General features: G+C 73.1%; 47 protein-coding genes (2 of these 47 cut by a window edge). 23 read left to right on the top strand and 24 right to left on the bottom strand.

Going from position 1 to position 57,671, the window contains the following annotated elements; all coding sequences use genetic code 11:
- Positions 1–775 carry the 5' portion of a glycosyltransferase family 39 protein gene (locus EDF20_RS04380; RefSeq protein ID WP_133737807.1) on the bottom strand. It extends 734 nt beyond the left edge of the window, so only the first 775 of its 1,509 coding nucleotides appear in the window; the start codon lies at positions 773–775; the stop codon falls past the left edge of the window.
- Positions 775–1,701, bottom strand: a complete 927-nt coding sequence (locus EDF20_RS04375; protein WP_166644749.1) for a lysylphosphatidylglycerol synthase domain-containing protein — start codon at positions 1,699–1,701, stop codon at positions 775–777. The genes EDF20_RS04380 and EDF20_RS04375 overlap by 1 nt, the downstream gene beginning before the upstream one ends.
- Positions 1,702–1,832: 131 nt before the next feature.
- Between EDF20_RS04375 and EDF20_RS04370 the strand changes: the two genes are divergently transcribed.
- A complete protein-coding gene (locus EDF20_RS04370; protein ID WP_243833362.1) occupies positions 1,833–2,978 on the top strand; it encodes a glycosyltransferase in 1,146 nt (381 codons plus the stop codon).
- On the opposite strand, the gene EDF20_RS04365 is transcribed toward EDF20_RS04370, so the two are convergent.
- From EDF20_RS04365 to EDF20_RS04325, 9 genes are all read right to left on the bottom strand, one after another.
- Entirely contained in the window at positions 2,917–4,500 is a 1,584-nt protein-coding gene (locus EDF20_RS04365) for a DUF2142 domain-containing protein (protein ID WP_133737804.1), read from the bottom strand. The genes EDF20_RS04370 and EDF20_RS04365 overlap by 62 nt on opposite strands.
- The gene (locus tag EDF20_RS04360; RefSeq protein WP_133737803.1) at positions 4,493–6,031 is read right to left on the bottom strand and encodes a DUF2142 domain-containing protein; all 1,539 of its coding nucleotides are present in this window, start codon (positions 6,029–6,031) and stop codon (positions 4,493–4,495) included. The genes EDF20_RS04365 and EDF20_RS04360 overlap by 8 nt, the downstream gene beginning before the upstream one ends.
- Positions 6,021–6,962 carry a glycosyltransferase family 2 protein gene (locus EDF20_RS04355; protein ID WP_133737802.1) on the bottom strand — a complete coding sequence of 314 codons (942 nt, stop codon included), beginning with the start codon at positions 6,960–6,962 and terminating at the stop codon, positions 6,021–6,023. Before EDF20_RS04355 ends, EDF20_RS04360 begins: the two co-directional genes overlap by 11 nt.
- A gap of 109 nt (positions 6,963–7,071) precedes the next feature.
- On the bottom strand, positions 7,072–8,226 hold the full coding sequence (locus EDF20_RS04350) for a glycosyltransferase family 2 protein (RefSeq protein ID WP_133737801.1): 1,155 nt from the start codon (positions 8,224–8,226) through the stop codon (positions 7,072–7,074).
- Positions 8,223–9,125 (bottom strand): glycosyltransferase family 2 protein, encoded by a 903-nt coding sequence (locus EDF20_RS04345; protein ID WP_133737800.1) that lies wholly within the window; start codon positions 9,123–9,125, stop codon positions 8,223–8,225. Before EDF20_RS04345 ends, EDF20_RS04350 begins: the two co-directional genes overlap by 4 nt.
- Entirely contained in the window at positions 9,122–10,243 is a 1,122-nt protein-coding gene (locus EDF20_RS04340; RefSeq protein WP_243833361.1) for a glycosyltransferase family 1 protein, read from the bottom strand. The genes EDF20_RS04345 and EDF20_RS04340 overlap by 4 nt, the downstream gene beginning before the upstream one ends.
- 5 nt (positions 10,244–10,248) lie before the next feature.
- Positions 10,249–11,487, bottom strand: a complete 1,239-nt coding sequence (locus EDF20_RS04335; RefSeq protein WP_133737798.1) for an ABC transporter ATP-binding protein — start codon at positions 11,485–11,487, stop codon at positions 10,249–10,251.
- Positions 11,488–11,513: 26 nt separating this feature from the next.
- A complete protein-coding gene (locus EDF20_RS04330) occupies positions 11,514–12,419 on the bottom strand; it encodes an ABC transporter permease (RefSeq protein ID WP_133737797.1) in 906 nt (301 codons plus the stop codon).
- A 72-nt stretch (positions 12,420–12,491) separates the two neighbouring features.
- Positions 12,492–15,053, bottom strand: coding sequence for a glycosyltransferase (locus EDF20_RS04325; protein ID WP_243833360.1), 2,562 nt, complete (start codon positions 15,051–15,053; stop codon positions 12,492–12,494).
- A gap of 101 nt (positions 15,054–15,154) precedes the next feature.
- Between EDF20_RS04325 and EDF20_RS04320 the strand changes: the two genes are divergently transcribed.
- From EDF20_RS04320 to EDF20_RS04305, 4 genes are all read left to right on the top strand, one after another.
- Positions 15,155–16,183: a glycosyltransferase family 2 protein gene (locus tag EDF20_RS04320; RefSeq protein WP_166644748.1), complete on the top strand. Its 1,029-nt coding sequence runs from the start codon at positions 15,155–15,157 to the stop codon at positions 16,181–16,183.
- Between the two features lie 157 nt (positions 16,184–16,340).
- Positions 16,341–18,401 carry a hypothetical protein gene (locus EDF20_RS04315; RefSeq protein ID WP_133737794.1) on the top strand — a complete coding sequence of 687 codons (2,061 nt, stop codon included), beginning with the start codon at positions 16,341–16,343 and terminating at the stop codon, positions 18,399–18,401.
- Positions 18,402–18,525: 124 nt separating this feature from the next.
- Entirely contained in the window at positions 18,526–19,836 is a 1,311-nt protein-coding gene (locus EDF20_RS04310; RefSeq protein WP_133737793.1) for a hypothetical protein, read from the top strand.
- Complete coding sequence (locus EDF20_RS04305; RefSeq protein ID WP_133737792.1) at positions 19,833–21,065, top strand: hypothetical protein; 1,233 nt, start codon at positions 19,833–19,835, stop codon at positions 21,063–21,065. The genes EDF20_RS04310 and EDF20_RS04305 overlap by 4 nt, the downstream gene beginning before the upstream one ends.
- Before the next feature lie 39 nt (positions 21,066–21,104).
- Here EDF20_RS04305 and EDF20_RS04300 read toward each other — a convergent pair whose 3' ends face one another.
- The 3 genes from EDF20_RS04300 to EDF20_RS04290 are packed head-to-tail and all read right to left on the bottom strand — an operon-like array spanning position 21,105 to position 23,280.
- A complete protein-coding gene (locus EDF20_RS04300) occupies positions 21,105–22,127 on the bottom strand; it encodes a glycosyltransferase family 2 protein (protein WP_133737791.1) in 1,023 nt (340 codons plus the stop codon).
- Positions 22,124–22,546 carry a DUF2304 domain-containing protein gene (locus EDF20_RS04295; protein WP_133737790.1) on the bottom strand — a complete coding sequence of 141 codons (423 nt, stop codon included), beginning with the start codon at positions 22,544–22,546 and terminating at the stop codon, positions 22,124–22,126. The genes EDF20_RS04300 and EDF20_RS04295 overlap by 4 nt, the downstream gene beginning before the upstream one ends.
- Entirely contained in the window at positions 22,543–23,280 is a 738-nt protein-coding gene (locus EDF20_RS04290; RefSeq protein ID WP_133737789.1) for a glycosyltransferase family 2 protein, read from the bottom strand. Before EDF20_RS04290 ends, EDF20_RS04295 begins: the two co-directional genes overlap by 4 nt.
- 77 nt (positions 23,281–23,357) lie before the next feature.
- Here EDF20_RS04290 and EDF20_RS04285 point away from each other — a divergent pair, with 77 nt between their 5' ends.
- Both EDF20_RS04285 and EDF20_RS04280 read left to right on the top strand, forming a co-directional pair.
- Positions 23,358–24,119, top strand: coding sequence for a polyprenol monophosphomannose synthase (locus EDF20_RS04285; protein WP_133737788.1), 762 nt, complete (start codon positions 23,358–23,360; stop codon positions 24,117–24,119).
- A gap of 197 nt (positions 24,120–24,316) precedes the next feature.
- Positions 24,317–26,476: a hypothetical protein gene (locus tag EDF20_RS04280; RefSeq protein WP_208292571.1), complete on the top strand. Its 2,160-nt coding sequence runs from the start codon at positions 24,317–24,319 to the stop codon at positions 26,474–26,476.
- A gap of 76 nt (positions 26,477–26,552) precedes the next feature.
- Here the strand turns inward: EDF20_RS04280 and EDF20_RS04275 are convergent, their stop codons facing one another.
- From EDF20_RS04275 to EDF20_RS04265, 3 genes are read right to left on the bottom strand one after another with little or no spacing between them, the layout of a single operon-like run.
- Positions 26,553–27,863, bottom strand: coding sequence for an O-antigen ligase family protein (locus EDF20_RS04275; protein WP_133737786.1), 1,311 nt, complete (start codon positions 27,861–27,863; stop codon positions 26,553–26,555).
- Complete coding sequence (locus tag EDF20_RS04270) at positions 27,860–29,185, bottom strand: O-antigen ligase family protein (RefSeq protein WP_133737785.1); 1,326 nt, start codon at positions 29,183–29,185, stop codon at positions 27,860–27,862. Before EDF20_RS04270 ends, EDF20_RS04275 begins: the two co-directional genes overlap by 4 nt.
- Before the next feature lie 43 nt (positions 29,186–29,228).
- Complete coding sequence (locus EDF20_RS04265) at positions 29,229–30,425, bottom strand: acyl-CoA dehydrogenase family protein (protein WP_133737784.1); 1,197 nt, start codon at positions 30,423–30,425, stop codon at positions 29,229–29,231.
- Positions 30,426–30,660: 235 nt separating this feature from the next.
- On the opposite strand from EDF20_RS04265, the gene manA reads away from it, so the two are divergent.
- From manA to EDF20_RS04240, 5 genes are all read left to right on the top strand, one after another.
- Positions 30,661–31,827 carry a mannose-6-phosphate isomerase, class I gene (gene manA / locus EDF20_RS04260; protein ID WP_133737783.1) on the top strand — a complete coding sequence of 389 codons (1,167 nt, stop codon included), beginning with the start codon at positions 30,661–30,663 and terminating at the stop codon, positions 31,825–31,827.
- Positions 31,828–31,893: 66 nt separating this feature from the next.
- Positions 31,894–32,853 carry a UDP-glucose 4-epimerase GalE gene (galE, locus tag EDF20_RS04255; protein ID WP_133737782.1) on the top strand — a complete coding sequence of 320 codons (960 nt, stop codon included), beginning with the start codon at positions 31,894–31,896 and terminating at the stop codon, positions 32,851–32,853.
- A gap of 188 nt (positions 32,854–33,041) precedes the next feature.
- Entirely contained in the window at positions 33,042–33,392 is a 351-nt protein-coding gene (locus EDF20_RS04250; protein WP_133737781.1) for a WhiB family transcriptional regulator, read from the top strand.
- A gap of 184 nt (positions 33,393–33,576) precedes the next feature.
- Positions 33,577–36,429: a glycosyltransferase gene (locus tag EDF20_RS04245; protein WP_123546517.1), complete on the top strand. Its 2,853-nt coding sequence runs from the start codon at positions 33,577–33,579 to the stop codon at positions 36,427–36,429.
- A complete protein-coding gene (locus tag EDF20_RS04240) occupies positions 36,422–37,831 on the top strand; it encodes a DUF5719 family protein (RefSeq protein ID WP_133737780.1) in 1,410 nt (469 codons plus the stop codon). The genes EDF20_RS04245 and EDF20_RS04240 overlap by 8 nt, the downstream gene beginning before the upstream one ends.
- Before the next feature lies 1 nt (position 37,832).
- Here EDF20_RS04240 and EDF20_RS04235 read toward each other — a convergent pair whose 3' ends face one another.
- Entirely contained in the window at positions 37,833–38,282 is a 450-nt protein-coding gene (locus EDF20_RS04235) for a hypothetical protein (protein WP_123546515.1), read from the bottom strand.
- A 35-nt stretch (positions 38,283–38,317) separates the two neighbouring features.
- On the opposite strand from EDF20_RS04235, the gene EDF20_RS04230 reads away from it, so the two are divergent.
- The 4 genes from EDF20_RS04230 to ahcY all read left to right on the top strand — a co-directional run bounded on the left by EDF20_RS04230 (position 38,318) and on the right by ahcY (position 41,802).
- A complete protein-coding gene (locus EDF20_RS04230) occupies positions 38,318–38,530 on the top strand; it encodes a DUF3499 family protein (RefSeq protein ID WP_133737779.1) in 213 nt (70 codons plus the stop codon).
- A complete protein-coding gene (locus tag EDF20_RS04225) occupies positions 38,520–39,944 on the top strand; it encodes a phosphomannomutase/phosphoglucomutase (RefSeq protein ID WP_123546513.1) in 1,425 nt (474 codons plus the stop codon). Before EDF20_RS04230 ends, EDF20_RS04225 begins: the two co-directional genes overlap by 11 nt.
- A 59-nt stretch (positions 39,945–40,003) precedes the next feature.
- A complete protein-coding gene (locus EDF20_RS04220) occupies positions 40,004–40,255 on the top strand; it encodes a metal-sensitive transcriptional regulator (protein ID WP_233569053.1) in 252 nt (83 codons plus the stop codon).
- A gap of 71 nt (positions 40,256–40,326) precedes the next feature.
- The gene (ahcY, locus tag EDF20_RS04215; protein WP_123546512.1) at positions 40,327–41,802 is read left to right on the top strand and encodes an adenosylhomocysteinase; all 1,476 of its coding nucleotides are present in this window, start codon (positions 40,327–40,329) and stop codon (positions 41,800–41,802) included.
- A gap of 144 nt (positions 41,803–41,946) precedes the next feature.
- Here ahcY and EDF20_RS04210 read toward each other — a convergent pair whose 3' ends face one another.
- Positions 41,947–42,882, bottom strand: coding sequence for an RDD family protein (locus EDF20_RS04210; RefSeq protein WP_133737778.1), 936 nt, complete (start codon positions 42,880–42,882; stop codon positions 41,947–41,949).
- A gap of 18 nt (positions 42,883–42,900) precedes the next feature.
- Here EDF20_RS04210 and EDF20_RS04205 point away from each other — a divergent pair, with 18 nt between their 5' ends.
- Positions 42,901–43,896, top strand: a complete 996-nt coding sequence (locus EDF20_RS04205) for a stage II sporulation protein M (RefSeq protein ID WP_123546510.1) — start codon at positions 42,901–42,903, stop codon at positions 43,894–43,896.
- 361 nt (positions 43,897–44,257) lie between these two features.
- On the opposite strand, the gene EDF20_RS04200 is transcribed toward EDF20_RS04205, so the two are convergent.
- The 5 genes from EDF20_RS04200 to EDF20_RS04180 form a co-directional block, all read right to left on the bottom strand.
- The gene (locus tag EDF20_RS04200; protein ID WP_133737777.1) at positions 44,258–45,550 is read right to left on the bottom strand and encodes a DUF58 domain-containing protein; all 1,293 of its coding nucleotides are present in this window, start codon (positions 45,548–45,550) and stop codon (positions 44,258–44,260) included.
- Between the two features lie 2 nt (positions 45,551–45,552).
- Positions 45,553–46,506: a MoxR family ATPase gene (locus tag EDF20_RS04195; RefSeq protein ID WP_123546508.1), complete on the bottom strand. Its 954-nt coding sequence runs from the start codon at positions 46,504–46,506 to the stop codon at positions 45,553–45,555.
- Positions 46,507–46,639: 133 nt separating this feature from the next.
- A complete protein-coding gene (locus EDF20_RS04190; protein ID WP_133737776.1) occupies positions 46,640–47,827 on the bottom strand; it encodes a DUF4350 domain-containing protein in 1,188 nt (395 codons plus the stop codon).
- A complete protein-coding gene (locus EDF20_RS04185) occupies positions 47,824–48,468 on the bottom strand; it encodes a DUF4129 domain-containing protein (protein WP_123546506.1) in 645 nt (214 codons plus the stop codon). The genes EDF20_RS04190 and EDF20_RS04185 overlap by 4 nt, the downstream gene beginning before the upstream one ends.
- On the bottom strand, positions 48,465–49,793 hold the full coding sequence (locus tag EDF20_RS04180) for a hypothetical protein (RefSeq protein WP_133737775.1): 1,329 nt from the start codon (positions 49,791–49,793) through the stop codon (positions 48,465–48,467). The genes EDF20_RS04185 and EDF20_RS04180 overlap by 4 nt, the downstream gene beginning before the upstream one ends.
- Before the next feature lie 172 nt (positions 49,794–49,965).
- Between EDF20_RS04180 and mtrA the strand changes: the two genes are divergently transcribed.
- The 6 genes from mtrA to secA form a co-directional block, all read left to right on the top strand.
- Entirely contained in the window at positions 49,966–50,646 is a 681-nt protein-coding gene (gene mtrA / locus EDF20_RS04175) for an MtrAB system response regulator MtrA (RefSeq protein WP_123546504.1), read from the top strand.
- A gap of 9 nt (positions 50,647–50,655) precedes the next feature.
- Positions 50,656–52,428 carry an MtrAB system histidine kinase MtrB gene (mtrB, locus tag EDF20_RS04170; protein ID WP_133737774.1) on the top strand — a complete coding sequence of 591 codons (1,773 nt, stop codon included), beginning with the start codon at positions 50,656–50,658 and terminating at the stop codon, positions 52,426–52,428.
- The gene (locus EDF20_RS04165) at positions 52,415–54,097 is read left to right on the top strand and encodes an LpqB family beta-propeller domain-containing protein (RefSeq protein WP_123546502.1); all 1,683 of its coding nucleotides are present in this window, start codon (positions 52,415–52,417) and stop codon (positions 54,095–54,097) included. Before mtrB ends, EDF20_RS04165 begins: the two co-directional genes overlap by 14 nt.
- A 109-nt stretch (positions 54,098–54,206) precedes the next feature.
- Positions 54,207–54,875, top strand: a complete 669-nt coding sequence (locus EDF20_RS04160) for a phosphoribosyltransferase family protein (RefSeq protein ID WP_133737772.1) — start codon at positions 54,207–54,209, stop codon at positions 54,873–54,875.
- Between the two features lie 152 nt (positions 54,876–55,027).
- On the top strand, positions 55,028–55,729 hold the full coding sequence (raiA, locus tag EDF20_RS04155; protein ID WP_123546500.1) for a ribosome-associated translation inhibitor RaiA: 702 nt from the start codon (positions 55,028–55,030) through the stop codon (positions 55,727–55,729).
- Positions 55,730–55,899: 170 nt separating this feature from the next.
- Positions 55,900–57,671 carry the 5' portion of a preprotein translocase subunit SecA gene (secA, locus tag EDF20_RS04150; RefSeq protein WP_133737771.1) on the top strand. The gene runs 1,063 nt beyond the window's last position, so 1,772 of the gene's 2,835 nt are visible here — the first part of the coding sequence; its start codon is at positions 55,900–55,902; the stop codon falls past the right edge of the window.

Here is a 57,671-nt window from a genome sequence, read left to right as displayed (position 1 = left end):
CGACGGCCGTCGCGACCCGCGCGAGCACGTCGCGCCGCAGCCTCGACCTCCGGCGGGCGACCAGGACGCCGCCGAGCACGGCGGCGAGGAACACGACGAAGGACGCCCGGCTGGCGAGCCCGCCGGTGCAGACGAGGACCGCCACCACGGCCGACACGGGTGTGACGCCTTCGCGGACGAACCTGGCCGACATGCCGACGGCCAGCGCCGCGAAGACCACGGTCAGCAGGTCGTTGTAGATGGAGCCCGCCACCAGGACGAGCATGCCGGTCATCGAGGTCACGACGGCGGCGACCGCCGCGATCGCACGGTCGCGGCGGAAGATCTGACGGGCCGCCCACCACACGGCGAGGACGGTCGCGCCCGCGAGGAGCGCGTTGGCGGCCCGGCCGGCCAGGACGGCCGTGTAGAGGTGGCCGCTGTCGGCGAGCGTGCCGACGAGGGGCGCGAGGAGCGCGTAGAACAGCGGCGGGTGCTGCGCGACCCACTGCACCGGCGGCACGGGGCCCCACGGCTGGACGAGCCGCACGCCGTCCTCGAAGACGGGCAGCGCCCCGTGCCAGAGCTGGAGGGCGTAGTCGAGGTGCGCGGTCTCGTCGGCCGTGGCGAGCAGCGGCGTCGTGAAGGCCCGGACGACGGAGACCGTCACGGTGAACAGCACGGCGGCCACGAGGACGACCAGGTCGGGACGCCGCCGACGCGGCGACCACCTGACGGCGGGTTCGCGTCGGGCAGTCTCGGGCGCCGCCTCCGGGCGCGTGTCGGTCTCGCTCATCAGCGGGCCGTCCTCTCGTCGTCGTGCACGTCGAGCGCGGCTCGTCGCCGACGCCCGATCAGGCTCGTCGCCCCGAACGCAGCGACATCCACGACGCTGAGCAGGACCCGTGAGGCGAGGGCCATGCTGACGGCCGCCTCGAGGTCGAGGGCCGAGCCCGCGGCCAGGACGGTCGTCAGGACGGCCTCCCGGCCGCCGAGCCCAGCGGGGAGGAAGAAGATGGCGAAGCCGACGAGCCAGGCGAGGGCGTAGGCGCCGGTCGCGAGCACGACCTGGCCGGGGGAGGTCTCGACCAGGGCGGAGCCGAGGACCGCGACGTGCAGGCCGAAGAGCAGCCAGGCGACGACCGCGAGGAGGAACGCCCGCACCACGGCCCCGAGGGGGATCGCGACCTCGGCGAGGTCACGCCGCAGCAGCTTCGATGCCGTCCGCAGGGCGAACCGGAGGACCGCCGGGTGCAGCGCGACCAGGACGACCGGGATGAACAGGACGACGAACCAGTACTGCTGCAGCGCGCTGGACAGGACGAAGGGGAGGGTCGCCGCGGCTGTGCAGACACCAGCCGCGCAGCTCACGAGGAGCGTCAGCAGCCCCACGGTCACGGAACGCGAGGCGGGCACGCCGTGGCGTCGGCCGAGATCGGCCTGGGCCACGATCGGCCAGATCGAGCCCGGCACGTACTTGCCGATCTGTGAGACGAAGAAGAGCCGCTGACCGGCCGCCAGGGGGAGGCGGTGGCCGGCGCCCGCGAGGAGGGCCCGCCAGGAGAGGAACGTCGCGTAGGTGGCGAGGGCGCCCAGCAGCAGCGCGCCGAACACGGTGCCGGCGTCCTGGCGGCCGAAGGAGGCGACGATCTCGCCTGCCCTGGGGGCGAGGAACACGACGCAGAGCGCGAGCGCGACCACGACGAGCGCTGTGCGGAGCACGCGTCCTCTGCTCCGGCGGGCGCGTGCGCCGGGGGGCACGGGGTCGTTCATGGTCACCTAGAGTCTCTGGGGGATCGGCTGCGGGCAGGCCCCTGGCCTGTCGAGGAGGAAGAGGGAGCATCGTGCACGTCGTGTCGTTCGGAACCTATCAAGCGGAGAACCACCCGAGGGTCGCGGTCCTCTCCGAGGGCCTCCGACAGAGGGGCCACACGACCACCGAGGCGAACGAGCCCCTCGGGCTCTCGACCGCCGAGCGCGTGGACCTGCTCCGCTCGCGCACCGGGGGCCTCCGCCTCCTGCTGAGGCTCGCCCGGTCGTGGACGAGGCTCGCGGTGTCGGCACGACGCGAGGCGCGTCGGCGTCGCCCCGACGTCGTGCTCGTCGGGTACATGGGGCACTTCGACGTGTGGCTCGCGCGGCTGCTCTTCCCGAGGACCCCCGTGGTGCTCGACCACCTGATCTTCGCCGCGTCCACGGCACAGGACCGGGGTGCCAGCGGCTCGCTGCTCGGCCGTGCCCTGCGGCTGCTCGACGCGGGTGCCGTCGCCGTCGCGGACGTGGTGCTCGTCGACACCGACGAGCACGCACGGCTCGTGCCCCGTCGGTCCGCGCACAAGACCGTCGTGGTCGGGGTGGGCGCGCCGGACGCCTGGGCGGAGGCCCGCCCGGCCGCCTCGACCGCGCGGACGGCGTCGACCCGGCTCTCTGTCGTCTTCTTCGGGCTCTTCACGCCGCTGCAGGGTGCCGAGACCATCGGCCGCGCGGTCGCCCTGCTGCGGGACGACCCCGTGGACGTGACGCTCGTCGGCTCCGGACAGGACCTCGACGCGGCACGGGCCGCCGCGGAGGGGTCGCCCTCGGCCACGTGGACGTCGTGGGTCGACTCGCGCGAGCTGCCCGCCCTCGTGGCGCGGCACGACGTCGGTCTCGGCATCTTCGGCACGACGGCCAAGGCCGGCAAGGTCGTGCCGAACAAGGTCTTCCAGTGCGCGGCCGCCGGCACGGCCGTCGTGACGAGCGACACCGCACCCCAGCGCCGGGCGCTCGGCGACGATGCCGTGTTCGTGCCCGCAGGCGACCCGCACGCGCTCGCGGACGAGCTGCGGCGGCTCGCCGGCGACCCCGAGCGACTCGCCGACCTGCGGCTCCGCGCCGCGGCGCGGGCGGACCGCTCGTTCACGCCCGAGGCCGTGGTCGAGCCGCTGGAGGCGGTCCTCATGGCTGGCGGCTCGTCTCGACGGGGCGTGCAGGAGGCACTGCGGCGTCGTCGGTCGTGAGCTCCGGGCGGTCGCGGACCCGCGCCGTCAGCACGGCGACGGCGACGAGGCCTGCGAGCGTCGCCAGCGCGAGCACGACGAACTCCGGCCTCCCCACGGGCAGCGAACCTGCGAGCTCGCGCAGACCCTGCTCGGTGACGGCGAGGTCGAAGCCCTCGAAGAACCCGCGGTAGGCCACCGAGAGGCCGTAGAGGGCGAGCAGGGGGGCGCCCACGGCGACGGCGACGGCCGCACGGCGACGTGGTGCGCCCGGCGCGAGCAGCGCTGTCGCCGCGATCGCGGAGAGGGCGACCAGGGCGACGAGCGAGGGGTAGAAGTAGCGCCCCTGCGTGCCGTAGACGCCTTGTGTCTCGTCGTAGGTGTTCCAGCCGTTGGCGAGCATCACCACGGCGATGACCACGGGGAGCACGGTCAGGAGCAGCGCGGCACGGCGCGTGCCGCGGGCACGGTAGGCGAACACGCCGACCAGCAGCAGCGCGCCGACCGTCAGGACGTCGCTGACGACGGGGCTGACCGGGTACTGGGCCCGGCCGAACTGGCCCCAGAAGGACGACGTCACCCCGTCCCAGAACGTGTTGAAGAAGAGCCCGGCGTTCGGGCCCTCGCCGGCGGGCCACGGCGCCGGGGGGCGTTCGTCCGCGAGCCCGTTGGGCTGGAGGGTGCCGTAGCGGACGAGGTTGCCGATCCACCACCAGGCGCCGAGGGCGGCGGTGACGGCGCCGGTGCCGAGGGTCTGCAGGAGGCGGGTGCGGAGGGGGACGGTGCTGGCGCCTCCGAGGAGGACGGCGAGGGCGACGAAGGGGACGGCGGGGAAGGCGGTGCCCTTGACGGCGAGCATGAGGCCGAGGGCGGCGCCGAGGAGGAGGGTGGTGCGCCAGGTGCGGTCGCCGGTGAGGACGCGGGTGGTGAGCCAGACGACCACGCCGCCGAGCAGGATCACGGGGGCGTCGTTGGTGACGGAGGCGCCGATCTGGGCGAGCTGGGGGACGGCGAAGAGGGCGGTGGCGGCGACGAGGGCGGTGCGGGGGGAGCGGGTGAGGCGTCGGACGGTGGCCCAGGTGAGGAGGGGGAGCGGGGCGACGAGGACGACGTCGAGGAGGCGGAGGGCGAGGACTCCGGCGTCCCAGCGGTGCTGGGTGAAGTCGACGGCGTCGAGGACGGCGCCCGCGAGGAGGTAGTAGGTCGGCGGGTGCTGCGTCATCTGGTTGACGAAGTCGTGGTACCCCGGCGCCTGCTCCTGCAGGGCCCCGAAGGTCGGCCGTTCCGCCGGCGGGATCGTGAAGTTCGTCACCTGGGCGGCCTGGGCCGCCGCGATGTTCAGGGCCTCACCGGGAGGGGGCCAGCCCTCGTCGAGCGCGACCCGGACGCTGGCGTCCCAGTGGGTGAACTCGTCCGGTGCCTGGAACATCGGGGTCATGACGGCCCACAGGGTCAGCAACAGGCCGAAGGCAGCGGTGACCACCGCGACGGACACCGCCTCCCGGCGCCGCACGGGCGGAGGCGTCGACGAGGTCTCAGGCACGGGGTTCCTTCCCGACGGGGGAGAGCGTCCGCCACGTGCCGACGACGGCCGCGAGGGCCGTCACGGCGAGCAGGACGACGAGGACGGTGAAGACGCCGCCGCCGGCAGGGGTCGTCACGAGCAGGTTCGAGACGCCGGGGCCGGTGATCTCGAGGTCCGTCCCCTCGAAGAACCCGCGGTACGCGACGGAGAAGCCGTAGACGCCGATGACGGGGGAGGCGACGAGGACCACACGGGCGAGCCGCCTCCTCGTCACGGGGGAGTCGATCGCGGTCAGGGCGCCGAGGGCGGCGAGGGCCACCAGCGCGACGAGCGCTCCGAAGAAGTAGCGGCCCTGCGCGCCGGAGATCTCCTGGGTGCGCTCGTACGAGGACCAGTTGTTCTGGAGCAGCACGAGGAGGGTGAGGAGGGGGAAGGACGCGAGCACCCAGGCGATGCGCCGACGAGGGCCGGGACGGAACGCGGACCACACCACGAACAGGAGGCACGAGACCGTCAGCAGGTCGGTGAGGATCGGCGTCATGGCGAACTCGAGGCGGCCGAACTGGCCCCAGAACGACGCTGAGAGGCGGTTCCACTCGGTGTTCACGAACGCGCCCGCGTTCGGGCCCTCGCCTTCCGGCCACGGGACGGGGGTGAACGACCTCGGGAGCCCGTTGGGCTGGAGGGTGCCGTAGCGGACGAGGTTGCCGATCCACCACCAGGCGCCGAGGGCGGCGGTGACGGCGCCGGTGCCGAGGGTCTGCAGGAGGCGGGTGCGGAGGGGGACGGTGCTGGCGCCTCCGAGGAGGACGGCGAGGGCGACGAAGGGGACGGCGGGGAAGGCGGTGCCCTTGACGGCGAGCATGAGGCCGAGGGCGGCGCCGAGGAGGAGGGTGGTGCGCCAGGTGCGGTCGCCGGTGAGGACGCGGGTGGTGAGCCAGACGACCACGCCGCCGAGCAGGATCACGGGGGCGTCGTTGGTGACGGAGGCGCCGATCTGGGCGAGCTGGGGGACGGCGAAGAGGGCGGTGGCGGCGACGAGGGCGGTGCGGGGGGAGCGGGTGAGGCGTCGGACGGTGGCCCAGGTGAGGAGGGGGAGCGGGGCGACGAGGACGACGTCGAGGAGGCGGAGGGCGAGGACTCCGGCGTCCCAGCGGTGCTGGGTGAAGTCGACGGCGTCGAGGACGGCGCCCGCGAGGAGGTAGTAGGTCGGCGGGTGCTGCGTCATCTGGTTGACGTCGGTCGTCGTCCCGGGGTGCGCCGCCTCGAGGTCGGCCCAGCTCGACCGGTCTTCCGTGGGCACGGTGGTGATCGAGTCCTGCGCGGCGAGCGAGGCGGCACGGAACAGGGCCTCGCCCGGGGCAGGCCAGCCGTCGCCCTCGGCGACGCGGACCGCGGCGTCGAAGTGGACGACCTCGTCGGGCGCCTGGAACATCGGCGTGAGCAGGGCCCAGAGCGTGAGGGCCACAGTGAAGGCCGCGGTGACGCAGGAGAGGATCGCCCACTCCGACCGGGTGACCTGAGGTACGGAGATTGTCTCAGTCGCCATAACGCTGGAGCTTCAGGAGGTCGAGCTGTTCCTCGGCCAGGGTCCTGTTCAGCCTCGTCAGATCGGCGACCACCCCGATCACGACGGAGAGCAACGCGGTGATGACGAGCAGGACGCCGAGGAGCAGCGACTGCAGGTGGTCCCCGCCCGGGTCGACCTGCAGCAGCACCAGGTAGCGGACGAAGGGCACCAGTCCGACGGCGAGGAGGACCGCGCTGATCCACGCGAAGAGCGCCATCGGCCGGTACATCAGGTACACGCGGACGATGGCGGAGCCGGACATGAACATGTGCTGCCAGATGTTGCTGAACAGCCGCGACTCGCGGGTCTTCGGGTTGGTCGTGATGGGGATGCTGGTGAGGGCGAGCCGCTTGTAGCCCGCCTGCACGATGGTCTCCATGCAGTAGCTGAAGCGCGTGACGATGTTGAGGCGGATCAGCGAGTACTTCGAGTAGGCGCGGAAGCCGCTGGCGGCGTCGGGCAGGTCGAGACCGGCGGCGCGGCTCGCCACCCAGCTGCCGAGGCCCTGCATCGTGCGCTTGAACTTCGAGAAGTGCTCGATGGTGCGGGTCTGTCGGTCGCCGATGACGATGTCGGCCCTGCCCTCGAGGATGGGCTGGACGAGCTCGGTGATCTGCGACTGGGGGTACTGGTTGTCCCCGTCGGTGTTGACGACGATGTCCGCACCGTGCAGCAGCGCGTAGTCGACCCCGTCACGGAACGAGCGCGCGAGGCCCATGTTGCTCGTGTGGCGGACGACGTGCTCGACCCCGTGGGCCCGTGCGACCTCGACGGTGCGGTCCGTCGACCCGTCGTCGATGACGAGGACGTGGATCTCGTCGATCCCGGGGATGGAGGTGGGGATGCTCTCGAGGACGGACGGGAGTGTCTCCTCCTCGTTGAGGCAGGGGATCTGGATGAACAGCTTCACGGGTGGGTTCCTCGGGTGGGGCGTCAGGCGGTGATCAGTCAACCAACCCTAGGCGACATTCGTCGTCCGACGGTGCCGGCTTGCCTCATCGACCGAGCGGTGTGAGCGCTCAGGACCGTCCCAGGCGTTGCCGCAGGACCCTGGCGCGATCGCCGGCCTGGTCGGCCAGCCGCACGACCTTCCTCGCCTTGAACGCCCTCACCTGCTCCTCGCGCTGGTTGGCGAGCAGCTCGAGGTCGAGGGCGCGCGCCTGCGTGTGCTGGACGGCGTTCTCGAGCAGGGCCTTGTTCTCGGTGAGCGACCCGACCTCGGCGGCGAGGCGCTCGATCTCGGCGTCACGCTCGACTAGGCCTCGCCCGAGGTGCACGAGGTCGGCGGCCTCGGCTGCCGGGACGGGCGCGCCCATGTCGCTGAGAGCGTCGATCCCGTGGCCCGCGAGGTACTGCACCAGGACGTCGTCGGCGGTGAAGTGGCCGCCAGCGGCCTCCTCGGCCGTCACGTGACGGAGGGCGTAGTAGCCCTTCAGCGTCCCTGCGCGGAGCCGACGGTAGTCGCGCATCCCGTGGTGGTTCGGGCTCGGCTGCGCGTCGGGGTTCGACTCGTAGGCCAGGCCGGCGATCTCGACGCGGTGGGCGTACTGGCGCCAGGAACGCCAGGGGAAGTGCAGGACCTCGAGGGCGAGTTCCTCCGCCGGCGCGTCGCCGGCGGCCATGGTGACCAGGTGGTTGCCCTGCACGACCGCGACCTCGGGGTCTCCGACGTGGATCGAGTTCCCGGTGGGGTGCGACAGGAGCCCGACCTCGCGCAGCTCCGCGTCGGTGCGCTCGTCGCGCCAGACGAGCTGGCCGAGGTCGACGCCGTGATCCGCGAGCGGGCCCACCATGTTCACGACGGGCACGACGAAGGCACGGACGGCCGGGTCGAGGCGCGTGAAGACCTCGCGGAGCGAGAGCTGCCGGTCTTTCGCGACGAGGAACTCGTCGGCGTCCGCGTTGACGACCCAGTCGGCGCCGTGGACCGTGTGGGCGTCCCGAGCCATCCGGGTGACGGTCGCGCTCTGCTGCTTGCGGTGCACCGGGTCGTGACGGAGGTCGACGACCACGGGGGACTCGGCGGCGAACTGCTCGAGGATCTCCCGCGTCCCGTCCACCGAGCCGTTGTCGGTGACGACGAGGACGTCCATGCCCTGCGCGACGTGGTAGGCCAACCACGTGGGCAGGACGTCCGCTTCGTCGCGGACCATGAGTGTGACTGCCAGTGTCATCTGGAGGGTCGACTTTCTTCGAGTGGGTCGGACGGCCCGGGGCGCGGGCGGCGGCGAGGGCCGGCGTGGGCACGGACCGACAGCGCGGTCCGGAGCACCGCGCGCAGCGGCCAAAGGTACCAGCCGGGGTACTTGCCGGCGAGGAAGCGGTAGGCGCTGCGGTGGTGCGCGAGTCGCATGGCGTCGGACGAGTCCACGGTCGAGTGGGCGCCCACGTGCACGACCCGTGCGGCCGGGTCGTAGACGTTGACGAAGCCGCGTCGACCGATGCGCCAGCCCAGGTCGACGTCCTCGAAGTACATGAAGTAGCGCTCGTCGAAGCCGCCGAGCTCGTGGAAGAGCTCAGCCCGCACCAGCAGGCAGGCGCCGGAGAGCCAGCCGACGTCGCGGAGGCCGGCCGGGCGGTCGTCGGCGTGGTACAGGCGGGTCCACGGGTTGCGCGGCCAGACGTTCGCGAAGAGGGCGTGCCCGAGACCGGTGCGGAGGGACGGGACGCGGCGGGCGGACGGGTACAGGCTGCCGTCCGTCTCGACGATCGCGGGCCCCACGGCGCCGACGTCGTCTCGCGACGTCGCGGTGCTCAGCAGACGATCGACCGATCCCGGCGAGAGGACGACGTCGGGGTTCGAGACGAGGATCCAGTCGACGTCGCCCCGCAGCTCCTGCACCGCCCGATTGACTGCGGCGCCGTAGCCGGCGTTCCGCCCGGTGGAGACGAAACGGGCTCCGTGCCGCTCGGTGGTCGCCCGCAGCCCCTCGGCGTCGAGGGAGCCGTTGTCGGCCACGACGACGGGGGCCGGCTGCTCGGAGGCCTGGTGCGCTGACTGGAGGAACTCGGCGAGGTAGCGTCCGGAGTTGTAGCTCACCGTGACGACGGCGACCTTCGGGGCCCCGGTCACGAGGTCCACACGGCGACGTGCGCGGAGGCGCACGTGTCCCAGGTGAAGCGTGCCGACCGGGCCACGGCGTCGTCGGCCAGCCGGGCCCTGAGGTCAGGGTCGTGCAGCAGGGCACCGAGGTCGCGCTCGAGGGCGCCCGCCTCCGGCTCGGTGTAGGCGACGGCGTCGCCGCCGATCTCCGGGAGTGCCAGCCGGCGGGTGGTCAGCACCGCGGCGCCGCAGGACATGCCCTCGAGCACCGGCAGGCCGAAGCCCTCTCCCGTGCTGGGGTAGACGACGACCGAGCTGCCGCCGAGGAACGCGGCGAGCTCGGACAGGTCGAGGTAGCCCAGGTACCGCATGGGCTCGCCGGGCCGGTCGCCGGCCGCGGTGAGGAGTCGCCGCGCCTCGTCGTCCCAGCCCAGGCCCCCGGCGACGAGGAGGGGCGGCGTCGCCGGGTCGGCCGCGACCAGTGCGCGGTGGGCCGCGATCAGGGCCGGGACGGACTTGCGGGGCTCGACGGTGCCGAGGAAGGCGATCCACCCGGACGTGACGTCGAGCGAGTGCGCCTGGGCGAACCGGGCCACCTCCTCGTCTGCAGGCGGGCGGAAGAGCGCGCGGTCGACGCCGAGGCGGGCCACGACGTTCGGTCGGGCGGAGCGCACGAAGCGGTCGACCTCGGAGGCGGTGGCGCCGCTCGGCGTCACCGTCGCGCGGGCGAATCGGCGGGCCGCGGTCGTCCACGCGCGGAAGAAGAGCCGCTTGAGGGTGCCGTGCGCGGCCGGGTCGCTGAAGAACGTGGCGTCGTGGATCGTCACGACCGACCTCGACGCCAGGACGAGGGGGAACGTGTAGTGCGGGCTGTGCACGACGGAGGCACGCGAGCGCATGCCGAGCAGGGGCAGGCCGACCTGCTCCCAGACCAGCCGGACAGGCCGGACGCGCACGACCGCCGGCGCGGCACGGTAGCGGTGACCGGGCGCCTGCCCCCGGAGCCAGTCGAGGTCCTCGCGCTTGGCGACGACGTCGACGTGCCGGCCGGCGGCGTCGAGCCCGCCGAGCAGGCCCCCGACGTAGCGCGCGACGCCGCCCTTGTTCGGAGGGAGGGACGTCGCGTCGACGAGGACGGGCAGGTGCACCACCGTCAGGCGGAGAGCTCGCGCCCGGCGGTCTCGACTCGCGTCATGCCGGCGTGGCGGTCGTCGTCGACCATGACGAAGCGGGCCGCCTCCCGAAGGATCGCGATGTGCTCGCCCGTCTTCTTTGCGAGGAAGCAGTGCACGAAGTAGGGGCCGCCGCCGAACTGCAGGTCGTTCAGCCGGTACTCGACCGTCGTCGTGCCGTGCAGGGGGGAGTGGACCAGGCCGATCTTGCGGCTGTCGGTGCCGTAGACGAGGTGCCCGTGCTGGTTCTCGATCTTGAAACCCGAGTTCCACTCCTCCAGGGGAGTCGTGTGCGACAGGGTCATCCGGATGACCAGGTCGTCGCCAGGTCGCAGCTCCTCGCCGGGAGCGCGCCCGGGAGAGGCGATCTCGACCTTGTCGACCGTGCCGGGGGTGGCGTCCTCGTCCGGGTTCGCGGCCTCGGCCTCGGCGACCCGGCGGCCCTCGAGGATCTCGCGGAAGTTCTTGACCGCGTGACGGGCCGAGCCCTGGAACATGACCTCGCCGTGGTGCAGGACCACTGCGCTGTCGCACAGTTCTTGCACCTGCCCGAGGGAGTGGCTGACCAGGACGATCGTCCGGCCCTGCTGCTGGAACTCGCGGATCTTGTCGAGGCACTTCTTCTGGAACTGCTCGTCGCCGACGGCCAGCACCTCGTCGACGAGGAGCACGTCCGGGTCGGTGTGGATGGCCACCGCGAACGCGAGCCGCACGTACATGCCCGAGGAGTAGAACTTCACCTGCGTGTCGATGAAGTCGCCGATGCCGCTGAAGAGCAGGATGTCGTCGAACCTTGCCTCCGCCTCCTCCTGGGAGATGCCGAGGATGGCCGCGTTCAGGAAGACGTTCTCGCGACCGGTGAGGTCGGGGTGGAACCCGGCGCCGAGCTCGATCAGCGCCGCGAGCCTGCCGCGTCGCGAGACCTCGCCGGTCGTCGGCTCGAGGATGCCGCCGATCACCTTGAGAAGCGTCGACTTGCCCGAGCCGTTGGGGCCGAGCAGACCGATCGTCGTGCCTGCCGGGATGTCGAGCGAGACGTCCTTGAGGGCCCAGAAGTCCTCGCTGTGGCGTCGGCCGGCGCGTCCCAGGGTGACGATGCGCTCCTTGAGGGAGTTGTCACGACGGATGACGAACCGCTTCGACACGTTCTGCACGCTGACGACCGTGGGGGCGTCCGCGAAGTCGACGTCGTCGACGGCCAGGATGTTGTCGGTGGTCATGACTGGTGCCTTTCGGTGCGCACAGGTCAGATCTCCTGTGCGAAGTTGCCCTGCAGGCGTGCGAAGACCCGCTGGCAGAAGAACAGGGCGACGAGGCCCACGAGGATGGCGATGCCCATGCGCATGAGGAGGTGGTCGGGGTACTGGTCCGGTCCGCCTGCCGTCCAGAACGCACGGTGGAACCCGAGGATGCCGAGCGTGATCGGGTTGTTCGTGTAGAGGGGGAGGACCCACTCCCACGGACCGTCGGTCGCGCGGGAGAAGACCATCTGCCAGGAGTAGACGATCGGCGAGGCCCACATGAGGAGCATCATCAGCACCTCGACCAGGTAGGCCATGTCGCGCAGGTAGACGTTGAGCGCCGAGAGCAGGATGCCGAGCGCCGTGCCCCAGACCAGGATGATCAGGGTCGCGGGGAAGAAGTACAGGATGCCGGTGGTCGCCGGGAACGACTGGAAGGCCAGCGTCGCGAGCAGCAGGATGACCAGCTGGATCGCGAAGTTGAACAGCGCCCCGCCGACCGCCGACAGCGGATAGATCTCGCGCGGCACGTAGACCTTCTTGAGGAGGCCCGCGTTCGCCACGACGGAGCCCGTCGCGCCGGACACTATCTCACTGAAGAGGCCGTAGAGGGTCAGGCCCGCGAAGATGTAGATCGCGAACTCGGGGATGGCCCTGGCCGACCCGAGGATCTGGCCGAGGATCAGCCAGTAGATGCCCAGCTGGACGAGCGGGCGGATCAGCGTCCAGGCGAAGCCGAGGGCCGAGTCCTTGTACCGCGACTTGAGGTCGCGGCGGATCAGCAGGTCGAGCAGCTGGCGCTGTGCGAACACCTCGCGGACCGAGCCCCACGTGCCGCCCACGGGCCGGCCCGCCGGGACCATCGGTTCTTCGCGCAGTCGCGCGAACCGCTCGCTGACGGTGGTGCTCATGGTGTACCTCGTTCAATCGGGAAACAGGGAACTATACCTCGCGGCCCCTGAGGGGCCGACGAGGTCTGCGGACTAGCGGCCGTTCTTGCTGTCGCGCATCGTCCGCACGCGGTTCTCGACCTTGCCGCGGAGCTCGCCCACGCCTCCTGCGGTCAGGTAGTGACGGGCGAGCTGCACGTCGCGACGGACGCCGTGACGGCTGTTCGCGATCTCGTTGAAGCGCTGCTCCCTCGTCTTCTCGATCGGGGGCACGACGACGGAGCCGCCGCCGAGGCGCTGCGCCTCGGCGGCGCTGTCGGCGCGGTCGGGAGCCACGTGAGGGTCGTGGCAGAAGGCGATGAGCGGGGCGAGCGCCTTCTCCCAGGTGAAGTCCTGGGCCACGCGGGCCACGTTGGCCTTCGCCGCGGCGATGGCGTCGTCGTCGAAGAGCATCGACTCCAGGGCGTCGGCCAGGCCCTCGACGTCACGCTCGGTGACCGCGACCCCGAGGCCCTCGGCGGCCACCAGGTCGCCGAAGCTGTCGCCCCGCGTCGTCACGATGGGGAGGTTCGCCCACATGTAGTCGAGGATGCGCGTGCGGAACGAGAACGTCGTCTCGATGTGGTCGAAGTGCGTGCTGACGCCCGCGTCGGCCTCGAGCAGGTAGTTCTGGCGGTCGTCGAGCGCGACCCAGTTCTCGTTGAAGAACACGTTCTTGCCCGTGAGGCCGAGCTGTTCGGAGATCTCGCGGGTCTTGGAGACGATGGCCATCTCGGGCACGTCCGGGTTGGGGTGCGCGACGCCCAGGAAGAACAGCCGGACGTTCGGGCGCCGCTCGGCCAGCAGGCCGATCGCCCGCACGAGCGTCGGGGTGTCGAACCAGTTGTAGATGCCGCCGCCCCAGATGACGACCTTGTCGTCGTCGCCGATGCCGGGGACGATGCCGCGGATGGCCTTCCGGGTGTGCTGCGGGGGCGTGCTGTCCATGCCGAACGGGGCGATCGAGATCAGGTCCTGCAGGTTTTCGTCGGCCGCGTAGGTGTCCGGGTTGATGCGCCCGACGGCTGCCAGCTGTCCCATCCAGAACAGGCGCTGGCGCTCGGAGGCGCAGAGGAAGTAGTCGCCGCGCTGCAGCTGCTCGTTGACGACCTCGGTCGTGACGAGCACCTGGTTGCGCCAGGCGGCGTCGCCCATCTCACGGCCCTGCTCGAGCTGCTCGAGGTGCATCGGGTCGTACAGGTCGACGACCATGATCTTGTTCGAGCGCTGCAGCGTCAGGAAGTGACGCAGGGCGAAGCCCTGGAAGAAGATCACGTCAGCCCACTCTTCGTGGACCTTCATGCCGCGCTCGTCCTGCAGGCGCACACGCTCGACCTCGAAGCGGTCGGAGCTGCGGTTCGCGACGTTCCAGGTGACGAGACGGACGTCGTTGTGCTCGCTCAGCGCCTCCGCGATCTTCCAGGCGCGCATGCCCGGGCCGGCCATCTTCTCGCCGATCGCGTCACCGGTGATGATGAGGACGCGCTTGCGCATCATCGGGCGGTTGACCCCGAACGCGTCCTGGATCTTCGTGAAGCCGTCGAGGAAGTAGTCGTCGCCGAACAGCGGGTGGAAGATGTTTCCGAAGAGGCGGAAGACCTCTTTGTCGGTCTTGACGCGGCGCGACTGGATCTCGTCCCGGCGCTTCTTGAGCTTCGGCAGGTCGGCCACGAACTGGTCGAGCGCGAAGAGCCCCGCCACCGTGTCCTTGTGGACGGGCGTCGTCTCGTCGAACTCGTCGGCGGCGCCGTCGAAGCGGCGGAGGTCGAACGACTCCGAGTCGAGCTTGCCCTTGGCGACGGCGCGACGCGCGAGCAGCGCGAAGGCGGCCGGGAGGATGGTGCCGAGGCTGTCGTCCGACAGGTTCTTGTAGAGCATGTGCAGGGCGTTGCGCTCGAGCAGGTACATCTCGCGGTGCTCGCCGAAGCTCTTCATCGAGCCGTGGTGCTTGTGGTACACGATCGAGTCCGGTGCGAAGCGCACGCGGTAGCCGTACAGGTTGAGGCGCCAGCCCAGGTCGACGTCGTCGTAGAACATGAACATGTCCTCGTCGAAGCCGCCGATGTCGAGGAACAGGGCGCGGCGCACGAAGAGCGCGGAGCCCGTGCCGAAGAGGAGGTCGCGTTGCTCGTCGAAGCGGCCGTCGTCCTGCTCGTTGGTGTGGTTCTTGTAGCCCATGCCGAACCAGGAGAGACCCGACTCGACGAAGTCGATGGCCCCGCCGTCCCAGTCGAGGACCTTGCTGGCGACGGCTCCGATGCGCGGGCTGGCCGAGAACGCCGCGAGGCCCTCGCGGATCCAGTCGCGGTGCGGCTTGGCGTCGTTGTTCAGGAACGCGACGAACTCGCCGGTCGCGGTGCGGGCGCCGAGGTTGCTGCCGCCCGTGAAGCCGAGGTTCTCGGCGGAGACCACGAGCTCGACGTTGGCCTGGTCGCCCAGGGCGGCGCGGAGGCGGGCCTCGCTGTCGTCGCCAGACCCGTTCTCGACGACGACGATCTGCAGCTGTGCGGCCGGCCAGTCGACCTCGTTCAGCCGTGCCACGCACTCGAGCGTGTCGTCGGTGCCACGGAAGTTGATGATGACGACCGATACGGTCCCGGCGGTGGTGACGGTCAAGGCTATCGCTCCAAGGGGTTCGGCTGACTCGGCGGCCCGGAGGCCGCCCTGAGTATAACCACCGGTGCTCCCGGCTCCGGGGACGTGCCAGACTGGCGACCGTGCGTGCATCCGTGGTCGTCGTCGACTGGAAGCGGCCGGATCTGACGTGTCGCTGCCTCCGCAGCCTGCTCGAGCAGGGCCCCGAGGGCGAGTTCGAGATCGTCCTGGTGATGAACGAGGCCGACGCCCCGTCGGTCGCGTCGCTGCGAGCCGAGTTCCCCTCCGTCGTCGTCCTGCCCCAGGCGACGAACACCGGGTTCGCCACCGCCGTCGACATCGGCGTCGCCGCCTCCCGGGGCTCGGTCGTCGTGCTGCTGAACAACGACGCGGTCGCGCTGCCCGGGTTCGTCGAGTCCCTCGTCTCGGTGCTCGAGTCGGCGCCCGCCGAGGTCGCGGCGACCGTCCCGACCGTGCTGCTCGAGGGCACCTTCGCGCCTGCCGACGGCGACGACGGCGACGAGGCGCTCGTCGGGCTGGCCGGCGAACGCTGGATCCGACGCGACGACGACCAGGGGGTCAGGCTCGTCAACGGCACGGGCGTCGAGATGACGCCCGACGGCAACGGCCACGACCGGCACTGGCTCACCCCCGTCGACGAGCTGCCCGAGGAGCTGGACGCCCCCTTCGGCTTCTCCGGTGGCGCGGCGGCCATCAGGAGGACGTCCCTCGACGCGGTCGGCGGCTTCGACCCCTCCCTCTTCATGTACTACGAGGACCTCGACGTGTCGTGGCGCCTGCGGCTCGCCGGCTTCGAGATGCTGTCCGTCCCGGACGCCGTGGTCCTGCACCGGCACGCCGGGAGCTCCAGCAGCAGCGGCGACCTCGTCCGGTTCCAGAGCATGCGCAACAGGCTGGCCGTCGTGCTGCGCAACGGCTCCTGGCCGGTGGTCGCGCGAGTGGCCCTCCGGACTCTCGTCCGCGCGGGCAAGGACGCCCTGGGGGCAGGGGGACGTCAGCTCTCGACCCGACAGTGGGCGCGCCTCCTGCGGCAGCTGCCGGCCCTCACGTGGAACGCCGTCCGGCTCCGCCGACGCGACGCGGTCGGCCGGGCCGCCAGGGCCAGGGTCGAGGCGCTCCTCCGTCGCTGACGGTGGCCCCCCTTCGGGGGCGACCCCTCTGCTCGCGGCTCGACGTCGGGTAGTTTCAGAGGAACGGGGAGTAACACGCGCCATTGACCAGGCGCGGATCCGGCAGCGGCGGTCGCCGCGCCGGTCCTCCCTCTCACGCCCCAGGGAGGCGCACACCATGAAGAGACTGACCGCCGCGCTCGCGGCCGTGGCCGTCGTGGCCGCAGGGCTCGTGGGCATCGACGCGACGACGCCCACGCCCGCCCAGGCGCTGTCCGGGGGCGAGTTCGACCCCGGCTACGTCATCTCGGACGCCGTATTCTTCAACGGCGGCGCGATGTCGGAGGCGCAGGTCCAGTCGTTCCTGACGGCCCAGGTGGGGGGCTGCACGAACGGCGCCTGTCTCGACGTCCTGCGCGTCGACACCCAGACCAGGGCCGCCGACGCGATGTGCGGCCGCTACGCCGGTGCGGGCCAGGAGAGCGTCGCGCGAATCATCGCGAAGGTGGGGGCCGCGTGCGGCATCAACCCGCAGGTGATCCTCGTGACCCTGCAGAAGGAGCAGAGCCTCGTCAACGGGAGCACGGCGAAGGGGCCGTCCGCCGCTCGGCTCGAGCGCGCCATGGGCTACGCGTGTCCCGACAACGTCGGCGGCGTCTGCGACCCGACCTACGCGGGCGTGTACAACCAGATCTACCGCGCGGCGTGGCAGTTCAAGCGCTACGCGAACCCGGCGGGCACGTCGAACTTCTTCACGCGCTACGCGCCCGGCGCGAACCGCGGGATCCAGTACAACCCGAACGCGGCCTGTGGCTCGAAGACGGTCTACGTGCACAATCAGGCCACCGCGAACCTCTACTACTACACGCCGTACACGCCCAACGCGGCGGCGCTCGGCAACCTGTACGGCACGGGCGACGGCTGCTCGGCCTACGGCAACCGCAACTTCTGGGTCTACTTCAACTCGTGGTTCGGGTCGCCAACAGGCGACACGCGTCCCGTGGGCAGCCTCGACGTGCTCACGGCCGGCGTCGAGTCGGTCAGGGTGCGCGGCTGGGCCCTCGACCCCCGGACGAGCGACTCCATCCAGGTGCGCGTCTACGTCGGCTCGGTCGGCACCCCGCTGAACGCGGACCAGAACCGTCCCGACATCGCCGCGGCGTACCCGGGCAAGGGCGCGGCACACGGCTTCGACTACACGATCAAGGCCGCGGCCGGCCGGCAGGAGGTCTGCGTCTTCGCCGTCGCCCCCGTGGAGAAGATCAGCGGCCTCGGCTGCCGCACGGTGACGATCGCCTCCGCCTCGCCCGTGGGCTCGCTCGACTCCGCCGTCGCGGTGCCCGGCGGCGTCGCGGTGCGCGGCTGGACCCTCGACCCCGAGACCAGCGCCCCCATCCCCGCCCACGTCTACGCGGGCTCGCGCGGCACCGCGCTCGTCGCCGACCGCGACCGTCCGGACGTGGCGCGCGCGTGGCCCGGCCTCGGCGCGGCGCACGGGTTCTCGGCCACGGTCAAGTCGCCCACCGGAACCCAGCAGGTCTGCGCGTACGGGATCAACACGGGTCGCGGCTCGAACACCCAGATCGGCTGCTCGTCGGTCCGCGTGCCCACCGACGCGCCCCAGGGGTCCCTGGACGCCGTGACGACCACCTCCGACAGCATCTCGGTGCGCGGCTGGGCGCTCGACGGCGACACGACGAGCGCGGTCGCCACGCACGTCTACGTCGACGGGCGCGCCAGGGCGATCGTGGCCGACCAGTCACGTGCCGACATCGGCCGGATCTTCCCCGGCTACGGGGCCGGTCACGGGTACTCGGCGACCTTCCCCGCCGCCCCGGGCGAGCACCGGGTCTGCGCGTACGGCATCAACACCGGCGGCAGCGGCAGCAACGCGCTTCTGGGGTGCCGCACGGTGACCGTGACGAACGCGGCGCCCGTCGGCTCGCTGGACGCCCTCTCGGGCGTCGCGGGCGGCATCTCGGTCCGGGGCTGGGCCTGGGATCCCGACACCTCCGCGCAGATCCCGGTGCACGTTCGGGTCGGGTCGCGGGCCACCGCGGTCCCGACGGGCTCGAGCCGAACCGACGTCGCGGCTCGCTGGCCCGGGGCGGGCGCGACGAGGGGGTTCGAGGCCGTCGTCCCTGCTTCGAGCGGCGAACAGACTGCCTGCGTCTACGCGATCGACTCGACAGGCGGGGCCAACCCGCTGCTCGGCTGCCGGACGGTCCGGGTCCCCTGAGCCGCCCCCGGGGTGCGCGGACCCGCCCCGGGCGGGTCCGCGCACCAGGGCGCGGCGGGGCCGAGACAGGCGCTGCATGCGCCAGACTCAGCTGGTGATGAGCGAGGCGGGTACGGTTCCGAGGGTGCGACGGACGATCGGACGGTGGTGGGCACCGGCGCTCCTGGTGCTCATGGCGGTGGTGTCGGTCGCCGTGCACGTGCCCGAGAACACCGCGATCTCGCCCATCGACGAGTACGTCTACGCCGACTACATCCAGCAGATGCCGGAGCGGCCGGTCGTCGCGCAGGGCGACCTCACGGGTCCTGAGGCCCGCGAGGCGCTCATCTGCCTCGGCAACCGCGGCATCCAGCCGCCGGCCGAGCCCTCGTGCGAGGACGCCGCCACGGCGCCGTCGTCGGAGTTCGTGATGGGGGGCAAGACCTCCGCCGACATCTACACTCCGTTCTACTTCGTCACCACCTGGGCCGTCGCGCAGCCGCTCGTCGCCCTCGGCGTCGGCCTCCTCGACGCCGCGTCGCTCGTGGGGGCCCTCTGGCTCTCCCTCGCGCTCGTGCTGCTCTGGCTCGCGCTCAGGTCGCTCCGGGTTCCCGACGCCGTCACGGTCGGCATCGGGGCGCTCCTCGTCGCGAGTCCCTCGGCTTACTGGTCCACGACCTACGTCAGCACCGACGCCCCGTCCCTCGCCGTGGGGGCCGCGCTCCTCTGGCTCGTGCTCCGCGTCGTCCGGGGGCAGGGCGGGCTGACGGCCGTCGTCCTCGTGTCCGTGGTCGGGGTCCTCTTCAAGGTGCAGAACATCGCCGCCGTGGCGTTCGCCGCGCTCGCGCTCCTGATCTGGGCGGTGGGCGAGGCGTCGTCGGGAGACCGCGTGGGCCGGGCTCGACGAGTCCTCCGATCGCTCGTCTCTCGTCCGGTGGTCGCCGGCGTGGTGGCCGTGGTCGGCTCTGTCGTCGCCCAGGGCGCCTGGCTGGTCGTCAGGTCGGCCATCGCCGTCGGTCCGTCCGCCGATCAGGGCACGGCTCTGCCCCTGACGGCCAAGGGGGTCCTCTCCGAGAGCCTCAAGTTCCTCAGCGGGACGGGACTCGACCCGACGGGCGGCATGAACGGGATCGCCATCTCGACCGCCGGGGTGCTCGTCTCGTGGCTGTCGGTCGCGGGCGTGATCGCCATGGTGGTCCTCGCCGGCCGCCGCTCCGCCGAGAGCGTGGTCGCCTGGTCCGCCCTCGTCGTGTCGCTCGTGATCGGCCCCGTCCTCGTCCTGGGCGTCTCCGCCGTCACCCACTACTACTTCTCGCTCCCGACCCGGTACGGGATCTCGCTCCTCCCCGCGTTCCTCGCCTGCGCCGCGATGCTCGTGAGCCGGCGGCGCTCGGCGGGACTCGTTCTCGCGTCCGGCGGCGGGCTCCTCTGGCTCCTGTCGCTGGTCTCCTCGTGACGACGGCGCGGTCCCTCGCGTCGTCAGCGGTCTTCTCCACCGGCGGAATCGTCCTGCAGGGCGTCTCGCGCCTCGTGTACACCGTCCTCATCGGGCGGTTCTTCGGGACGGACGCGCTCGGACACGCCTCCGCGCTGCTGTCGTTGTCGATCTTCGCGGCCCTGCTCTGGCCCACGGCCGCAGGGAACACCGCCTCGCGGTTCCTGGCGCTGGGACTCCGGCGACGGGTCTCCGACCGGACGCTGCTCCGCGCGCTCGACACGACGATGGCCGTGTCGTCGCTGGTGCTCGGGGCCGTCGCCGTGCCGGTCGCGAGAGCGCTCGGCAACACGTGGGGCGTGTCCTTCCTCGCCGGCCTCCTCGTCGTCGGCTACGGCGTCTACGCTTTCGCGCGCGGGGCCCAGCTGGGCTACGGGCGCTCGCGCCGGGTCGCACTGTGGGACGGCATCTCGGCGTCGGTCTCCCTGGGGGCGCTCGTCGCCGTGTGCGTCGGCGGACTCGGCGGGGTCGTCCTCGTGCCGTTGACCCTCGGCTACGCCGTCTTCGCCGTGGCCTGCTGGCCACGAGGGGGCGACAGGCCGGTGCCGTCCGAGGCGGACCCGGCCGGCGGAGCGCTGGCGGTCGGCGACGCGCTGGGCTTCGCCCGTTGGAACGTGCTCGCCGGCCTCACGACGAACGGCCTGCTCCAGCTCGCCATGATCGCGGCGCAGGTGGTGGCGCCGGGCGAGCGGGCGGGCGCGTACGCCGCGGCGTTCACGCTGGCGACCCCGGCGTCCATGCTGGGCCAGGCCGTGAGCCAGATCGTCATTCCGGCCTTCGCCCACGAGGGGTCGCGGACCCCGCTGCGCGAGCGCGGGCCGCTGCTGGCCACCCTCGCCTTCACCGCGGTCGCCGCGGTCGTGTTCGGCTCCGCGGCCGCCCTCGCACCGTGGTACCTGCCGCTGTTCTACCCGGCCGAGGCTGACGAGGCGATCCCGTACCTGCGCCTCCTGCTGGTCGGGGTGTTCGTCTTCACGGTGGCGCTGCTGCCCGCGGCCATGCTGCTGGCGTCCGGGCGGTCGCGGGCGGTCGCGCTCACCAGCGCGACCGGCTTCGTCGTCGGGCTCGTCGTGATCGTGGCCGCGGTCCCGACGGCCGGCGTCACGGCCGGCAGCGTGGGGTTCCTGGCGGGGTCGTGCACCTCGCTGGCCGCGCTGGTGGCGCTGGCGGTCGGCCGCCGCGCCCGCTGACCGGCGGTCAGAGCAGCCGGCGGCCGGAGCAGTCGTCGGTCAGAGCAGCCGGCGGGCGACGGCCCAGTACGCGCGCATCGCCAGCTGCAGCACGCCGGCGCCCGGCGGAAGCGGGAACACCTGCTGGTCGAGCGTCGCCGTCAGCAGGGGAGCGAGCTCGCGGTCGCCCACGACGCGCGCGGCCTGGACGTCGGCACGGCGGCGTCGGATCCAGCCCGCGTTGTCGCGGACCCAGGCGTCCGCCCTGCGCTTCTCGACCGACCAGCCCTGCGCCCGGGCCACGACGCCCATGACGAGGCCCAGCGCGGTCACCGGCAGCCACGTCAGCACCCGCAGGCGCGGACCGTAGGCCGTCCGCAGGAACACCTGGCGGTTCTTCTCGAGCAGGAACATCTTGAGGGCGTTGCGGCTGAACTCGTAGTGGTGCACGACGACGGCCGTGGGCACGTAGACCACCTCGAGGCCGGCCTGCCACGTGCGCCAGCTCAGGTCGACGTCCTCGTGGTAGGCGAAGTACTCGTCGGCGAAGCCGCCGAGCCTGTTCCACAGGTCGAGGGCCAGGACCAGGCCGGCGCCCGAGGCGCTGGCGACCCGCGCCTCCGTCGCGTGCTCGGAGGCCCGCTCGCCCAGCCCGCCGGCCCAGCTGAGGCCGACGACGTGCACGGGGTTGCCCGCGGAGTTCATCGTGTCGGGGTCGGAGGCGAGGCGGATGCTGCCGCTCGCGATGCCCACCTCGGGCCGGGCGGCGACGCGCACGAGCTCACGGAGCGCGTCAGGGGCGACGACGGCGTCCGAGTTGACGAGGCCGAGGTACTGCCCTGTCGCGTGGCGGGCTCCGGCGTTGACGCCGCCCGCGAAGCCCAGGTTCTCGTCCGGCGTCACGACGAGGAGGCGCGGGTCGGCGGGCAGGGCGGAGACGGCGTCGCTGGTACAGCCGTTGTCTACCAGGACGACGTCGACGTCGACGTCGACGGACGCGAGCACGGCGGCCACGGCCTCGCCGAGGAGGGGCTCGTCGCCGAAGGCCAGCGTGACGACCGTGACGCGGGGGAGGGCGGTCACGCGTCGTGCCCCGTGGGGCCGCCGGGCGCGGTGTCGTCCTGTCCGGGATCACGGGGCGCGTGCCGGACGCCGGACGGCTCGTGGCGCTCGAGCCGCTCGTCGAGCAGCGCGACGCTCTCGGCGAGCAGCCGCGTCTTCTCCTCCAGGCTCGTGAGCTCGGTGCCCTGCTGCACGGTGACGAGGAACAGGAGGAGCAGCGCCAGGAAGAAGCCGAGGTTGAGCGGCACCTCGATGCCGACGGCGCGGGCCGTCGAGATGAGCAGGTCAGGGAACACCGCGACGACGAGCGCCAGGATGCCGGCGATCGTCCACCACAGGGCGTGCCGCTCGCGCACGCGGCGGCGACGCAGCATCTCGGTGACGACCGCGAGCACGGCGAGCGCGCTGAGGATGCCGAAGACGTAGGTGGTCGTGCTCACGGTCGGTCGTTCCTGTCGTCGGCGAGGGCGAGCGGCGGGCGCCAGAGGGCGAGGACGAGAGCGAGGCAGGCCCGGCCGAGGTAGACTCCGGCCTTGACCGGGTCGTGGGACGGCGTGCCCCCGGCGCGGACCCGCATCGAGACCGGCACCTGCGTGATGCGGCAGCCGGCCCGCGCGGCGAGCACGAGCGACTCCACTGTGTCGCCGAGGTACTCGGCGGGGTAGTGGCGAGCGAAGATCTCGAGCGCCCGGGGGCCGGTGGCGCGGAAGCCGGAGGTGGTGTCCGTGAGGCGGGTGCCGGCGATGCGGCTGACGACGGCGGCCAGGACCACCATCGCCCACCGTCGCGGCCCCTTCGCCTCGTAGTCGCCCTCCCCGGCGAAGCGCGCGCCGATGACGACGTCGTGGGTCTCGAGGGCGGCCAGCAGCGAGGCGACACCCGCGGGGTCGTGCTGCCCGTCGGAGTCGACCTGAACGACCGTCGTGTAGCCCTCGGCGACCGCGAACTTGAACCCGGCGCGCATGGCCCCGCCCACTCCGAGGTTGAAGGGCAGCTCGAGCACGCGCGCGCCGGCCGCGCGGGCGACCTGCGTGGTGCGGTCGCGAGAGCCGTCGTCCACGACGAGGACGTCGGCGTCGGCCACCTCGCGGAGCACCTCGCGGACCACATCGCCGACAGCGGCCTCTTCGTTGAAGGCGGGCATGACGATCAGCGTCGTCCCCTGCAATCCCATGGGGGACAGCGTACAGCCGGAGGAACGCGACCCCTGCCCGCTATCCTGAGCCCCGCCCGTCCGTCAGAAAGGCCCGCATGTCCTCCACCCCCGCGAGCGAGGGACGCACCCTCGTCGTCGTCCCGACCTACGACGAAGTCGAGAACCTGCCGGTCGTCGCGGCCCGGCTGTTCACGGCCGTGCCCGAGGCCCACCTCCTGGTCGTCGACGACGGGAGCCCCGACGGCACCGGCGAGCTCGCCGAGCGGATGAGCGCCGACGACGAGCGCGTGCACGTGCTGCACCGCTCCGGCAAGCTCGGGCTCGGCTCCGCCTACGTCGAGGGGTTCACCTGGGGGCTCGGCCGCGGCTACTCGGTCATCGTCGAGATGGACGCCGACGGGTCGCACCCGCCCGAGCGCCTGCCCGAGATGGTGGCCCGCGTGTCGAGCGGCGCCCCGGACGCCCCTGCCCTGGCCATCGGCTCCCGCTGGGTGCCCGGCGGCTCCGTCGTCGACTGGCCGCTGCGCCGGCAGGTGTTGAGCCGCGGCGGCAACGCCTACGCGCGCATCGTCCTCGGCCTGTCGATCAAGGACGTCACGGCGGGCTTCCGCGCCTACACGAGGGAGGCGCTGGCCGGCATGGACCTGACCACGGTCGACTCGAAGGGGTACTGCTTCCAGGTCGACATGACGCTCCGCGTCCTCGACGGGGGGGCGCGGGTCGTGGAGGTGCCCATCGAGTTCCGGGAGCGCACCCTCGGCACCTCCAAGATGAGCGGCTCGATCGTCGTCGAGGCGATGGCCCGTGTCACCCGATGGGGCCTCGAGCGCCGACTGGGACGACTGTTCCGCCGCTAGCCGCCCGCCTCTCCTGCACCTCGCGGACACCCCCTTTCGGGAGACAGACAGGCCCGCGGGCCGGAGGTACCTTGTACCCCATGATCAGGTGGGGACGAGCAGGGGCGCGCGTGGCGCGCGGAGCACGAGCGACGACCGGACGAGGGCCTGCGGCACGGACGCGCACGACCGGGGCGGTAGTGCTCTGCGCCGTGGCCGTGGCGATCACCTCGGCGATCGTGCCGGGCCCGGCACGGGCCGGATCCCCCGCCCCCGTCGGCGGGTCCTCGTCCGCGCAGACGGTCGCGGCGGACGCCGCCGCGGCCGCCGAGGTCGAGGCGCCGGACTTCGCCTCCGAGTCCTACTCCGACCCGTGGGACTACTCCAACTCGTCGGACCAGAACACGGACGCGACCCGGGCGACGAACGTCGGGGTGTCGGGCGGCCGGCTCCGGCTCGACGTGGTCGGCGGCGACTGGTTCACGCCCGTGACGACGGTCGCGGGGTCGTTGGCCTTCGGTCGTGACGGGGCCGCGAAGCCCATCGACCCGGCGCGCTACAAGCGGCTGTCGATCAAGATGGACCAGCCGACGAGCGGCGGGGTCGCCGCGGTCGTCTGGTTCACCTGCCGGGAGCAGACCACCTCCTGCATGGGCGGCACGCACTTCGCCACGCGACCCGGCGACAACGTCTACGACCTCGCGCTGACCGGGGCGTCGACGATCGGTGCCGGCGTGCCGTGGAGCTCCGGGCGGATCGTGAACCTCCGGATCGTCCCGGTGACCTCGTCCGCCGTCACGTCCCGCGTGCGGGTGAGCGTCGACTGGCTGCGCGTCTACGCGCCGGGCACGGCGCACGGCGCCTGGCCTCCCGGCACCTGGTCCGGCTTCAGCGTCAGCGCCCTGCCGCGTCCGGTCGTCGACAGCCCGAACCCCAACGAGGGGCTGGACATCGCGACCGCCCTCAACAAGCGCCCGTGGGACTTCACGTCGGCCGCCAACGGCACGGGCGTCGAGCTGTACAACGCTCGTCTCGGCGGCTACGGGGCGCAGGGCCTGACGGCCACCAACGCCGGTCCGATCCGTAACGACCCCGAGGTCGTCCTGCCGGTCTCGCGCTTCACGGCCAGCCGGTTCCACCACCTGTCGTACTCGCTGAGCTACGACGGCGCGTTCTCGCTCGCCGACGCACCGGGCGGGGGCAAGCTGGCACGCCTCATCTGGATCGCGACCGGCGCAGGCAACTACCAGATCAGCGACGACCTCGTCACCTACTCGGGCGCGAACGCGCTGCCCGCCGAGATCGACCTGGCCGCCGGCGACCCGCTCGACCCCCAGTCCGGCTCGCCGCGCCTCGGCTGGGCGGGACGGACCGTCGACCACCTCCGCTTCGACCCCAACGAGGACCCGGGCGCCGCGACCTGGCACCTGAAGTACCTCCACCTCCGCGAGGACCCGAAGGCGACCGGCAGCACCGTCGTGAAGTTCCACGACGATGCCTGGCAGGCCGGCACCACGGCGGAGGTGCGAGTCGGGCGCGGTGCGCCCGGCACCGCCTACGAGACGATCGCCCGGGGGGTCCCGGTGGCCCAGGGGAGCAACAGCGTCCGCTTCGAGCTCGGGGCGCGCCCGGCCGGCTCCTACCGCGTCCAGGTGATCCTGACGCACGCCGACGGCGGGGCGGCGCTGTCGTTCTCGCGGACACCGATCACGATGACGCCGGGGGCGGCGCCCGCGCCGGCACCGTCGACCTCGCCCGAGGGGCGGCTCGACAGCCTCGCGCGCACGCCGGGCGGGGTCCGCGTGACCGGCTGGGCGAGGGACGCCGACACGAGCTCGCCGCTCGAGGTGCACCTCTACGACCGCACCACGGGCGCCTTCCTCGGGTCGACGCGGGCCGACCGTCCGCGTCCCGACGTGCAGGCGGCGCGCCCCGGCGCACCCCTGGCGACGGGCTATGACGCGACCTTCGCGATCAGCTCGACGACGCCCGGCGGGCGGGACGTCTGCGCCTACGGCATCAACGTGGGAGCCGGCGCGAACACCCTGCTCGCCTGCCGCTCGATCGTCGTCGACGGCCGCCCGGTCGGCTCGCTCGACGGGGCGACCCGCTCGGGGACGACCGTGGCGGTCAGGGGCTGGACGCTCGACCCCGACACGGCGGCCTCGACGAGCGTGCACGTCTACGTGGACGGCCGCCTGGCCGCCCGGCTGCCGGCCGGCGGGGCCCGTGCGGACATCGGCCGCGCCTGGCCCGGCTGGGGCACGGTGCACGGCTTCTCGGGCACAGTGACGGCCCCGGCCGGCAGCACCCTCTGCGTCTACGGCATCGACTCCACGGGCAAGGGCAATACGACGCTGGCCTGCCGAGCCGTCTGACGACCGGCAGGAGGCGCGCGGTCGACCCGGCGCCTCCTGCGGGCCGGCCGTGCCCTGCCTGCCGGCCGGCCGTGCCCTACCGCCCGGCCGGGCGGGGCAGCCGGGACCGCCACGAGCGCTTGCGAGCGGCGATGGTGGCGATGGCGACGAAGAGCATCAACGTGCCCTCGGACAGCACGAAGCTCTCGGCGAGGGCGGTGACCCCGATCAGCACCAGCACGAGAGCGGGCCAGACGTACGCGACGATCGGGTGGCCGGAGGCGGTCGCCCAGCTCCGCACGAGCGCGAGGGCTCCTGAGACGACGAGCAGCAGCACGCCCACGAGGCCGAGCTGCAGCCAGATGTCGAAGAAGGCGTTGAGGGCCGTTGCGTAGGGGCGGCCGTCCGGCGCCAGGACGGTCGAGAAGGGGAAGATCTCGGCCGGCCACTGGCCCACGAAGCCCCACCCGGTGATGTCGTGCACGCTGGCGAGGCTCCGGACGCGCGCCCAGAGCAACGACCGTGCGCTCAGGTCGGAGGCGCCGTCGACGCTCGCGAGCAGCGAGTCGCGGAGGGCCCAGGAGACCGCGCCGCCGACGACGACCACGACGGCCAGCACGCTCTGCAGCAGGGGACGCCGGTGCTCGGGCGCCTTGCGCAGGGCGCGGAGGGCGAGGCCGGCCACGACGAGGACCACGACCGCCAGCGCAGCCACGGGCGAGCGCGCGAACAGCAGGGTCACGGCGGCGAGCACGGCGGACGCGGCGGCGTGCGACCGGGGGACCGACCGGGTCAGGAACTCGACCACGAAGGTGACGAGGGCGAGCGCCGCCAGGAAGCCGAGGTAGTTGCGCGTGCCGGCGAGGCCCTGGATCGGCCCGCCGAGCGCCAGGTCGCCGCGGATCCCGAGGAACCGGATCGGCTGGTCGATCAGCAGCCCGGCGAACACCTCGAGCGACATGGAGGTGACGAGGACGATGCGCAGCGCGTCGCCGACGGCCCGCACCACCTGGACCAGGTCCCGCCCCAGCGCCAGGTAGAGGCCGAGGGCCCCGAACCCCGCGGCGTAGGCGACGCCTCCCACCGTGACCCAGGTGTACTCGCTCCAGAGCACGCTGATCGCCATGAAGCCGAAGAGCGCGATGAGCGACACCGGCAGGATGCCGTGCCACTCGACGTGGTGCCGGCCGCCGAACAGCGACAGCGCCGCGAGCACGAGCAGCGTCGCGAGCACGGCGACCGCGCCCGGCCAGCCCATCACCGAGCGGATGGCCTGCGTCGAGAACGCGAAGAGCACGATCGCCACCGAGAGCGCCTGGGAGAAGTGGCCGCCGGCGGAGAAGCCGACCCAGGCCGAGAGGTACCGCCGCAGGGGGTCGCGACGTCGCGGGCCGAGCCCGTCGATCACCGGTCGCGGTCCGTCCAGCCGTAGGCGTCCCGTCGCGTCACCACGACGACGACCACGAAGATCGCCCAGCCCCACTCGACGATCAGCCGCGACTCCGTGAGGCCGTGCACGAGGAGGAGGGTCAGCAGCAGCACGGGCAGCAGGTCGAGCGCGGACCACGCCGCCTCGCGTCCCACGCCGAGGACGCGGCGGTCCGTCGCCCAGGACCACGCCCGGAGCAGCACGCCGACGACGACGAGCAGGAAGAGCACGAGGCCGACCCAGCCGAGCTGGAACCAGACGTCGAGGTACGCGTCGTGCGCCTGCAGGTACACGACGCCGTTGCGCTCGGCGAGGTCGATGAACGGCTCCGAGATGGGGATCCAGTAGCTGACCCAGCCCCAGCCGACGACGGGGTGCTGCACGCCGAGGTCGAGCACGGCGGACCAGATGTCGGTGCGGCCGGTGAGGTCGCCGCTCCGGCCGGCGAGGGCGAGCAGGGGCTGGCGCGCCAGCAGGAGGAGCCCCGCCGCGAGTACGGCCAGGACCGCGGCGGCGCCGTAGACCCGCCCGCGCCTCTCGACGGGCGTCGCCCGCAGCCTCGTCACGAGGAGCAGCACCAGGGCGACGGCGACGGCGCAGACGAGCGTGGTGGCCGATCGCGTGAGCAGGAGCGCGACGACGGCCGCGGCGATGCCGACCCGGCCGGCGTTCTTCGTCACCTGGCTGGCGGAGAGCTGCACTGCCGTCACCACCAGGGCGAGGAGGGCGAACACGGCGAGGATGTTGCTGTTGCCCTGCAGCCCCTGGATGCGGCCGCCTGTGAACAACTCGGCCCGCGACCAGAAGAAGGCGTCGGGGACGCCGCCCGAGCAGTCGAGGTAGACGGGGCACACGGGCCGGCGCACGAACACGCCGACGACGAGCTCGAAGAGCAGCGAGGCCCCGACGTGCAGCCGCAGCGCGCGGCCCAGGGCGACGACGATCGACGGCCAGGGCAGCGTCGAGGTGACGGCGACGGCCCCGAGGGTCGTCGCCAGCGTCGCGACGATGCCGATGGCGGAGGCGGCGGGGTACTGCGACCACGCCAGCGAGACGACGGCGAAGGCCAACCAGAGCACGAGGAGGCGCGGCAGCGTCCGCACCCGCGGCGGGTGCCGCACGACGACGACCGCCGCGGCGATCACCATGACGCCGCAGACCACGCCCCAGCCCCAGAAGCTGGTCGCGTTGCGCAGCACGTCGCCGCCCAGGAGGACGAGGAAGACGAGCGTGGCGAAGAGCGTGCGGGCACGCTCGGGAGGCGCCGGCGCGGCACGGCGAGCGGGGAGCGTCGTCGTCATGCGGACCAGGCTAGACGACGGCGCCCCCGTGCCGTGCCGGTGCTCAGACGAACGCGGCCTGGCCGGTGATGCTCCGGCCGACGATGAGCGTGTTCATCTCGCGGGTGCCCTCGTAGCTGTAGAGGGCCTCGGCGTCGGCGAAGTGGCGCGCGACGTCGTAGTCGAGCACGATCCCGTTGCCGCCCAGCACCTCCCGGGCGTGCGCCACCGTCTCGCGCATCCTGGCGGTCGTGTAGGCCTTGGCGAGCGAGGCGTGCTCGTCGCGCTGCTTCCCGTCGTCGAGCATCTGCGACACGCGGACGACCATCCCGAGGGAGGCGGTGATGTTGCCGATGCACTTGACCAGCAGGTCCTGGACGAGCTGGTGCGCGGCGATCGGCTTGCCGAACTGGACGCGCTCGCCGGCGTAGGCCAGGGCCGCCTCGTAGGCACCGATCGAGTTGCCGACCGCGGCCCAGGCGACCTCGGCCCGCGTGAGCCGCAGCACGGAGGCGGTGTCGCGGAAGGAGTTCGCCTGCTGGAGGCGCAGGCTCTCGGGCACCCGGACGCCGTCGAGCACGATGTCGGCGTTCTGCACGATGCGGAGGCTCTGCTTGTCCTCGATCTTGGTCGCCGTGTAGCCGGGGGTCGAGGTCGGCACGATGAAGCCCTTGACCTGGCCGTCCTCGGCGCTCTTGGCCCAGATGATCGTGAGGTCGCTGAAGGTCGCGTTGCCGATCCAGCGCTTCGAGCCGTTCAGCACCCAGTCGTCGCCGTCCCGGGTCGCGACCGTGCGGAGGCCCTGCGCCGAGTCGGAGCCCGAGAGCGGCTCGGTGAGGCCGAAGGCCCCCACGAGCTCGCCGCTCGCCATCCTCGGCAGCCACTCGGCCCGCTGCTCGGGGGACCCCCCGACGCTGATCGACCCCATCGCCAGGCCGTTCTGGACGCCGACGAAGGTCGCGACCGACGCGTCGACCCTGGCCAGCTCGAGCGCGACCCAGCCGCGGAACACGGCCGAGTTCTCGAACGGACGAGTCTCCTCCCAGGGGAGGGCGAAGATGCCGAGGTCGGCCAGCCCCTCGACGATCCTCGTCGGGAACTCCGCCCGGGCCCAGTGGTCGTTGACGATCGGCTTCACCTCCGTCTCGAGGTAGTGCCGCAGGTCGGCCAGCACCGACTTCTCGCGGTCGGTGAGCAGGTCTTCGTACCCGTAGAAGTCGCTGGCGAGCGAGGTGAACGAGGTGAGGGTCGATGTGGACATCAGGTGGCTCCGTTGCTCCGTGTCGTGGTGGTGACGACGACGCCCGCGCGCCGCCGTCCCGGGTGAGACGCGGCGAGCTTAGGCAGGCAGCTCGGCAGCGGCAAAGAGCTTGGTAGTTTTGGCCAAGGCCTCCCGGCCGGCGTGCTCGGCCCTTTGTAGAGGGGACCCAAGCGCGGCCGCACGGTCGCCGCGCACGCCGCCCGACGGGCACGACCCACGACACGCTCGGAGAACCATGTTCCTCGCCATCACGAACACCCCGCGCGACTACGCGTGGGGCTCCCGCACCGCGATCTCCGAGCTGCTCGGGCGCCGCCCGTCCGGCAGGCCGGAGGCGGAGCTGTGGCTGGGGGCGCACCCGGGCTCGCCGAGCATCGTGGTGAATCCGGCCGTCGTGGACGGCGCGGACACCCTGGCCGACTGGTTCGCTGCCGAGCCGGCCCGGGCGCTCGGCCGGGACCGCACCGAGCTGCCGTTCCTGCTGAAGGTGCTCGCCGCCGACCAGCCGCTGTCGATCCAGGCGCACCCGACGCCCGAGCAGGCCGAGGAGGGCTTCGCCCGCGAGGAGGCGGCGGGCGTCCCCCTGGACGCACCGCACCGCAAGTACAAGGACCGGTTCCCGAAGCCCGAGGTCATCGTCGCCCTCAGCGAGCGCTTCGACGCGCTCTGCGGCTTCCGCGACCCGGCCGAGACCCTCTCCGACATCGACGTGATCGACGCGGGCACCGGTCGTCTCTCGGCGCTCCGCGGCAGCGTCGCGGCGTCGCTCGAGTCGACGCTGGCCTGGCTCTTCGACGGCTCGGACGAGTCGCGACGGGTCGTCGGGGCGGTGGCCGAGCTGGCGAGGGCGGTCGCCGACCCGAGCCCGAGCACCGCGACCGTCGTCGAGCTCGACCGCCTCTATCCGGGCGATCCCGGCGTCGTCGTGTCGCTGCTGCTCAACCGGGTCTCGCTCCGGGCCGGCGAGGCGCTGTTCCTGCCGGCGGGCAACGTCCACGCCTACCTCGGCGGGCTCGGCATCGAGCTGATGGCGCCGTCCGACAACGTGCTGCGCGGCGGCCTCACCCCCAAGCACGTCGACGTGCCCGAGCTGCTGCGGGTGCTCGAGTTCTCCCCGTTGCCCGTCCCGTGGCTCCGCCCCGTCGAGGTGGCCCGCGGGGTCGAGCGCTTCGCCCCCGAGGGCACCGGCTTCGCGCTGCTGCGGGTCGCCGCAGGAGGCGCGGGTGCGGTCGTCGAGATCGGCGGGCCGAGCATCCTGCTCGTCACCGACGGCGAGGTCGACGTCAAGGGACAGGACGGCACCATCCACCTCGCCCGGGGCGAGTCCGCCTTCGTGACCCCCGACGAGGTCCGCCTCGCGGTCAGCGGCGGCGGCCTGCTGTGGGTGGCGACGCCCGCCTGACCCGCGCCGCAGGGGCGGCTGTGCTGCGGACCGGGGGGCGCCTCCTCGCCTCGCTAGGCTGACTCCATGTCATGGTTGGTCACCGGCGGTGCCGGGTACATCGGGTCCCACGTCGTCCGCGAGCTCACGGGGGCGGGCATGGACGCCGTCGTCCTCGACGACCTCTCGTCCGGCCTCGAGGCGTTCGTGCCGAGCGACGTGCCGTTCGTCCGTGCCAGCATCCTCGACCGTGACGCGGTGGCCGCAGCACTCGCGGACCACGGCGTCACCGGGGTCGTCCACGTGGCGGGCTACAAGTACGCCGGCGTCTCGGTGCAGCGCCCGCTGCACACCTACGAGCAGAACGTGACCGGCACGCAGGTGCTGCTCGGCGCCATGGCCGACGCCGGGGTCGACCGGGTCGTCTTCTCGTCCAGCGCCGCGGTCTACGGCACCCCGCCGACGGACGTGGTCACCGAGGACACACCCAAGGCCCCCGCCTCGCCCTACGGCGAGAGCAAGCTGATCGGCGAGTGGCTGCTCCGCGACCAGGCGACCGCCGTCGGCCTCCGGCACACGAGCCTCCGCTACTTCAACGTCGTCGGCTCGGGCTCGCCGGAGTTGTGGGACGCCAGCCCGCACAACCTGTTCCCGCTCGTCTTCGACGCGCTCGTCGCGGGGCGCGCGCCTCGCATCAACGGCGACGACTACGACACCCCCGACGGCACCTGCGTCCGCGACTACGTGCACGTCGCCGACCTCGCCGTCTCGCACGTCGCCGCGGCGCGTCGTCTCGACGCGGGCGAGCCCGTCGAGGCCGCCTACAACCTGGGCTCCGGAGGAGGGGTGTCGGTCGCCGAGATCATGGACGCCATGCGCGAGGGCACCGGGATCGACTTCGCGCCGGAGGTCGGCCCGCGTCGCCCCGGCGACCCCGACCGCATCGTCGCCGACGGAGCCCTGGCGGCCCGCGACCTCGACTGGGTGATGCGCCACACGCTGCTCGAGATGGTGACCAGCGCCTGGGACGCGGCGCCGCGTCCCTGACCGGACGACCGCCTCCTCGGCGGCCGTGTCGGCGCTCGCCGGGTCCCGGTCCGACACGCCGGAGCCCGGTTGACCCTCGATGAGGGGTGCAGGGTTTATGGGGTCCGACTTGACGTGGCCGAACTACACCGGTGTAATTGGCACATCGCGGCCGTCCAGGGAGCGAGCGACACGAGGGGAGATGTGCCATGGCGATCGACGAGAGCCGTGACGACCGAGACCTCGTCGCACCGGTCCGAGCGGGTGTGCCCGACGACTGGCACGTCGACCCGGTGCTGCTGGGCGTCCCCGGCGTCCGTCGGTCCGGCGACGAGGACGAGGCCCAGCTGTCCTGGCAGGTCGACTCGCTCTGCGCCCAGACCGACCCCGAGGCGTTCTTCCCCGAGAAGGGCGGCTCGACCCGCGACGCGAAGAAGATCTGCGCCTCGTGCGACGTGCGCGCCCAGTGCCTCGAGTACGCGCTGCAGAACGACGAGCGCTTCGGCATCTGGGGCGGCCTGTCCGAGCGCGAGCGCCGCAAGCTCCGCAAGCGGGCCTGACCCGCAGCCCCGACGCCCCCACGGCGCCCGCCCCCTCGGGGGACGGGCGCCGTCGTCGGTCCAGGGCTCGGGCGGCCAGCGCCCGGCGCGGTCCGGCGGACGTCGTCATCGGGTCCTCACAGGTAGGGAGGGACCGGCGCGGCGCGGCGGAGGGGCGGGGCACCCGACCTAGGCTGCTCAGGTCATGCAGCCGAGAGTCACAGCGATCCTCGTCGCCCCTGGTGGAGCGACCTACCTCGACCGAACCCTCGACGCGCTGTCGCGGCAGACCCGCCCGCCGGAGTCCCTCGTCGTGGTCGACGCGGGGGGCAAGGACAGCGAGGCCGGGCGCCTCTCGCTCAGCGGGGCGGCACAGCTGACCAGCGTGCCCGCCGCCACGACCTTCGTCCAGGCGCTCGCGCAGGGCGTGCGCGTCTCGGGGCCGGGCGACTCTCCCCGCGACGGGGCCGTCGACCCGGACGAGTGGCTGTGGTTCCTGGGGCACGACAACGTGCCCGGACCCGAGGCGCTGGACCGCCTCCTGTCCCAGGTCGAGGTGTCGCCCTCGGTCGCGGTCGCCGGGCCGAAGCTGATGCGGCTCGACGACCCGACCGTCATCGCCGAGTTCGGCGAGACGATGACCCGCTACGGCGCGTCGATGCCGCTCGTCGAGAGCCAGCTCGACCAGGGGCAGCACGACCACCACGAGGACGTCCTGGGCGTGGCGGCCGCGGGCATGCTCGTCCGCCGCAGCGTGTGGACGGCCCTCGGCGGCTTCGACCCCGGCCTCCCGCACGTCGACGCGGCCCTCGACCTCTCCGTCCGCGCCCGCCTCGCGGGGCACCGCGTCGTGCTCGTGCCCGACGCGCGGGTGTCCAGCGCCGGTCAGCCGGAGGACTTCGGGCAGGCCCCCGGGGGGCACGCCCGCGCCGCCCGCCTCCACCGCGCCGCCCAGCTGCACCGCCGGCTCGTCTACTCGCCCCCGGCCGCGCTGCCGCTGCACTGGCTCTCGCTCGTGCCCCTCGCCTTCGTCCGGTCCGTCTGGCACCTGCTCACCAAGAACCCCGGGGCGGTCCCGGGGGAGTTCGCCACCGCCCTGACGGCCGCGTTCGGCGGTTCTCGGGTGCTGCCCGCGCGGAGGGCGCTCGCACGCACACGGACGACCAGCTGGTCGTCCGTGGAGCCGCTGCGCGCCTCCTTCAACCTGATCCGCGAGAGGCGCGTCAGCGACCGTGACGCCCTCGTGGCGCACGGCGAGGACGCGTCGGACCCCCGGGCGAGCTTCATCGGGTCGGGCGGCCTCTGGGTCGTGCTGGTCGCCGCCGTCGTGGGCGTCGTGGCGTTCCTCGAGTTCCTGCCGCAGCCGGCCCTGACCGGCGGGGGCCTCCTGCCGCTCAGCACCTCGGTCGCCGAGCTCTGGGACAACGTCGGGTGGGGGCGCCACGAGATCGGCACCGGGTTCGTCGGCCCGAGCGACCCGTTCACCGCGGTGCTCGCCGTCCTGGGCTCGATCACGTTCTGGTCGCCCTCCACCGCCGTGCTCGTGCTCTGGCTCGTCGCGCTGCCGGCCTCGGCCCTCGGCGCGTGGTTCGCCGCCCGTCGGGTCACGAGCCGGGCGTGGACGCCCGCCGTCGTCGCCGCGGTCTACGCGCTCTCGTCCCCCCTCCTGTCCGGCCTGCAGTCGGGCCACATCGGCGCGGTCGTGGCGCACGTCGCGCTGCCGTTCCTGATCTGGGCGCTCATCGGGTCGGCCCGGTCCTGGGCCGCCGGGGCGACCGCCTCCCTGCTCTTCGCGCTCGTCGCGGCGTCCGCCCCGTCCTTGTGGCCCGCCCTCGTCGTCATCTGGCTCGGCTCCCTCGCGACCCGGCCCCGGGGCATCCACCGGATGCTCGCCGTCCCGCTGCCCGCCGTGGTGCTCTTCGTGCCGCTCGCCGTCGCGCAGATCTCGCGTGGCACCTGGTGGGGGCTCGTCGCCGACCCGGGCGTCCCCGCACGGATCGATCCCGCGTCCCCGTGGCAGCTGCTCGTCGCCTCGCCCGAGACCGGCCTGAACGGCTGGACGACCCTGCTCGCGGGGCTCGGCGTGAGCGGCTCGACCGCGGCCGTCGTCGTCGCGGCGGCCTTCGTCCCGCTGGCCCTCCTCGCCGTCGCCGCGCCCTTCGTCGGCCAGGCGCGGCGTGCCGTGCCTGCCCTGTCGCTCGCCCTGCTCGGGTTCGTCACGGCGGTCGCCGCGACCCACGTCTCGATCTCGGGCGTCGGCAGCGAGACGACCTCGGTCTGGGCCGGGAGCGGGCTGAGCCTGTACCTGCTGGGCCTCGTCGGCGCCGCCGCGGTCACCCTCGACCGGCTGCCGCGCGTGGCGCCCACGGCGGGCGTCGTCGTCGCCGCGGTGACCGTGGCGTCCGTGTTCCCGCTCGTCGTCGCCGCCTACCTCGGCACCGGCGACGTCCGCCCCAGCTCGGGCCGCATCCTGTCGGCGTACGTCACGGCCGAGGCCGAGGCGTCGCCCGAGGTGGGCACCCTGGTGCTCACGCCGCAGCCGGACGGGTCCCTCGCCGTGTCGCTCGAGCACGGCCAGGGCGCGACCCTCGACGACCAGTCGACCCTCGACGCGACGGCGCAGCGCCTGACGTCGACCAACGAGGACCTCACGGTGCTCGCGGGCAACCTCGTGAGCATCAGCGGCTTCGACCCGGCCGACGACCTCGACCAGCTCGGGGTCGGCTTCGTCCTCCTCGGCGAGGCCGCCGACGGCGACGACGAGGCGCAGGCCCTCGAGCGCCGGGCGAGCGAGGCGCTCGACGGGACCGCGGCGTTCCAGCCGGTCGGCGAGACCACGAACGGCCTGCTCTGGCGCTGGGTCGACGCCTCGGGCGCCGCTCCGGACCGCGACGACGCCGGGCCGCTCCGCCCCGTCGTCCTGATCAGCTGGGCCCTCGTGTTCGGCTCCGCGCTGCTGCTGGCCGTGCCGACGACGCCGCGCCGCCGACGCTCCCGGGCCGGCGTGCCCGAGTCGGAGCAGCCTGCCACCACCTTCGACGAGGAGAGAGATGACTGAGCGACGGATCATCGCGCGCACCCGACGCGTCGGACTCGGCGCGGCCGGCCTCGCCGTCGCGGCCGTGGTCGTCGGCGCCGCGGGCGTCCTGCCGCTGCCGACGCTGCAGACCGCGCCCGCCGGGCAGCTGGTCGCCCCGGTGGCGGTCGACCAGCAGCGCGTCTGCGCGGGAGGGCTGCTCCAGCTCTCGGACGACGAGGGCCAGCAGGCCACGACCGCCAGCTCGGTCGGTCGGGCGCAGGTCGCGTCCGCCTCCAGCTCGGGCGACGACGACAGCACCGCCCTCGCCGGGGCGGACGGGAGCGACTCCGACCCGGTGCTGTGGACGACGCCCGTGGAGGGAGACGACGTCCCGCTCGTCGCGGCCGCCCAGAGCCAGTCCGTCTCCGAGGGCGAGCTCGTGGGCTTCGCAGCCGCCCCGTGCACCGAGCCGACGAGCTCGACCTGGCTCGTCGGGGGCTCGACCGAGACCGGCCGCGTGTCGCTCGTCGTGCTCGTCAACCCGACGGACGTCAACGCGACCGTCGACCTCGGCATCGCCGCCGAGAACGGCCGCGTGCAGGGCCCCGGGATCGACGGCATCGTCGTCGCCCCCCGCAGCCAGAAGGTCGTCCCGCTCTCCGGCTTCGCGACGGGCCTCGTCTCGCCCGTCGTCCACGTCCAGAGCCGGGGCGGCCGCATCGTCTCCTCGATGCAGCAGAGCGTCGTGCGCACCCTCGACCCGGGCGGTGTCGACATCGTCAGCGGTGCGGCCTCGCCCGCCCGCCAGGTGGTCGTCCCCGGGATCGTGGTCCGCGACTCCGCGGCGCTCGAGGGCGCGCTCACCGAGCCGTCCTCGGCCGACCTGCAGAGCGTCGTCCGGGTCTACGTCCCCGGCGACGAGGCGGCGCAGGTCTCGATCACGCTCGCCACGGCCGACGGCACGGGCGCGACGTTCCAGACGCGGGTCGAGGCCGGGCGCGTCACCGACGTGCCGGTCGACGGCCTCGCGGACGGCACCTGGACCGCCACCCTGGTGTCGCAGGTGCCCGTCGTGGCCGGTGCCCGCACCTCCACGATCTCGCCCGAGGGCGCGGTCGACCTCGCCTGGGCCGCCGCGGCCCCGGCGCTGCGCGGCGAGACGCTCGTGCAGGTGCCTCAGGGCGAGGGCCCGACGCTGTCGATCGCGAACCCCGGCACGGAGGCGGCCACGGCGGTCGTCGAGATCGGCGACGCGGAGCAGCAGGTGACGGTCCCGGCGGACAGCACCGTCGACGTGGCGGTGTCCGGCGGCGACGTCCTGACCCTGCGCGACGCCGACGGGCTGCGGGCCGCGGTGAGCTGGTCGGCGGCCGGAGCCGTCGCGTCGTGGCCCGTCACCTCGGCCTTCCCGGCGTCGACCCCGGTGGTCGTCTACCCGTAGGTCAGCGGTCGCGCCAGCGGTCGGGGGAGAGGTCCCACGGGTCCTTGCCGAGGAGGTCGCCCACGGCCTGCAGCACCCAGCCCTCGACGAGGACGCGGTGCTGCCACTCGTCGTCCACCTGCCGGTGCGACTCGGGCACGTGCGACAGGCGCTCGATGGGCAGCCGGTAGACGACCACGCTGCGGGCGGCCCGGTCGACGCGCCAGCGCTCGACGCGGGACGGGTCGGGGGCGGCAGGTAGGCCGGCGACCTCGAAGGTCACGTCGGCGAGGTCGTCGGGCCACAGCTCGCGCAGGTGGTCCGCGGTCTCGGCGACGAGGTCGTCGAAGAGCTCGACCCTCGTGCGCAGGAACGGCAGGTGCGGGCCGGCGGCGGAGGAGCGGAGGCCACGGCCGTGTCTGTCCCGACGACGCGAGCGGTCGGTGACGCGGACTCGACGTGGCCTCGGCATCTCGCCATCGTAGTCCGGCGGTATCGTGGCGGTCCATGGAGCCACGACCCTGCAGCAAGGTCACCTGCCACGACGAGGCGGTGTCGACCCTCACCTACGTGTACGCGGACTCCATGGTCGTCGTCGGCCCCCTGAGCGACCGGGTGGAGCCGCACGGGTACGACCTGTGCGCCCGACACGCGTCGTCCCTCTCCGTCCCCCAGGGATGGCAGGTGCTGCGCCGGGTAGTTTTGGGCCATGACCACTGAAGACACCGTCGACCTCTCCGCCTTCGTCAAGACCTACGACGTGCGCGGGCTGGTCGGGAGCCAGCTCACCGACGACGTCGTCGAGGCGTTCGGGGCCGCCTTCGCGGACGAGGTGGGCGCGGCGGGGAGCGAGCTCGTGGTCGGCCACGACATGCGCGACTCCTCGCCCTCGTTCGCGGCGGCCTTCGCCCGCGGCGCCCTGGCCCGGGGCGCGGACGTCGTCGCCCTCGGGCTCTGCTCGACCGACGAGTCCTACTTCGCCTCGGGCTCGCTCGACGCACCGGCGGCGATGTTCACCGCGAGCCACAACCCCGCGACCTACAACGGCATCAAGATGAGCCGGGCAGGCGCCCAGGGGATCAGCCTCGACACGGGCCTGTCCTCGATCCGCGACCGGGCCGCCGCCTACCTCGCCGACGGCGTCTCGTCCGTCGAGGCGCCCGGGTCGCTCCGCGAGCACGACGCGCTGCCGGGCTACGCGGCCCACCTGCGCGGGCTCGTCGACCTGGCCGGCGTCCGGCCCCTGAAGGTGGTCGTCGACGCGGGCAACGGGATGGGCGGCCTGACCGTCCCCGCGGTCCTCGGCGCTGCCGCCGGGCTCCCGGCCCTCCCCCTCGAGATCGTCCCGCTGTACTTCGAGCTCGACGGCACGTTCCCGAACCACGAGGCGAACCCGCTCGAGCCGGCCAACCTCGTCGACCTCCAGGCCGCGGTCGTCGCCCACGGCGCAGACCTGGGACTCGCCTTCGACGGCGACGCCGACCGATGCTTCGTCGTCGACGAGAAGGGCGACGCGGTCACCCCATCCGCCGTCGCGGCGATCGTCGCGGTGCGCGAGATCGCCCGGGTCCGGGCGGCCGAGCCGGACGCCTCCATCTCGGTCATCCACAACCTGATCACCTCGCGCGCCGTGCCCGAGGCGATCGTCGCCTCCGGGGCGGTGCCCGTCCGCACCAGGGTCGGGCACTCGCTCATCAAGGACGAGATGCGAACGACCGGGGCGATCTTCGGCGGCGAGCACTCCGCGCACTACTACTTCCGCGACTTCTGGGGCGCCGACAACGGCATGCTCGCCGCCATGCACGTGCTGGCCGAGCTGGGTCACCAGGACGAGCCCTTGTCGACGCTGACCGACCGCTACACGCCGTACTCGGCCAGCGGCGAGATCAACTCGACCGTCACCGACGTGCCCGCCGCCTACACCCGCGTCGTCGAGGCGTTCACCGGCCGGGGCGACTTCGACGAGCTCGACGGCCTCACCGTGTCGGGGTCGTCGGCGGACGGCGGCTTCTGGTGGTTCAACGTCCGCCCCTCGAACACCGAGCCGCTGCTCCGCCTGAACGCCGAGGCGGCGACGCGCTCGGGCATGGAGGCGGTGCGCGACGAGGTCCTGGCGCTGATCCGGGCATCGTGACGACCGACCCGAGCACCGCGTCGCCGGGATCTCCCGGCTACAGCGGCTCCAAGCAGCAGATCGTCACGCGCCTCCGCCGAGCCGAGGGCCAGGTCCGCGGCATCCAGCGGATGGTCGAGGACGACGTCTACTGCATCGACGTCCTCACGCAGGTGAGCGCGGCCACGAAGGCGCTCGAGACGGTGGCCCTCCAGCTGCTCGAGGACCACCTCGCGCACTGCGTCGCCGAGGCGGCTCGAGAGGGCGGGGCGGTGGCCGACGCGAAGATCGCGGAGGCGTCGGCCGCGATCGCCCGCCTCGTGCGTTCCTGAGCCGGGCGACGTCCCGACTCGTCGACCCGTTCCTGGGCGACACACGGGGCAGGGTGGGCGAGAATGGTCCCATGCCCACTGACACGACCACGCTGCCCTACAAGGTCGCCGACCTGTCCCTCGCCGAGGCCGGTCGACACCAGCTCCGGCTCGCCGAGAACGAGATGCCCGGCCTCATGGCCCTCCGCGAGGAGTTCGGACCGACGCAGCCGCTCGCCGGCGCCCGCATCGCCGGTTCGCTGCACATGACCGTGCAGACCGCCGTGCTGATCGAGACCCTCACCGCCCTTGGCGCGCAGGTCCGCTGGGCCAGCTGCAACATCTTCTCCACGCAGGACGAGGCGGCGGCCGCGATCGTCGTCGGCCCGACCGGCACCCCCGAGCAGCCGGCGGGCGTGCCCGTCTTCGCCTGGAAGGGCGAGACGCTCGACGAGTACTGGTGGTGCACCTCCCAGATCTTCGACTGGTCGGCCGAGGCTGCCGAGGCAGGTGCCTCGTTCGCCGGCCCGAACATGATCCTCGACGACGGCGGCGACGCCACGATGCTCGTGCACAAGGGCCGCGAGTACGAGCTCGCCGGCGCCGTGCCCGACGACGCCCCCGGCGACAGCCACGAGTGGCGGGTGATCCTCGAGGTCCTGCGCGGCTCGCTGGCCGAGTCGACGGACCGCTGGACGACCATCGGCGCCGAGCTGCAGGGCGTCACGGAAGAGACCACGACGGGCGTGCACCGCCTGTACGAGCTCGCCCGTGCCGGCGAGCTGCTCTTCCCCGCCATCAACGTGAACGACTCCGTCACGAAGTCGAAGTTCGACAACAAGTACGGCATCCGCCACTCGCTGCCCGACGGGCTGATGCGGGCGACCGACGTGCTCATCGGCGGCAAGGTCGCCTTCGTCGCCGGCTACGGCGACGTCGGCAAGGGCGCTGCGGAGGCGCTGCGCGGCCAGGGTGCCCGCGTCATCGTCAGCGAGGTGGACCCGATCAACGCCCTCCAGGCCGCGATGGACGGCTACCAGGTCGCCCGTCTGGAGTCCGTCGTCGAGACCGTCGACATCCTCGTCACGGGCACCGGCAACCTCGACGTCGTGACCGTCGACCACCTCCTCGCGCTCAAGCACCTCGCGATCGTGGCGAACGTCGGCCACTTCGACAACGAGATCGACATGGCCGGGCTCGAGTCGCTCGCCGGCGCCGAGCGCGTCGAGATCAAGCCCCAGGTGCACGAGTGGCGCCTCCCCACGGGGCGCAGCGTGCTCGTGCTCAGCGAGGGCCGCCTGATGAACCTCGGCAACGCGACCGGCCACCCCTCGTTCGTGATGAGCAACTCCTTCACGAACCAGGTCCTCGCGCAGATCGAGCTCTGGGCTCACCGCGAGAACTACGAGACCGAGGTCTACGTGCTGCCCAAGCACCTCGACGAGAAGGTGGCGCGGCTGCACCTCGACGCGCTCGGCGTCGAGCTGACCACCCTCACCGACGCGCAGGCGAAGTACATCGGCGTCAGCGTCGACGGGCCCTACAAGGTCGACCACTACCGCTACTGAGGCAGGTGCGCGAACGCCCCCGAGCCGTCGTCGAGACGGGGCGGGGGCGTTCGTGCGTCCGGGGCCGGTCGTGCGCGCAGGGCCGTCCGTGCCCCGGGGCGGGCGGTACGCGCGGGGACGTGCGTGCCGGGGCAGGTCGTGGGCTCAGCGCCGCGGGAACCCGTGCACCGTCCCCGTGAGGGCCGGCTCGAGCCGGTCGAGCAATGCTGCCTCGCGCCCCAGGGCGACGCCCTCGCGCTCTCGCCGGAGGGCGGACACGGCGGCGAGCAGCGACTCCGGGTCCGTCGCGGGCAGGGGCGTGACGAACGGCGAGAGCTCGTCGGCGAGGGACTCGGCGATGCGCCGACGGCTGTCGGGACGGAGCGCCGGGGCCTGTTGCAGGAACGACGACACACGACGGGCCAGGGGATCGGGGAGGCGCGCCACGTCGGCCACGCCGGCCCAGCCGACGAGGTGCGGCGGCACCTGGACCACGACCCGCCCCATGCGGGGCGCCCGTTCGTTGCGGCTGTAGGTGCCGGCCATCAGGTCGCCGAGACGGCGCGACGACCGGTTGAGGAGGGCGACCACCACGGCCAGTCCGCCTGTCGTCATCACGATCTCGAGCATGCCGACGAGCGACCGGGTGAGCGCGTGCCGGAGGCCGATGGCGCCTCCGTCGGTCCGGACGATCCTCGCGCCCGTCGCCAGCTTGCCGAGCGACCGCCCGTGCGACGCCGTCTCGACCACGGTCGGCAGGCCGATCAGGCAGACGACGATCGACGCGACCATGAGGGCCTGCGCCGTCGCGTCGTCCACGGCGCCGCGGTCGTTGAGCGAGACGACGAGCAGCACCAGGCCGACGAGCACGACGACGTACGTGAGGTAGTCGATCAGCGCACCGGCGACGCGGAGGACGAAGCCGGTGGGGCGGCGGTCGAGGCCGACCGCCTCGCCGGTGACGAGCTGGTCGTCGGCACTGTCGAAGAAGTCGACCTGGTCGGCACGCAGGGTCGGCGCCGACCGCGGGGAACGCCCCGCGCGCGTGCGTCGCGGCCTCGGCCGGGGCGTCGGCGGCTGGTGCGTCGTCGGGTCGGACATGCCTAGTATCTAAGCAGAATGGATCTCGACGCCTACGCCGCCGCCCACGGTCACGAGTGGACCGAACTCGAGGCCCTGGCGCGCCGTCGGCGCCTCACCGGCCCGGAGGCCGACGAGCTGATCCGGCTGTACCAGTCGGGGGCTGCCGAGCTGTCGGCGCTGCAGACGGCCGCGGGCCCGTCCGTCGTCGCCGACAGGCTGTCGCTGACCCTGTCGCGCGCGCGGCTCCGGTTCACGGGCGCCGGCCGGAACCTCGCCTCGCAGGTGCCGACCTTCTTCGTGGCCCAGCTGCCTGCCGCCCTCTGGCGGGTTCGCTGGCTGTCGATCGCGGTGCTGCTCGTCACGGTCGTCGTGGCGACGTCGTTCGCGGTCTGGGCGGCCGGGTCACCCGCGGTGCTCGCGTCGTTCGGCTCGGAGGAGTTCCGTCGCCAGTTCGCGACCGAGGACTTCGTGAACTACTACTCGGAGAGCGCGCCCTCGTCGTTCACCGGTCAGGTCTGGACGAACAACGCGTTCATCGCCGCCCAGTGCGTCGCGTTCGGGATCACCGGCGTCTGGGTGCCCTACGTCGTGCTGAACAACGCCATGAACGTGGGCATCTCGGCGGGCCTGATGGCCGAGCAGGGGCGCCTCGAGTACTTCTTCCTGTACATCCTCCCGCACGGCCAGCTCGAGCTGTACAGCATCTTCGTCGCCGGCGGTGCGGGGCTGATGATCTTCTGGTCGTGGGTCGCCCCCGGCGCCCGCACCCGGGGGCAGGCGCTCGCCCAGGACGGCCGCGCGCTCGTCACCGTCGCCGTGGGGCTCATGCTGGCCCTGCTCGTGTCGGGTGTGATCGAGGGGTTCGTCACTCGCCAGGACTGGCCGTGGCCCATCAAGATCGGCATCGGCACGGTCGCCCTGGCCGGGTTCCTCGCGTACCAGTGGGTTCTCGGCGGGCGCGCGCACCGCGCCGGCCAGACCGGCGACCTCGACGAGTTCGAGGCCGGGGCGACGGAGCTCGTCGCCGGCTGACGGCGAGTGGAGGCTGCTGTGCCGGCTGACGGCGAGTGGAGGCCGCTGTGCCGGCTGACGGCGAGCGGAGGCCGCTGTGCCGGCTGACGGCGAGCGGAGTCTGCTGTGCCGGCTGACGGCGAGCGGGGGCCGCTGTGCCGGCTGACGGCGAGCGGGGGCCGCTGTGCCGGCTGACGGCGAGCGGAGGCCGCTGTGCCGGCTGAGCGCGACGACCCGGGCCCGGGGCCCGGGGCCCGGCCAGGTCGCCAGGACTCAGGAACTCGGGCGCACCGGGTCTTGAGTCGTGCACGATCCAGGACCCTGCCTCCCCCCGTCGCGCGGATCAGGACCGACGTTGCTGAACGAGGAGGGGCGGCGCGGGTCAGAGGCGGCCGGCGGCCTTGCAGGCGAGGTACCGGTCGGCCAGCGCCGGCGGCAGGTCGGCGGGCGAGCCCGACACGACGTCGGCCCCCACCTGGCCCAGGGCGGCGGCGACGCGGGCGACGTCGAGCCGGGCACGCTCCGCGGCGGCGGCGCGGTAGACCTCGTCGCGGTTCGTCCTCGTGACGGCTGCGGCGGCGAGGTCGGGATCGGTGACCGACGCCACGACGACCAGGTGCCGCCGGCTCAGCTGCGGCACGGCGGCGAGCAGGCTGCGCGCCGAGCCGGGGGAGTCGACGGGCGTGACGAGCACGACGAGCGAGCGCTGGGTGGTCACGGAGCGCACGAGGGCAGGCACGGTCGACCAGTCGGTCTCGACGAGCTCGGGCTCGATCGGGGCCATCGTCTCGACCATGGTCGACAGCAGGGCGGCTCCGGTCGCGCCCTGCACGCGTCCCCGCACGCGTCGGTCGACGACGACGAGGTCGACGTGGTCGCCGGCGCGGGACGCGAGCGCGCCGAGCAGCAGGGCGGACTCGAACGCGGTGTCGAGCCGCGGCTCGTCGTCGATGCGCGCAGCCGAGGTGCGGCCGCTGTCGACCACGATCACCACGCGTCGGTCGCGCTCGGGGCGCCACGTGCGGACGACCAGGTCGCTGCGGCGCGCCGTCGCCCGCCAGTCGATCGAGCGGACGTCGTCGCCGCGGACGTACTCGCGCAGGCTGTCGAACTCGGTGCCCTGGCCCCGGATCATGACGCTCGTGCGCCCGTCCAGCTCGCGGAGGCGGGCGAGACGGGAGGGCAGGTGGCGACGGGACGAGAAGCGGGGGAGCACGCGGACGGTGCCGGGGACGGCGTGCCCGGCCTGGCGACCCGCGAGGCGGAGCGGTCCGATCGACCGGACCGTCACCTCCTCGGCTCGCCGTTCGCCCCGGCGGAACGGGGTGAGCGTCGTGGTGGCGCGCCAGGCGCGACCGGGCCGGACGACGAGCGCACGGCGCGTGACAGCGGCGCCGGCCGACGGCTGCCAGGCGTCGCGGACGACGCCGCGCAGCGTGCGGCGGCCTTCGTTGACGACGACCAGCTCGGCCGAGGTCGCCTCGCCGAGGCGCACGGGGCCGGGCAGCTCGCGACGGATCCGCAGGAGGCGCGGCGAGGCGGCCAGCGCGACGTCCAGCGCCCCGAGGGCGAGCACGAGCACGAGCCAGCCCACGAGCGCCCAGGCGCTCCCCGTCGCCACGATCGGCACGACGCCGAGCGCGACGAGCGCGACGAACCATCCGGTGACGGCCATGATCAGATCGGGACCCGCACCTGCTGCAGCACCGAGCGCAGCACGGCGTCGGCGTCGACGCCCTCGAGCTCGGCCTCCGGTCGCAGCTGCAGGCGGTGGCGCAGCACGGGCAGGGCCATGGCCTGCACGTGGTCGGGCGTGATGCGGTCGAACCCGGTCAGCCAGGCCCAGGCCTTGCTCGCCGACAGCAGGGCGGTCGAGCCGCGGGGGCTGACGCCGATCTTGACGGACGCGCTCTCGCGGGTGGCACGGGCCAGGTCGACGACGTACGCGAGCACGTCGGGCGAGGCGCCGACCAGGCCGACCTCGGCCTGCGCCTGCGCGAGCTCGGCCGGCCCGAGCACGGGCGTCACGCCCGCGGCGCGCAGGTCGCGCGGCGAGAAGCCGGCGGCGTGGCGCGTGAGCACCTCGACCTCGGCGTCGCGGGGCGGCAGGTCGAGAGTCAGCTTCATGAGGAACCGGTCGAGCTGCGCCTCGGGCAGCGTGTAGGTGCCCTCGTACTCGACCGGGTTCATCGTCGCGGCGACGAGGAACGGCTGGGGGAGCGGACGCGAGACGCCGTCGACCGACACCTGCCGCTCCTCCATGGCCTCGAGCAGCGCCGACTGCGTCTTGGGGGGCGTCCGGTTGATCTCGTCGGCCAGCAGGATGTTGGTGAAGACGGGACCGGGCCGGAACTCGAACTCGCCGGCCTTGGCGTCGTAGACGAGCGAGCCGGTGATGTCGCCGGGCATCAGGTCGGGGGTGAACTGCACTCGGTTCGTCTCGAGCGAGGTGGCGTGGCTGAGGGCGCGGACGAGCAGCGTCTTGGCGACGCCGGGGACGCCCTCGAGCAGGGCGTGGCCCTGGGCGAGCAGGGTGACGATCAGGCCGGTGACGGCGCCGTCCTGGGCGACGACGGCCTTGCCGACCTCGGTGCGCACGCGGGCGAAGGTCTGCTGGAGTTCGGTGGTCATGCGGCGGTTCTCCCGGTGGTGGTCGCAGGGCGAGGGGCGGTGGAGGCGGTCAGGAGCGAGGTCGGCCCGGGGCAGTCCGGCCCGGGCCAGTCCGGCGAGGGGCCGGCCGGCAGACGAGGAGGCGCGGCGCCGGTCACGAGGGAGCCGCCGCCCTGGCCGTCGCCCGCTCGAGGTCGAGCAGGCTGTCGCTCAGGCGCACGAGCTCGGCGTCGTCGGCAGGGTCGGCGTCGACGAGCACGTGCCGGAGCCCACGGGGATCGGCCCCGACCAGGCCGGCGACCCGGTCGATCACCTCGTCCACCGACGACGTGGACGAGAGGCCCGTCAGACGGGCGAGGCGGCCGAGCGACCCGATGCGCAGCTGGTCGAGGGCGTGCCGTCGCTGGCCGGAGCGCTCGTAGAGCCTCGCCCGCCCCTCAGTCGTCTCGGACGCGCGGACGACGACGGGCATGCGCTCGACCACGAGGGGTCCGAGCCGGCGACCCCGCCAGACCATCGCGGCGACCGCGGTCGCGGTGAGCAGGAGCAGCACGGGCGTGACCCAGCTCGGCGTGAGCGTCGCGAGGGTGCCGGCGCCCTCGGGCACGTCGTCGACGCCGGGGAGGTACCAGACGAGCTGGTCGGACTGCCCGAGGACGGCGAGGGCGTAGGCGGCGTCGTCCGCGCCCGCCGTGGCGATCGTGCCGTTCGTGAAGGCGGTCGTCGTGCCGACGACCGTGACGCGGCGGTCGCCGTCGTCGAGCACGACGAGCCCGGAGCCGTCCGTGTCGGGATCGCGGACGCAGGTCGTCACGTCGACGCCCGCACCGGGGTCGACGCCCGCGGCTGAGTACGCGAGGCCGGCGGCGTGGACTCGCTCGACCTGCGACAGCTCGGGCACGTCGCAGCCCAGGTCACGGACCCCGTCGGCGACCTCGGCGACCGCGGAGACGCCGGGAGCGACCGCGTCCAGCGCCGCGGCACCCGGGGCGAGGAGGACGAGCGAGCTCGCGGCGTCGCCGAGCTCGCTCCACTGGTCGGCGACGAGGTACGAGCCCGCGTCGTCGACGACCACGGTGGTGTCCGGACGCGCGGCGGCCTGTCGTGCCTGGTCGAGCGACGACACGACACGGACGGACACGCCCTGGTTGCGGAGGACCTCGACGAGCGCCTTGGTCCCGGACGGCGCGGGGTTCTCGGGGCCGAGCGCCCGGCCGCCCGTCGCGCCCGACCCGCTGAGGAACACCGCCGCGACGGCGCCGAGCAGCGCGAGGACGGCCAGCGCGACCCAGGGCCGCGCCCGACGCGCGGAGGCACGCACCGTCGGCGTCGTCGCCGTCACGAGGCGGCCACGGGGGCGAGTCGCTCGAGCTCGAGGTCGAGCGCGCTGATCTCGCGCCAGGCGGTCTCGGAGCCGGGCCGGTCGAGGTAGCGCACGCCGTCGAAGCTGTCGGCGGCCGACGCCAGGCGGTCGGCGAGGCCGGGGAACACCTGCCCCGCCCGGGCGCCGACCGCGCGGGCGGTCGTGCCGGGCGTCGTCGAGAGGACGTCGCGCTCGACGAGGCCGCGCGCCAGCGCACGGAACGACTCGGTGACGGCGAGCACGAGGTCGCCTGCGGCCGCCGCCTCGGCCGCGGCCCGGCGGAGGCGGTCCGCGTCCCGGTCGTCGCCCTCGCCGAAGAGCTCGGGTCCGCGCGTCGAGCGCCGGTTCAGCCGGGGGACCCCGTAGACGGCGAGCACCACCACGAGGACGACGACCACGACGACGAGCAGGACCACGAGGGCCACGGCGGGCGCCCCCTCGACCCCGCCGAAGCGGATGCCGTTCAGCCAGTTCCAGAAGGCGTCGGCGGCACGGTCGAGCCAGGTGGGCTGCGCCGCGACGTAGTCGCGACCCGTCAGCTCGCGCAGCAGCAGCCGGCGCGCCTCGTCGGGGTCGGGGTCGAGAGGGGCGGCGGCCAGCACGGTCGTCGTCGGCGTCACTGCAGAGGTGCCCCGCCCTGGCCGTCGGGGCCGTGCTGCCGGCCCTGCTGCTGCGGGTGGTGGGCGGGGAACTGCTGCCCGGGCTGCTGCTGCGCAGGGGAGCGCCACGGGTCGGGCAGGTCGACCTGGCCGCGGCCGCGGGCCTCGACGTGGCGCACCAGCTCGAGGTCGAGCCCCTCGGTCCGCATCCGACGGTCGACGTAGACGAGGCCGACGGAGGCGGCCTGGACGACGGAGCCGATGGCCGTCACGACGGCGCTGACCGCGATGGTGAGGACGTACGCGACGGCCGCGACCGCGATCGCGCTGCCGTCCATGTCGCCGGTGGGCGAGATGAGGCTGCCGAACACGCCGAACAGCAGCGAGAACGGCGCCGTGACGACCTGCGTCGCGATCTGGATCATCACGAAGACGAGCGCGACGACGCCGAAGGTGCGCCAGAACGAGCTGCGGACGAGCGACCACGACCGCGCGACGGCCGCACGCAGGGGCATCCGCTCGAGCATGAGGGCGCTCGGCACGAGGCTCAGCTTGATGGTGAGCCAGACGCCGAGCACCAGCAGGCCGAGGCCGAGGAGCACGCCCACCCCGATGCCGACGCCGATGCTCGGACCCGTGCCGACGACGACGCCGATCGCCACGACGCCGACCACGAGGCCGGCGGCGACCAGGTACGCGAGCGTGAGCAGGGCCGACCAGCCCGTCAGCGCGCCGAGCCGCCCGCGGGCCAGGGTCCAGAGGCCGCCCAGCCGGAGGCGCTCGCCGAGCAGCTGACGAGAGGTCTCGAGCACGAAGAGCCCCTGCAGCAGGGCGCTGACGACCACCGTGAGCAGCACGGGGACGAGCGTCGCGAGCACGACCGTGGCGACGGCCCCCGCCGCCACCGTGTCGCGGTCCTCGGGAAGGGCCGACTCGACGCGGGAGAACGCGAAGAAGGCGCTGCCCCCGGCGGCGCCCACGGTCACGACGAGCAGCACGACCTGCGCGAGCAGGGCGGTGCCGAAGGTGGTGCGCGGGTTGCGCCGGAACACCTGGAACGACGCGGAGAGGATCTCGCCGAAGGTGAAGGGACGGAGCGGCAGCAGACCCGGACGAGGAGGCGGCGTCCACGCGCCGGGACCGCCCTGCGGCTGCGGCGCGGCCTGCTGTCCGGACGCGGGCGGCTGCTGTCCGTAGGCGGGCGGCTGCTGCCCGTAGGCCGGCGGCTGCTGCCCCGCGTCGGCGGCCGGAGCCGACGGAGGAGCGGGAGGCGCGGACGGGACCCGCTCGCCCCAGCGGGGTGCGTCCTGCGCCCCGGGGGCCGCCCAGTCGTTCGGATCGGTCATGGCTTCCCCCGGTGGTCCGCGCTCGAGGTCGTCCTCGCTCGTGGGCCCATGTTTCCACAGGCGCGGCGGGCGTGCCAGCCGACCTGCGCCTCCTTCGCCGCCGATCCGCGCCTCCTGCACTAATCTGGGTCGACGTGCCGCGACCCGAGCGGCCCAGCCGAAGACGGAGACCATGACCCCGCGCATCCTGGTGGTGGACGACGACCCCGCGCTCGCCGAGATGATCGGCATCGTGCTCCGGGCCGACGAGTTCGAGCCGCACTTCTGCGCCGACGGCGACGGGGCGCTCGCCGCGTTCCGCGACGCCTCGCCCGACCTGGTGCTGCTCGACCTGATGCTGCCGGGCAAGGACGGCCTCGAGGTGTGCCGGGCGATCCGGGCCGAGAGCGGCGTGCCGATCATCATGCTCACGGCGAAGGGCGACACGGTCGACGTGGTCCGGGGGCTCGAGAGCGGGGCCGACGACTACGTCGTCAAGCCCTTCAACCCGAAAGAACTCGTGGCGCGGATCAGGACGCGCCTGCGTCCCCCGACCGAGCCCACCAACGACGTGCTCACCGTCGGCGACCTGCGACTGGACGTGGCGGCTCACGAGGTGCGTCGCGGCGACGCCGTCATCGCCCTGACTCCCCTCGAGTTCGAGCTGTTGCTGGCCCTCGCGTCCAAGCCGCAGCAGGTCTTCACCCGCGAGATGCTCCTGGAGCAGGTCTGGGGCTACCACTACAAGGCCGACACGCGACTGGTCAACGTCCACGTGCAGCGGCTGCGGGCGAAGGTCGAGCACGACCCGGACGCGCCGCGCATCGTCACGACCGTCCGCGGCGTCGGCTACCGCGCCGGCGGCGGGGCCTAGCAGCCCGTCGTGGCCGGGCAGGGCGAGGGCACGGGCGCGGGCTGGCGGGGCTCCGTCGTCGGTGCGCTCGGCCCCGGTGCCTGGTGGCGACGCCGGGGCGCCTGGCGGGACGTCGGCCCCCACCTCCTCTCGGCGTGGCGCCGGTCGCTCGAGTTCCGCACGGTCGCCCTCACCGTCGTGCTCGCCGGGGTCGGCGCCTCGATCATCGCCACGTCCATCTCGGTCAGCATCAGCGCGAACCTGTACGACCAGCGCCGGGACCAGGTGCAGTCCGAGTCCCAGCGTGCGACGATCCTCGCCCAGTCGATCTTCGACTCGGCGACGGCCACGGAGGACGCCGACCAGGTCGAGCTCGACTCCCTGCAGAACGAGGCCCAGAGCACCATCCTCGGCTCGACGTCGAGCCCGGGCGGCACGAGCATCGCGATCCTGAGGACGCCGGGGCAGTCCACCGCACAGACCGTGCAGGACATCGCGAGCCCCGACTTCCCCGGCGCCGAGCTGACGCCGGAGCTCCGCGAGCGCGTGGCCTCCGACACCGGCGCGCTCTCGATGCAGCCCGTGGCCCTGCCCCGGGCCGACGGGGGGTCCGTGCCCGGCATCGTCGTCGGCAGCACCCTCCAGGTCCCGACGGCGGGCCAGTACGAGCTCTACCTCGTCTACGACCTGAGCGACGCCGCGACGACGCTGGCGCTGATGCAGCGCACCCTCGCGCTCGGCTCGCTCGCGCTCGTCGTCCTGATCGGCGTCATCACCTACGTCGTCGCCCGGACGGTCGTCCGCCCCGTGCGCGTCGCGGCCGAGACGAGCCAGGCCATCGCCGCGGGCGACCTCGACCAGCGCATCCCCGAGAAGGGCCAGGACGTCATCGCCACCCTGGGGCGCTCGTTCAACGGCATGGCGGACGGGATGCAACGGCAGATCTCGCAGCTGGCCGAGCTGTCGCGGGTGCAGCAGCGGTTCGTCAGCGACGTGTCGCACGAGCTGCGCACCCCGCTCACGACGATCCGCCTCGCCGGCGACGTGCTCTACGACCAGCGCGGCTCGTTCACCCCGTCCACGGCGCGCACGGCCGAGCTGCTGCACACGCAGGTCGACCGCTTCGAGCTGCTGCTGGCCGACCTGCTCGAGATCTCGCGCTTCGACGCGGGCGCGGTCGAGCTCGACGTCGAGAGCACCACCGTCGCCACGCTCGTCGAGGACGGCGTGGCCGAGTTCGAGCCGCTGGCCGCCGAGGCCGGCAGCGTGGTCGTCATCGACGCGCGGGGCGGGTACCTCGAGGCCGAGGTCGATCCGCGGCGGCTGCGCCGCATCCTGCGCAACCTGCTCGGCAACGCGATCGAGCACGGCGAGGGCGGGCCGATCGAGGTCGAGGTCGACAGCGACGCCGAGTCCGTCGCCGTCGCCGTGCGCGACCACGGGGTCGGGATGCGCCAGGGCGACGTCGAGCGGGTGTTCGACCGCTTCTGGCGGGCAGACCCGTCCCGTCGCCGGACGATCGGCGGCACGGGCCTCGGGCTCGCCATCAGCCTGGAGGACGCCGTCCTGCACGGCGGGCGCCTCGAGGTGTGGTCGAGGCTGGGCGAGGGCAGCCGCTTCGTCGTGACGCTGCCGCGCGTGGCGGGCGCGGCCACCACCTCCTCGCCCCTGGCCGTGGTGCCGCGCGACGCGGACGACCTTGCCGGCCACGACTCGGAGCCCTGGGCGGGCGCGTTCCCCGAGGCGACGGCGACCCGACCGGCCCCGGACGGCCACGAGGAGGTGCGCCGTGCGAGGCCGTGACCGCCTGCGCGCCCTCGTGGCCGGCGTCGTCCTCGTGGCGACGGTGCTCGCGGGCTGCGCCTCCATCCCCGACAGCGGCCCGGTGCAGGAGGGCGACCCCATCACGGCCGACGTCCCCAGCGACGTCGTGTACACGCCGAAGGGCCCGGTGGCCGACAGCTCGCAGGAGCGCATCCTCCGGGACTTCATCTCGGCGGGCACGGGGCCGCAGGACAACTACGCGGTCGCGCGCGAGTACCTCTCGGCCGGCTTCGCCGACGCCTGGGACGCGCGCGCGAGCGTCACCGTCCGGCCGGGCGGCGGCGCCACGACGCGCGTCGGCGAGGACGAGCTCGAGTACGCGTTCACGGCGACGGCCACCCTCGACGGCGGCGGCCACTACGTCCCCGCCACCACCTCCGTGCCCACCAGCCTCGGCTACTCGTTCGTGCAGGAGGACGGCCAGTGGCGGATCAGCGACGCCCCGGACGGCACGGTGCTGAACCCCGCCACATTCCAGTCGATCTTCCGGGCGCACGCGGTCTACTTCTACGACCCCTCGTTCCGGTACCTCGTGCCCGACCAGCGGTGGTTCCTCGCCCGGTCGTCGACGAGCACGCGCATCGCCTCGGCGCTCCTTGACGGGCCGTCGACCTGGCTGCAGGGCGCGGTGGTCTCCGCGTTCCCCGAGGGCACGCAGCTCTCGCTGACCGCGATCACCGTCGACGACGGCACCGCCAGGGTCGACCTCACGAGCGACGCCCTCTCGGCCTCGGACACCGCCCGCGCGCGCATGCAGGCCCAGCTGCTGGCGAGCTTCTCGACGCTCTCGACCATCACAGCGGTCGACCTCAGCGTCGAGTCGACCGTCCTCGACGTGCCCGACCTGGGCGGGGCGGCGCCCCTTCGCGACCCCACGGTCGACGCGCGGCCCCTGGTGGTCGCCGACGGGGTGCTCGGGTTCGCCTCCCGGTCGTCGGTCAGCCCCCTGCCCGGGCTCGGCCCCGTCGTCGGCGCCCTGGCCCCGACCTCGGCCGAGGCGTCGGCGGACCTGTCCGTTGTCGTCGTCGGGACGGACCGCGGCGCCCTGCGCGTGGGAGCGGACGGGTCGAGCCTGCTCGTCGACGGACGCGCAGGGCTGGCCCCGCCGACCCTTGACGACGCCGGCTGGGTCTGGTCGGTGCCGGTCGACGACGCCCGGGCCGTCACGGCCACCGGTGCGGACGGGGTGCCCCACGCCGTCACGTCCACGCTGCCCGCCGGGTCGGCCGTCGTGGCGTTCCGGGTGTCGCGGGACGGGGCCAGGGCGCTCGTGCTGCTCGACGACCAGGGCGAGTCCCGCCTCCTCGTCGTCGCCCTGCTGCGTGACTCCCGCGGCGTGCCGACGGCGCTCGGCCCCCCGGTCGAGCTGGCGGCGCCGACGGGCCGCCCCGTCGACGCGACGTGGGCCGACCAGCTGACTGTCGCCTCCCTGACCGACACGGGAGAGGGCTCGCTCGTCTCGCTCGCCGAGGTGGGCGGGGCGTCGGCGGGGTCAGGGCAGCCGTCGGGGAGCGCCACGACCATCGTCGGCGGGAACGGGTCGTCGAGCCTGCGCGTGCTGACCGCGGAGGGCTCGGTGCTCGAGCCCCGGGGGAGCAGCTGGCAGGACACGGGCGTCGTGGCGGACCTGCTCGCGACCCAGCGCTGAGCGGTCGGCCGGGGGCGTCGTCCCTCCCCGGGGCAGGTCGTGGCGACGCCGTCCCCGTCCGCGGCCGGTCCGGCAGGGGACGGCCTCGCGACGCGGCCAGGCTGGGGAGGTGCCGCTCGTCCTCCGTCCCGCCATCGCCGTGGCCCTCCGGGGTGCCCTGGCCGCGGTGTCGCCCGTCAGCTGCGCCGGCTGCGGCGCCCCCGACCTCGAGGTCTGCGACAGCTGCCGCCTCCTCCTGCGCCCCCGGCCCGTCGAGGCGGTGCACGCCGGCCTCCGCGTCGTCACGGCGCTCCGGTACGAGTTCGAGGTCCGCGAGGCCGTCCTGGCGTACAAGCAACGCGGCCGGCTGAGGCTCGCGGCCGAGCTCGGCCCGGCCCTGCGTGCGGCGGTGGAGGTCGCCCTGCCCGCAGGCTCCCCTCCGACGGCGCTGGTCGCCGTGCCGCCGTCCCCGTCGGGGCGGCGGCGCCGGGGGTGGGACCCGGTGACGACCCTCGCACGGACCGCGAGGGTGTCCGCGTCCCCGGGCGTCCTCGTCGTCCGGCCCGGTCGTTCGTCGTCCCAGAAGCGCCTGGACCGCGAACAGCGCGCCCGTGCCCGTCGGGGCAGCCTGCGCTGCCGCGTCGACCTGACGGGGCACCGGGTGGTCGTCCTCGACGACGTCCTCACGACGGGGAGCACCGTGCAGGAGGCGCGGAGGGCACTCGAGGACGCGGGCGCCGAGGTGGTCGCCGCGGTCTGCCTCGCGTCGACGCCGCTCGCCTCGCACGCCGCGTCGTGACGCCTCCAGGCCGGGCTCGCGGCCGCCCCAGGGCGACGCGCGGGTGGACGGGAGGTGACAGGGAGGCGTCGACCTGGCTACGGTGGGGCAAAGGCGTGAAAGGACATCCGCCTGGCTGACAGGCGGCACGTCGATAGCCATAGGAGGTCGTCATGGAAATTTCCGTCACGGGTCGAAACGTCGGCATCACCGATCGTTTCCGCGACTACGCCACTGACAAGGCCGACAAGGTGGCGCAGCTCGCCACCAAGGCTCTGGCGCTCGAGATCAAGGTCTCGCGCCACAACGAGAAGGCGAGCGGACAGGCCGGCGACGACCGCGTCGAGCTCACCCTCATCGGCCCGGGCCCGCTCGTGCGGGCCGAGTCGACGGGAGGCGACAAGTACGTCGCCTTCGACCTCGCTGTCGCGCGGCTGCTCGAGCGGATACGCCGGGCGAAGGACCGCAAGAAGGTGCACCGGGGCCAGCACAGGCCCACGTCGCTGCAGGAGGCCTCGAGCGCCGACTTCAGCACCCTCGGGGTGGTCCCGGCCGCCGCCGAGACCCTCGACGCGGTCCGCACGGGCAGCGTCCCGACCGTGCAGGGCGAGGTGGCCGAAGAAGAGGACGAGGTCTACACGCCCGTCGTCATCCGCAAGAAGGTCTTCGCGTCGACGCCGATGACCGTCGACGACGCCCTGTACTACATGGAGCTCGTGGGCCACGACTTCTACCTCTTCATCGACTCCGAGACCGATCGCCCGAGCGTCGTCTACCGCCGCAAGGGGTGGGACTACGGCGTCATCGGCCTCGACCAGAGCGCCCCAGAGCTGCAGGAGGCGGCGACGGCCCTGAAGGCGGGCTTCGCCGGCTGACGCGGCCGACGCCCCACCGCGGCGTCGACCCAGGCGGCCACGCCTCGGGGGAGGAGGGGAGGACCACGCCGGTCCTCCCTCCTCCTCCCAGGGCGGTGGCCGCTAGTCTTGTCACCATTCCGTGACCGTCCCGCGAGGGGACGGACACGTCCAGAACCAGGGAGCATCCGTTGGCCAACGTCCTAGAGAAGGTCCTCCGCGTCGGTGAAGGGCGCACACTCCGCAGGCTCAAGGCGTACGCCTCGGCCGTCAACGAGCTCGAGGACGACTTCACGACGCTCACGGACGACGAGCTCAAGAACGAGACCGTCGAGCTGCGCGAGCGCTACGCGGGCGGCGAGTCGCTCGACGACCTCCTGCCCGAGGCCTTCGCCGCCGTCCGGGAGGCCGCGAAGCGGACCCTCGGCATGCGCCACTTCGACGTCCAGCTGATGGGCGGCGCGGCGCTCCACCTCGGCAACATCGCCGAGATGAAGACCGGTGAGGGCAAGACGCTGGTCGCCACGACCGCCGCCTACCTCAACGCGATCGCCTCGCGCGGCGTGCACGTCATCACCGTCAACGACTTCCTCGCGAGCTACCAGTCCGAGCTGATGGGCCGTGTCTTCCGTGCCCTCGGCATGACGACCGGCTGCATCCTCGCCGGACAGACGCCGGCCGAGCGCCGCGAGCAGTACGCGGCCGACATCACCTACGGCACGAACAACGAGTTCGGCTTCGACTACCTGCGCGACAACATGGCGTGGCAGTCGCAGGACATGGTCCAGCGCGGCCACTTCTTCGCCGTGGTCGACGAGGTCGACTCGATCCTCATCGACGAGGCGAGGACGCCCCTCATCATCTCGGGTCCCGCCTCGGGCGAGGCCAACCGCTGGTTCGCCGAGTTCGCGACGATCTCGAAGCGCCTCGTCGCCGGCACCGACTACGAGGTCGACGAGAAGAAGCGCACCGTCGGCGTGCTCGAGCCCGGCATCGAGAAGGTCGAGGACTACCTCGGCATCGACAACCTCTACGAGTCGGCCAACACCCCTCTCATCTCGTTCCTCAACAACTCCATCAAGGCGAGCGCGCTCTTCAAGCGCGACAAGGACTACGTCGTGATCAACGGCGAGGTGCTCATCGTCGACGAGCACACCGGCCGCATCCTCAGCGGCCGCCGCTACAACGAGGGCATCCACCAGGCCATCGAGGCCAAGGAGGGGGTGGAGGTCAAGGCGGAGAACCAGACGCTCGCGACCGTCACCCTGCAGAACTACTTCCGGCTCTACAAGAAGCTCTCGGGCATGACGGGAACGGCCGAGACCGAGGCCGCCGAGTTCATGAGCACCTACAAGCTCGGCGTCGTCCCCATCCCCACGAACAAGTCGATGCAGCGCATCGACCAGACCGACCTCGTCTACAAGAACGAGACCGCCAAGTTCGAGCAGGTCGCCGAGGACATCGTGGAGCGCCACGAGAAGGGCCAGCCCGTGCTGGTCGGCACCACGAGCGTCGAGAAGAGCGAGTACCTGTCCCGCCTCCTCGCGAAGCGCGGCGTCAAGCACGAGGTGCTGAACGCCAAGAACCACGCCAGGGAGGCGGCGATCGTCGCCCAGGCCGGTCGCTTCGGCTCGGTCACGGTCGCGACGAACATGGCCGGTCGAGGCACCGACATCATGCTGGGCGGCAACGCCGAGTTCCTCGCCGTCGCGGAGATGAACACGAAGGGCCTCAGCCCCTCCGACACGCCGGACGAGTACGAGGCCGCCTGGGACGACGTCTTCGCGGCCAAGAAGGCCGAGGTCGCCACCGAGGCCGAGAAGGTGGTCGAGGCCGGCGGTCTCTACGTGCTCGGCACGGAGCGCCACGAGTCGCGACGCATCGACAACCAGCTGCGCGGACGCAGCGGCCGACAGGGCGACCCGGGCGAGAGCCGGTTCTACCTGTCGCTCACGGACGACCT

This window comes from Frigoribacterium sp. PhB116, assembly GCF_004364285.1.
Lineage (GTDB): Bacteria > Actinomycetota > Actinomycetes > Actinomycetales > Microbacteriaceae > Frigoribacterium.
Note: the sequence above shows the minus strand (reverse complement) of the source record. Positions and strands in the feature narration are given on the sequence as shown.

Excerpts from the sequence above, each read along its gene's own strand:
- EDF20_RS04210 (WP_133737778.1), bottom strand. The coding sequence starts at position 42,882 with ATGTCCGACCCGACGACGCACCAGCCGCCGACGCCCCGGCCGAGGCCG.
- EDF20_RS04350 (WP_133737801.1), bottom strand. The coding sequence starts at position 8,226 with ATGACACTGGCAGTCACACTCATGGTCCGCGACGAAGCGGACGTCCTG.
- EDF20_RS04285 (WP_133737788.1), top strand. The coding sequence starts at position 23,358 with ATGTCCTCCACCCCCGCGAGCGAGGGACGCACCCTCGTCGTCGTCCCG.
- EDF20_RS04315 (WP_133737794.1), top strand. The coding sequence starts at position 16,341 with ATGAAGAGACTGACCGCCGCGCTCGCGGCCGTGGCCGTCGTGGCCGCA.
- EDF20_RS04250 (WP_133737781.1), top strand. The coding sequence starts at position 33,042 with ATGGCGATCGACGAGAGCCGTGACGACCGAGACCTCGTCGCACCGGTC.
- EDF20_RS04330 (WP_133737797.1), bottom strand. The coding sequence starts at position 12,419 with ATGAGCACCACCGTCAGCGAGCGGTTCGCGCGACTGCGCGAAGAACCG.
- EDF20_RS04230 (WP_133737779.1), top strand. The coding sequence starts at position 38,318 with ATGGAGCCACGACCCTGCAGCAAGGTCACCTGCCACGACGAGGCGGTG.
- EDF20_RS04180 (WP_133737775.1), bottom strand. The coding sequence starts at position 49,793 with ATGACCGATCCGAACGACTGGGCGGCCCCCGGGGCGCAGGACGCACCC.
- EDF20_RS04195 (WP_123546508.1), bottom strand. The coding sequence starts at position 46,506 with ATGACCACCGAACTCCAGCAGACCTTCGCCCGCGTGCGCACCGAGGTC.
- manA (WP_133737783.1), top strand. The coding sequence starts at position 30,661 with ATGTTCCTCGCCATCACGAACACCCCGCGCGACTACGCGTGGGGCTCC.
- EDF20_RS04265 (WP_133737784.1), bottom strand. The coding sequence starts at position 30,425 with ATGTCCACATCGACCCTCACCTCGTTCACCTCGCTCGCCAGCGACTTC.
- EDF20_RS04235 (WP_123546515.1), bottom strand. The coding sequence starts at position 38,282 with ATGCCGAGGCCACGTCGAGTCCGCGTCACCGACCGCTCGCGTCGTCGG.
- EDF20_RS04240 (WP_133737780.1), top strand. The coding sequence starts at position 36,422 with ATGACTGAGCGACGGATCATCGCGCGCACCCGACGCGTCGGACTCGGC.
- EDF20_RS04245 (WP_123546517.1), top strand. The coding sequence starts at position 33,577 with ATGCAGCCGAGAGTCACAGCGATCCTCGTCGCCCCTGGTGGAGCGACC.
- raiA (WP_123546500.1), top strand. The coding sequence starts at position 55,028 with ATGGAAATTTCCGTCACGGGTCGAAACGTCGGCATCACCGATCGTTTC.
- EDF20_RS04290 (WP_133737789.1), bottom strand. The coding sequence starts at position 23,280 with ATGGGATTGCAGGGGACGACGCTGATCGTCATGCCCGCCTTCAACGAA.
- EDF20_RS04200 (WP_133737777.1), bottom strand. The coding sequence starts at position 45,550 with ATGGCCGTCACCGGATGGTTCGTCGCGCTCGTCGCGCTCGGCGTCGTG.
- ahcY (WP_123546512.1), top strand. The coding sequence starts at position 40,327 with ATGCCCACTGACACGACCACGCTGCCCTACAAGGTCGCCGACCTGTCC.
- EDF20_RS04205 (WP_123546510.1), top strand. The coding sequence starts at position 42,901 with ATGGATCTCGACGCCTACGCCGCCGCCCACGGTCACGAGTGGACCGAA.
- mtrA (WP_123546504.1), top strand. The coding sequence starts at position 49,966 with ATGACCCCGCGCATCCTGGTGGTGGACGACGACCCCGCGCTCGCCGAG.
- galE (WP_133737782.1), top strand. The coding sequence starts at position 31,894 with ATGTCATGGTTGGTCACCGGCGGTGCCGGGTACATCGGGTCCCACGTC.
- EDF20_RS04225 (WP_123546513.1), top strand. The coding sequence starts at position 38,520 with ATGACCACTGAAGACACCGTCGACCTCTCCGCCTTCGTCAAGACCTAC.
- EDF20_RS04270 (WP_133737785.1), bottom strand. The coding sequence starts at position 29,185 with ATGACGACGACGCTCCCCGCTCGCCGTGCCGCGCCGGCGCCTCCCGAG.
- EDF20_RS04335 (WP_133737798.1), bottom strand. The coding sequence starts at position 11,487 with ATGACCACCGACAACATCCTGGCCGTCGACGACGTCGACTTCGCGGAC.
- EDF20_RS04360 (WP_133737803.1), bottom strand. The coding sequence starts at position 6,031 with ATGGCGACTGAGACAATCTCCGTACCTCAGGTCACCCGGTCGGAGTGG.